Here is a 48,805-nt window from a genome sequence, read left to right on the forward strand (position 1 = left end):
AGTTCGCGCCGGGCCGCGACGGCGAGACATAGGCGAGGACTGCCGAGTGCCCTGCGGCGGCGATGGCCGACGGTCGGCCCAGGACAGCTTGCGGCCGTACTTCTGCTTCACCGGCCACAGCAGCCTGCGGGCCTTGTCCAGGCTGGCGTTGTCGGGCCAGCTGTTGAGCGGGGCGAAACGCTGCAGGCCCGCGCCCGCGCCGCCGCGACCGTCACCCACGCGGTAGGTGCCCGCCGAATGCCAGGCCATCCGGATGAACAGGGGGCCGTAGTGGCCGAAGTCGGCGGGCCACCAGGGCTGCGAGGTGGTCAGGATCTGTTCGATGTCGGCCTTGACCGCGGCCAGGTCGAGGGTGGCGAATTCGGCGGCGTAGTCGAAGTCCGCGCCGAACGGGTTGGCCACCGGCGGGTTCTTCTGCAGGATCGAGAGATTGAGCTGATGGGGCCACCAGTCGGCATTGCTGCCGCGCGCGTCGGCGGCGGCGAAGGGGCGATGCGACGCTACGGGGCAACCACTTTCACCCGGTTCCGTGTTGGCTTCCGCGATGGGTGGGTGTTCCTCGGGCACGGTGATTCCTTTCAGGGAAGTGATCGTGAAGACGAGCAATCGGGGCACAGGCCCCAATAGATGACCTCGGCCTCGTCGATGACGAAGCCCTGGTCATCGGGCACGGTCAGACACGGCGCATCGCCGACTGCACAGTCGATATCGACGATCACGCCACAGGATCGGCACACCAGGTGATGATGGTTGTCACCGACACGGGTCTCGTACCGGGCGACGGTGCCCATGGGCTGGATCCGCCGGAGCAGGCCCGCGTCGGTGAGAACCCGCAGCACGTCGTAGACGGCCTGCTGGCTCACCGTGCCGAGGGATTCCCTGACCCGGCCGATGATGACGTCGGTTTCGGCATGGGGCTGGTGATGCACCGCGGACAGGACCGCCAGGCGCGGTGCGGTGACGCGCAGCGATGCCGCGCGGAGCATCTGCTCGAATTCCGACTTACTGGACACATTCCAGATTATGACTGATTCCAGATCAGAAGGGAAGGTTTTCGGGCGACGAGTTGTGCCGGCAATCTGGGCCCCGTCCGCGCGGGGCCGCTATCCTGCCGGAGTCCGTTCCTCGAACAAAGGTTGGTTTCACGGTGAATGCGGTGGTCGATGCACCCGATATCACGTCGAAGGTAGGGCACTACTACCGGATGGACGGCACGTACGAAGTGGGCCGGGAGAAGGTCCGCGAGTACGCCAGGGCGGTGCAGGACTACCACCCGGCGCACTGGGACGAGGACGCCGCCGCCGCGCTCGGCTACCGGGGCCTGGTCGCGCCGCTGACCTTCGTCTCCATCCCCGCGATGGCGGCCAACCGGAAGCTGTTCGAGACCGTCGTCGTCGGTTACGACACCTTCGTGCAGACCGAGCAGGTCTTCGAGCAGCACAAGCCGATCGTCGCCGGGGACCGGCTGATCACCGACGTGGAACTGTCCTCGGTGCGCCGCATCGCGGGCAAGGACCTGATCACGGTCACCAACACCTTCACCGACGAACTCGGCGAGACCGTTCACGTCATGCACACCACGGTCGTCGGCGTCACCGGTGAGGAAGTGGACCCGGCGATCACCACCGCGGTGGAGAACATCATGGTGCACGGGGTGAGCATGTTCGGCCGCGCCGCCGAGCCCGTCGACGACGGTGGGGAGGTGCCGCGCCGTCCCGAGGGTGAGCTGCGGCTGTCCACCGCCGGTTCGACCCGCACCCCCGGCACCACACTGTCGTTCGACGACCTCACCGTCGGCGCCGAGGTGACACTGCGCGACGCCAAGCTCACCCGCGGCGATCTGGTGAACTACGCCGGTGTCTCCGGCGACAACAACCCGATCCACTGGGACGAGCGGGTGGCCGGGCTGGCCGGGCTGCCCGACATCATCGCCCACGGCATGCTCACCATGGGCCTGGGCGCCGGGTTCCTCTCGTCCTGGTCGGGCGACCCGGGCGCGGTCACCCGCTACGGCGTGCGGCTGTCGAACTACACCGTCGTCGACCGCGAGCTGGGCGGTGACGTCGAGTTCACCGGCAAGGTGAAGTCCCTCGATCCCGAGAACCGCAGCGCGGTCATCCTGATCGTGGCCAAGTCCGGCGGGCGCAAGATCTTCGGTCTGGCCACCGCCGACATCCGCTTCCGCTGAGCGGCCCGGCGCCCGGATTCAGCCCGCGGCGGCGGTGGACACCGTTGCCGCGGCGCCGGATTCGGGCGTCGCCGGGTGCACGCGCACCCGGGTGCTGTTGACCGCGGCCGCGCCGCTGAGCACGTCGGTGCGCGCCGGGTCGTGCAGCAGATTGACGTTCGCGCCGCCGTGCGCGGCCGCGACATTCCAGCCGACGCCGGGTTCGCGATGCCCCCAGCCGTGCGGGATCGCCACCACGCCGGGCCGGATGTCGGCGCTGATCTCCACCGGCACCACGATCGCGCCCGCCGCGGACTCCACGGTCGCGGGCGCGCCGTCGACGATACCGCGGGCGGCGGCGTCGTCGGGGTGTATCAGGACCGTGCAGCGGTCGCGGCCCTTCACCATGGATTCGATGTTGTGCAGCCAGGAGTTGTTGCTGCGCAGGTGGCGGCGGCCGATGAGTTGCAGGTCGTAGCCGTCGGTGGCGGCGTCGACGGTGTCGATCGCCTGGCGGGCGGCGGTGAGGAAGTCCTCCGGGGCCAGCTGGACCAAACGGTCGCGGGTGCCGATCAGCGTGCGCAGCCGCGGCTGCAACGGGCCCAGATCGATGCCGCCGGGCGCGCGGCGGATGCGGTCGATGGTCAAGCCCGCGCGTCCGCGCCGCAGGATGCCGTACGGACCAGCCGCCACCGCGGCCGCGGTCAGCCGCAGGGGGCTGAGCTGGTCGAGCACGCCGGTGAGCGCGCGGCCGGTGAACCGGCGGGCGGGCAGCGGCACCAGTTCGGTGATCAGCCGCGCGAGGATCTGCCAGTCCTCGAGGCCGTCGGCGGGCGGCTCGAAGACCCTGGCGTCGAAGCGGGCGTTGTTGCGGACGCTGAACACCGGGAACACCACGTCGAGTTCCTCGCGTTCGAGCGCGGACACCGGGGGCAGGATGATGTCGGCGTGCCGGGTCGTCTCGGTGACGTACATGTCGACGGCGACGTAGAACTCCAGCGAGGCCAGCGCCTCGTCGAGCCGCCCGCCCTGCGGTGTCGACAGCACCGGGTTGCCCGCGTAGGTGATCATCGCCTTGATCTGTCCGGGGCCCTCGGTGCGGATCTCGTCGGCCAGGACCGTGGCGGGCAGTTCGGTGCGGAAGGACTTGTGGGTGCCGGACCGGTCGGTCCAGGCGCCGTACCCCATGGGCAGGTACTTGCCGAACCGGAGGGCGTCGACGAGCGGGGTGGCGAACATCTGCCCGCCCGGGCGGTCGAGATTGCCGGTGACGGCGTTGATCGTGTTCACCAGCCAGTGCGTGAGTGTGCCGGTGACCTGCAGGCACACCCCGAGCCGCGCGTAGAGCACCGCCGACGGGGCCGCGGCGTGGTCGCGGGCCAGGCGGCGGATGGTCTCGGCGTCGACGCCCGCGTGCGGGGCCATCCGTTCCGGTGTCGTGTCGGCGACCAGGGCGGTGATGTCGTCCCAGCCCGCGCACTGGGCCCGCACGGCCCGCTCGTCGCACAGCCCCTCGGCGACGAGGACGTGCAGCATCCCCAGCAGCAGGTACAGGTCACCGCCGGGCCGCACGGCCACGTGCTCGTCGGCCAGCCGGGCGGTCTCGGTGCGCCGCGGATCGATCACGACGACCGTGCCGCCGCGCTTGCGGACATCCTTGATGCGCTGTTTGGCGCCCGGCATGGTGGTGATCGACCCGTTGGACACCGCCGGGTTGGCGCCGAGCACCACCAGGCGCTGGGTGCGGTCGATATCGGTCACCGGCATGAGCACATTGGCGCCGAACATCCGCCACGCCACGAACTCCTGCGGGAACTGGTCGACCGACGAGGCCGAGAAGAAATTCCTGGTCAGCAGCGCGACCCGCAGCGCGGCCCCGTACAGCACCGAGGAACTGTGCGCGGCCGGATTGCCCATGTACATGCCGATGGCGCTGGGCCCGTGTGCCGCGCGCACGGCCCGCAGCCGCTGCCCGATCTCGCGGAACGCCTCGTCCCAGCCGATCGGTTCGAAGGTGTCACCGACCCGGCGCACGGGGGTGCGCAGCCGGTCGGGGTCGTGGTGCAGCGCGCCCAGCGCGGTGGCCTTGGGACAGAGGTAGCCGCGCGAGAGGACGTCGTCGGGGTTGCCCTCGATACGGGTGACCCGCGTGTCCTCGACCGTGACCAGAATCCCGCAGTGCGCCTCGCACAGGCTGCACTGCCGCGCGATCGTCTTGCTCTCCACCGTTTTTCCCCCTCGTCGCCGGAACCGCCGCGTCTCACGCTAGCCCGGTGGCGCGCGCCACAGATCCGACCACGGTCGGATCTTTCCGGCCCTCGTGGTGCCGCGGCGGTACGGTGAGCCCGGGTAACGATCTCCGGCCCGGTCCCGACACACCAGCGAACCGTTTTCCGCCCAGTGAGGAGCAGAAATGTCGCGTTCCCCCGTCCGCGCCGGCCTCGCCGCCGCCGCGATCTCCGCCGCCGCCGTCACCGGCCTGGCACCCCTGGCCGCCGCCCAACCCAGCTACTACGACCCGGTCATCACGCCGTGCGGCCACCTGTTCCGCACCCCACTGGAGGCCCCGCGCCCCGGTACCGACGTCTACTGGAGCCCCTTCGGTACCGGCGGCATCGTCTGCTACGACGACGGGACCGGCATGGAGAACTACTACCAGCGCGACCCGTGGGGCCGCTGGCACGACATGAACGAGCTCACGCCGGGCCACTTCTTCTATGTCGTCTTCGATTCCAGCGTCCCCGACCAGGCCACCTGGGGCTGATCAGCCCTCCCGCAGGACCGCGGCGATCCGCGCCAGCGCGGCCGGGTCCGTCATCCGCCAGTGTGTGGTGGGGACGGCGTGGTTGTGCACGGTGCCGGTGACGGCGGTGCGCCAGGACCCGGCGGCGATGGTGCCGGTGGGATCGTCGTCGGTGGCGGTGAAGAAGGTGATGTCGCCGTCGAAGGGGCGGGGGCGGTAGGCGGCGTCGAGGGGGATCGCGTCGAGCGCGGCGGTGAGGACACGTTCGACGCGCTCCTGGCCGAGACCCGCGAGCGGGGTGGTGCTCTCGGACAGGGCCCGGGCCAGCTCGCTGACATCGCCCGCCGCGTCGAGATCGCCGATGTCCCCGGCGAATCCGCCGAGCAGATCGGCGGTGCTCGCGGCGCCGGTGCGCGCGGGTGCGGCGCAGGTGAGCGTGCTGTCGAGCATGGCAAGCAGGGCGACCTGTTCGCCTTCGGCCTGCAACTGCACCGCCATGGCGTGCGCGAGCACCCCGCCCAGCGACCAGCCCAGCAGGTGATACGGCCCCTCGGCCTGCACCGCGCGCAGGTGCTTGACGTAGAGGCGCGCCCACTCCTCGATCGAATCCGGCAGCGGCTCGGCCGAACTCAGCACCGGGGACTGCAATCCGTAGAGCGGGCGGTCGGGGTCGAGGTGGGCGGCCAGGCCGCCGAAGGACCAGGCGACACCGCTGATCGGATGCACGCAGAACAGCGGTTCCCGGCTGCCGGTCGTGCGCAGCGGGAGCAGGACCTCGAAGGCCGCGTCGGTGCCCGCGCTGTCGGCGCCCGCCGCGCGCAGGGCGGCGAGCAGACCCGCGGGCGTCGGCGCGCTGAAGATCCAGGTGACCGGGATGGTGGCGGCCATCTCCGTGCCGAGCTGGGCGGCCAGCCGGGTGGCGCTGAGCGAGGTGCCGCCGAGTTCGAAGAAGTGATCGTCCAGGCCGACCCGGTCCACGCGCAGGACCTCGGCGAAGACCTCGCACACCGTCCGCTCGACGGCCGAGCCGGGTGCGCGATAGGTGCGGGCGGCGAGGTCGGGGGCGGGCAGGGCGGCGCGGTCGAGTTTGCCGTGCGGGGTCAGCGGGAGGCTGTCGAGCACCACGACGGTGGCGGGCACCATGTGCGCGGGCAGGGCACGGCCCGCGGCCGCGACGACCTCGTCCGCCGCGACCCGATGTCCCTGTGCGGCAACGACATACGACACCAGCACGGTCGCGCCCGACTGGTTCTCCCGTCCGACGGTCACCGCGGCGGCGATCTCGGGCCGTCCGGTCAGCACCGCGTCGATCTCGCCGGTCTCGATCCGGAAGCCCCGAACCTTGAGCTGGAAGTCGGTGCGGCCCCGGTATTCCAGCTCGCCCGTGGCCGTCCAGACCGCCAGGTCGCCGGTGCGGTACAGACGGCCGCCGGGAGTGAATGGATCGGCGACGAACCGTTCGGCGGTGAGGTCGGGGCGGCCCAGATAGCCGGTGGCCAGCTGGCTTCCGGCCAGATACAGCTCGCCCGGGACACCGACGGGTACCGGGCGCAACCACCGGTCCAGGACGTAGACGCGGCTGTTCCAGACCGGCGTGCCGATGGGCACGCTCACGGTGTCGGCGGCGGTGACCCGGTGACTGGTGATCGAGACCGCGGCCTCGGTCGGCCCGTAGAGATTGAACAGCGCCACCTGCGGCGCGGCCGCCGCGACCCGACGGGCCAGGTCCGCGGGCAGGGCCTCGCCGATGGCGAGAATCCGGCGCAGGGTGCCGGGTATCCGCACGGTGAGCAGGGCGTCGAGCATCGAGGGCACCGCGTGCAAGGTGGTGACGCCGGTGCGTTCGGTGAGGTCGGCCAGATAGGCGGGGTCGCGGTGCCCGCCGGGCGCGGCCAGCACCAGGCGCCCGCCGCAGACCGCCGCCGACCAGAACTCCCAGACCGACAGGTCGAAGGTCGCCGCCGTCTTCAGCAGGACCGCGTCACGGCGGGTGAGCCCGAATTCCGCTGTCTTCCAGCGCAATTGATCGACGATGGCGGCGTGCGACACCGCCACACCCTTCGGGCGGCCGGTCGATCCGGAGGTGAAGATGACATAGGCGGTGTTGCCCGGGCGCAGCGGGGCGTTGCGGTCGTGGTCGTCGAGCGGGGTGTCGCGGTAGGCCGAGAGATCGAGCCGGTCGACGACCACGATCCGCGCCGTCGGTGCCGTGAATCCGGTGGCGGCGTCGGTGAGGACGAGCGCGGGCTCGGCGGTGTCGAGGATGTAGCGGGTGCGCACGGCGGGCTGGTCGGGGTCGATCGGCACATAGGCCGCGCCGGCGGCCGCGACCGCGTACATGGCCACCACCAGCTCGGGTGAGCGCCGCATGGCCAGGGCCACCCGGGTCTCCGGGCCTACGCCCGCGGCCACCAGGTACCGGGCCAGCCGGTTGACTCGCGCGTCCAGCTCGGCGTAAGTCCAGGTCACCGAGTCGGTGACCAGCGCCTTCGCGCCGGGAGCCGCCGCGACCGTGGCGGCCAGCAGCGACGGCAGGGTGGCCGCCGTATCCCGCCGGCGCGCCGTGCGATTCCAGCTGTCCAGGATCGTCGACCGTTCGGCCGGGGCGAGCAGGTCGACGGTGTGCAGCGGTGCGCCGGGCTCGGTGAGGACCGCGGTGACGAAGCGGGTGAGCCGGTCCAGGAACCCGCGCACCGTCGCCGGGTCGAACAGGTCGGTGGCGTAGGTGCAGTAGCCGGTGATCCCGGCCGGTGCGCCGTCGGCGGTGTAGCGGTCGGCGAGGATCAGATGCAGGTCGAACTGCGACAGCGCGCGGTCCGGTTCCACCGATTCCACGGTGACACCGGGCAGTTCCATGCGCACCTCGGCGAGGTTCTGGAACGACAGGCCCACCTGGAACAGCGGATGCCGTGCGGTGGAGCGGGCCGGGTCGAGGACCTCCACGAGCCGCTCGAACGGCACGTCGGCGTGGGCGAAGGCCCGCAGGTCCTCGTCGCGCTGGCGGACGAGCTGTTCGGCGAAACTCGCCGTGCCGTCGACCCGGGTGCGGAAGACCACGGTATTGACGAACATGCCGATGAGATCGTCGAGCACCGCGTCGCCGCGGCCCGCGACCGGGGTGCCCAGGGCGATGTCGGTGGTGCCCGACAGCCCGGCGAGCACGACCGCGAGCGCGGTGTGCACGGTCATGAACAGGGTCGCGCCGTGCGCGTGCGACAGTTCGGCCAGGGCGGCGTGGGTGGCGGTGTCGAGGGTGAACGGTTCGCGGCCGCCCGCGTACGACTGCACCGCCGGGCGGGGCCGGTCGCGGGGGAGTTCCAGCTGATCGGGCAGCCCGGCCAGTGCCTCGCGCCAGTACGCGATCTGGGTGGCGCCGAGCGAGTCCGGATCGGAGTCGACGCCCAGCAGCGCCTGCTGCCAGAGGGCGTAGTCGGCGTATTGCAGTGCCAACGGTGCCCAGGCGGGCGGATTGCCGCGGACCCGTGCGGTGTAGGCGGCCACCAGGTCGCGGGTGAGCGGTCCACCGGAGAACCCGTCGGCGGCGATGTGGTGCACCGTCAGGGCGAGCACGAACTCGGTGGGTGCCGCGGTGAAGAGGACGGCCCGCAGCGGCACCTCGGCCGTCACGTCGAAGGTGGTCGAGATCAACTGGGCGACAGCACCGTTCACGTCGACGGTGGTGTCGTCGACGGTGAGCCCGGGCACCTCGGGATGGCCGACGGGCAGCACGACCTGGGTCGGCGTGTGCTCGACGGCCGGATACACCGTGCGCAGGATCTCGTGCCGGGCCACCACATCGGCGAAGGCCAGCCGCATGGCCGCGGTGTCGAGCGCGCCGGACAGCCGCAGCACCACCGGGATGTTGTAGGCGGCGGTGCCGGTGTCGAAGCGGTTGAGGAACCACATGCGCTGCTGCGCGGGCGAGAGCGGCAGCCGGTCGGGCCGCGCCTTGGCCCTCAGTGCGGGGCGGCGGTCCTGCCTGGTCAACCGGGTGATCTCGCGGGCGCAGGCGGCCACGGTCGGCGCGCCGAAGAGCACCCGCACCGGAATCCGCAGGTCCACGGCGGCACCGAGCCGCGCGGTTACCCGGGTGGCCAGCAGGGAGTTGCCGCCGCGTTCGAAGAAGTCGTCGTCGGCACCGACCCGGTCGACGCCGAGCAGCTCGGCGAAGACCTCGGCCACCAGCCGTTCGGTGCCCGCCGCGGGCTCCCGGAAGGGGCGGGCGGTGAACACCGGCGCGGGCAGCGCACTCCGGTCGACCTTGCCCGCCGCCGACAGCGGCACCCGGTCCAGCACGACCACCGCCGCCGGGACCAGATGCGCGGGCAGCAATGCCGCCGACCACCGGATCACCGCGGCGGGGTCGAGCTCCCGGCCGGTCACATACGAGACGAGCACGGTCTGCCCGGCCGGGTTCGTGGCGCCGACACTCAGCGCGAACCCGATGCGCGGATGCCGCAGCAGCACCGCGTCGACCTCGCCGGGCTCGATCCGGAAACCACGGATCTTGATCTGGAAGTCGCCGCGCCCCAGGTATTCCAGGTCGTGGCCGCCGCTGCCGGGCACCCAGCGCACCAGGTCACCGGTGCGGTACATCCGCTCGCCGGGCGTCCAGGGATCGGCGACGAAACGCTCGGCCGTGGCACCGGGACGCCCCCGATAACCGCGGGCCAGGGCGGGCCCGGCCAGATACAGCTCACCTGTCACACCCACCGGCACCGGACGCAGCCGCCCGTCCAGCACGATCGCCCGCACCCCGGGTACCGGCCTGCCGATGGTGACGCGCGCGCCGGCGTCCAGTGGTGCGTAGCTCGCGCCGATCGTCGCCTCGGTGGGCCCGTAGCCGTTGAGGAAGCGGCGGCCGGGCTGCCAGGCGGCCAGCAGCTCGCCGGTGGTCGCCTCGCCGCCCGCGGAGACACAGACGAGATCCGGGAGATTCGCGGGGTTCAGTGTGCTCAGCAGGGCGGGGGTGATGATCGTGTGGGTCACCAGTTCCGCGCGCAGCAGGTCGGCGAGTTCGTCGCCGCCGACGGTGTCGGCCGGGGCGACGACCAGGGTGGCGCCGCGATGGAAGGCGGTGGTGATCTCCTCGATCGACTGGTCGAAGCTCGGCGAGCAGACGTGCAGCATCCGGTGGTCGTGGCGCAGGTCCATCAGGGCGGCGGAGTGCGCGACCAGGGCGCCGAGCCCGGCGTGGGTGACGGTGACGCCCTTGGGTTTTCCGGTGGAGCCGGAGGTGTAGATGACATAGGCGGCATGGCCGAGGCTCAGCGGTGCCCGCCGGTCCCGGTCGCGCACGCGGGTCGCCGACTCGGCCGCGACGCGCGCCCGCACGGCCGGGTCGTCGAGCACGAGGGCGCGTGCCGTCGCCGGCAGGGCGCTCGCCCTGGCGCCCACGGTGAGGACCAGGGTGGCGCCGGAGTCGTCGAGCATGTGCCGGACCCGGTCGGCGGGATAGTTCGGATCGACCGGGACGTACACCCCGCCCGCCTTGGCCACCGCCCAGAACGCCAGCAGCGAATCGTAGGAGCGCGGGATCGCCACGGCGACCACGGTTTCCGGTCCGACACCCTCGGCGGCGAGGACCCGGGCGAGCCGGGCGGAGTCCGCGTCGAGGGTGCCGTAGGTGTGGGTGCGGCCGTTGTCGCGCACCGCGATCCGGTGCTGGCCGTAGCCGGTGCCGCGCACGAGGAGTTCGGGCAGGGTACCGGTGGGGCGGGGAGCCGCGACATCGCCGAGGGCGAGCAGGGTCGTGTGTTCGGCACGCGTGGTCAGCGGCAGATCGCCGACGGGCGTGTGCGGGTCGCGCGCGAGCGCGGTGAGCACGGTGAGCAGGCGCCTGCCGAACAATGCGGCGGCGGTGTCGTCGAAAAGCTCGGCGGCGCAGGACAGTTCGAGAGACGGGCTCGCCTCGGGTGCCACCAGGGCGAGCTCGCCCGCCACCGCGGGCTCCTCGATGTCCAGGCTCACCTGGTTCGTGACGGCGCCGGGACCGGCCGGCGCGGTCAGGTCGCCGAGCGGCAGGCCCGCGTGCGCGAGCGCGGCGGACTCGGCGCGGTGAGCCCGGGCCAGCAGGTCGGTGAAGGGCTCGTCGAGGTCGATCGCCGTGCGGACGACCACCAGGTGCGGGGTGGAGGTGGTGACGAGGATGTCGTCGGAGCCGGTCAGGCGGGCCAGCACGACCGCCAGCGCCGAGCGGGTCAGCGCCGACCAGGTGACACCGGTGGACTCGGTGAGCAGGCACAGATCCCGGCGCACGGCAGGCGGGAGGGTGACCCGGGTCCGGACGCGATCCGTGCCCGCGGGCGGTGAAGCCGCGGCGACCGCCGGAGCCAGCGCGAGACGGGCGGGCGGGTCGGCCAGGGTCTGCTGCCAGAACCGGGCGCGGGTCAGCGGATCGGCCGGGTCCGACGCGAGCCGTTCGACGATCCGGGCCGCGGCGTGGTCCGGGGTGGTGACCAGTGCGTCCAGCGCGGTGCGCAGGCGGTCGGTCACCGCCTGGGCGGCGGCCTCGGTGACGAGATCGCGGCGGTACTTGAGCTGCACCCGGGTCCGCGCGCCGAGGAACACCAGCACGGTGATCGGGTAGTGGGTGTGGTCGGCGCCGCGCAGGTCGTCGATGCGCAGCTCACCGAGTGCGCCCCCGGCCCGCTGGAGTCCCTCGACATCCACGGGGAAGGACTCGAAGGCCAGCATGGTGTCGAAGAGTTCACCGAGCCCGGCCACCCGCTGGATCGCGCCGAGCCCGAGATGGTGGTGATCCAGCAGCGCGGCCTGTTCGGCCTGGACCGCGCGCAGCAGTTCGCCCGCGGTGCCCTCGACGCGGACCCGCACCGGGACCGCGTCCACGAACAGGCCGATCATCTCGCCGACCCCGTCGAGGTGGGGCGGGCGGCCCGACACGGTCGCGCCGAAGACGATGTCGGTGTCGCCGCCGGTCGCGGCCACGACCAGCCCCCACGCGGTCTGGAACACGGTGTTCGCGGTGACCTCGGTGGTGGTGGCGAGGGCGGTGAGCGCGGCGGTGTGTTCGGTGTCGAGAGCGAACTCGCACAGGCCGAAACCGCTGTCGCCGGCTCGCGGCCGGGGGAGCGCGGGCGCGAGCACGGTGGGGCGCACCCCGGCGAGGACCTCGGCCCAGGCCCGCTCGGCCAGCGCCCGGTCCTGGCGGGTGAGCCAGGCCAGGTAGTCGCGATAGGGTCGCACGGCGGGCAGCGCCGCCGGGTCGCCGTCGGTCGCGTAGAGGACCAGCAGTTCCTTCATCAGCAGGGGCATCGACCAGCCGTCGAGCAGGATGTGATGCCCGGTCAGCACCAGATGGTGCCTGCCGGAACCGGTGCTGTACACCGTGAACCGCAGCAGCGGCGCGCATTCCGGATCGAAGCCGGCCCGTTGGTCGTCGGCGAGCAGCGCGGGCAGCTCGGCCGCGGCGATGCCGTCGACGACGCGCAGCGGCGCGGGCACCTGCCCCGCCACCAGTTGCACCGGTGTCCCGTCGGCCGCGGTGACGAAGGCCGACCGCAGATTCGCGTGCCGCGCCAGGACGGTGTCGGCGGCGCGGCGCAACCGGGCGAGGTCGAGCGGGCCGGTGAGATCGGCGACCAGCTGGATGACATAGGCGTGCACCGACTCGTCGAGCAGTTCCCCCAGTGCCAGCAGCGACTGCTGCAACGGCGAGAGCGGTAGGACCTCCACCAGATCCGGTGTGCGGGTGCGCCAGCCGTCGAGGTCGGTCTGCGTGACCCGCACCAGCGGGACGTCCGACGGGGTGAGACCACCGGCCGCCGGATGCCGGGTGTGCTCGGCGAGGGCGGCGAGGGTGCGCGTCCACGTGTCGGCCAGCTCGCGGACCGAATCCTCGTCGAGAATGCCGGTGGCATAGCGGAATTCGGCTTGCAGGCGCGGTCCGGCGTCGGTGCCGACGGTGATCGCGGTGATGTCGACGACGGCGTGCGCGGGCAGGGCGGGGTCGTAGGTGACCGTGAGATCGCCGAGATCGGCGGTCGGCAGCCAGGATTCGTCGCCGGTGGGGTGGGCGGCGGTGCTCGCGCGGCCCAGGTAGTTGAAGCCGATCTGGCCGAGGTCACCGGCACGCAGGTCGGTGGCCGCCGGGTCGAGACGGCGCAGCAGGCCGAAGCCGATGCCGTTGCCGGGCACCGCGCGCAGTTGCTCCTTGACGGCGCGCAGCGTGGTCGCGAGGGCATCGCCGGTGTTCGTGGTGAGCGCGGTCAGGTCGAGCAGTTGCGGGTGGACGCTGGTGAACCAGCCGACGGTGCGGGTCAGATCGGCGCCGGGCAGCAGGTCTTCCTCGCGGCCGTGGCTCTCGACCCGCAGGCGCACGGTGTCGGCGTCGACACCGCGGCGCGCCCGCCACTCGCGCACGGACAGGGCCAGCGCGGCGAGCAGGGCGTGGTCGGCACCGGCGCGGTACTGCGCCGGCAACGTGGTGAGTACCGCTTCGGTCACCTCGACCGGGACCCGCACGGTGACCGAACCCAGGCTCGATTCGGTGTCCAGTGCCGGGTCGAGGGCGCGGTCGCCCAGCAGCGGGTCGGGTGCGGCGAGCACCTCGCGCCAGTAGCCGAGTTCGGCGCGCCGGTCGACGCCCGCCAGCCCGTGCGCCCACCGGCGGAACGAGGTGCCCACCGGTGCGAGCGCGATCGGCTGTCCGGCGCTGTGCTGGGCCCAGGCCAGGACGAGGTCGGGCAGCAGGATGCGCCAGGACACTCCGTCGATGGCGTAGTGGTGCGCGGCGACGGCGAGCACGTCGCGGGCCCCGTCGCGGCGGACCCAGGTGCAGGCGAACATGCGGCCCGCCGCCGGATCGAGCGTGGCCAGCGCCGCATCGAGGGCGGCCGTGCCGAGGCGGGCCAGCTCCGCGCCGGTGGCCGCGCCCGCGTCGAGTTCGGTGACCAGGCTGTCCGCGGTAACGGTGTCCGGGCCGAGTGTCTCGAAACGCCAGTCCCGGCCGTCGTGGCGCAGGCGGGAACGCAACATGTCGTGGTGGCGCAGGACGGCGTCGAGCGTGGCGAGCAGGCCGGGCCGGTCGATCCCGAGGGGCAGGGCGAGGGTCATCGTCTGGGCGAACCGGTCGCTGGTTCCGCTGTCGAGGAACTCGGCCAGGATCGGTGTCAGCGTGAGGTCGCCGACGCCGCCGCCGGGCAGTTCGGCGAGCGTGGTGACCGCCGGGCCGTCGACGGTGGCGATCGCGGCCAGTGCCGCGACGGTGCGGTGCTCGAACACCGCGCGCGTGCTGAAGACCAGGCCCGCCGCGCGGGCGAGCGAGACCAGCTGGATCGACAGGATGCTGTCGCCGCCGAGCGCGAAGAATGAATCGTCCACGCCGACCGTGTCCACGCCGAGGACCTGGGCGAACAGGGCCGCCAGCAGTGTCTCCCGCTCGCCGCGCGGCGCACGGGTGGGCGCGGTCGTGACGGCGGGCTCCGGGAGGGCGGCCCGGTCGAGTTTGCCGTTGGTGGTCAGTGGCAGCGCGTCGAGCGCGACGATCGCCGAGGGCACCAGGTGCGCGGGCAGGTGCCGGGCCGCGTAGCCGGCGAGCTCGGCCGGGTCGGGTGAACGATCCGCTGCCGCGACGACATAGGTCACCAGGGTGGTGGCACCGGTCGCGGTCGAACGTCCGACGGTCACCGCCCTCGCGACTTCGGGATGCGCGGTGAGCACGGCGTCGACCTCGCCCGGTTCGATGCGGAACCCGCGGACCTTGAGCTGGGTGTCGGCACGGCCGAGATAGTCGAGCTCGCCGTCGCGGCGCGACCGCACCAGATCGCCGGTGCGGTACAGGCGGGTGCCGGGCGGGCCGAAGGGATCGGCGACGAAACGCGCCGCGGTCGTGCCCGGCTGTCCGTGGTAGCCGCGGGCCAGTCCGGGACCGGCCAGGTACAGCTCGCCGGTGACCCCGGGCGGCACCGGGTGCAGCCGGGCGTCGAGGATCAGCGCGTGGGTGTCGCGCACCGGTGCGCCGATGGTGATGGGCTGTCCGGCGGTGAGTTCGGCGTAGGCGGAGATGATGGTCGTCTCGGTCGGCCCGTAGCCGTTGAGATAGCGGCGGCCCGGCTGCCAGGCCGCGAGCAGTTCGGGAGTGGTCACGTCACCGCCGACCGAGACCACGGCCAGGGCAGCCGGGCCCGCCGGGTCCAGGGTGCCGAGAACGGCGGGGGTGATGATCGCGTGGGTGACGGCTTCGGCGGCCATGATCTCGGCGAGTTCGACGCCACCGGCGATCTCGGCGGGCACGATCACCAGCGTCGCGCCGGTGCCGAAGGCGCACAGCCATTCCAGGACCGACGGGTCGAAACTGGGTGAGCAGATGTGCAGGAAACGGTGCTCGGCGGTGAGGTCGTAGCGCCGGATCGCCTCGGCGAGCAGGCTGCTCAGCCCCGTGTGGGTGACGGTGACGCCCTTGGGCAGACCGGTGGACCCAGAGGTGTAGATGACGTAGGCCGGGTGCTGTGCGCGCAGCGGCGCACCCCGGTCGGCATCGGTGACCGGGGTGCCCGGGTGGGCGGCACAGGCCCGCGTGACGGCGGGATCATCGAGGACCAGCCAGGTGATCTCGCCTGCCGGACGGTACGCGGTGGTGGTGATGCCGAGGGCCGCACCGGAATCGGTGATCAGGTGCTGGAGCCGCTGGGCGGGATAGTTCGGGTCGACCGGTACGTAGACGCCACCGGCCTTGGCGATGGCCAGCGCGGCGGTCACCAGGTCGGCGGAGCGGGGCAGGGCGACGGCGACCGGCACTTCGGGACCGACCCCGTGCACGATGAGTTCGCGGGCCAATTGTGTACTGCGCGTGTCGAGTTCGCCGTAGGTGATCGAGGTGCCCTGGTAGCGGATGGCGATCCGGTCCGCGCCGAAGGACACACCCTGGGTCAGCAGGTCGGGGAGCAGTGCCGGGGTGGTGCCGGAGTCCGGGGTGCGAGCGGTGAGTGCCGCCGCTTCGGGCGCGTCGAGGATCGGGAGGTCGCCGACCGCTGTTCGCGGGTGGTCGGTCATCGCCGCGAGCAGGCGTAGGAGGCGTTGCGCGAATGTCGTCGCCGTGGAGCTGTCGAACAGGGCAGCGGCGTAGGACAGTTCGGCGGACATCTCGCCGGTCGAGGTCGTCCGTACGGTCAGGGCCAGTGCGCAGTGTGCCGCGTCGACCACTGGTGCCGGGCGCTCGGCCTGGAGGGAACTGGTCGGTGCCGCACTGGGTCTGCCCGCGGCGGTCGTGTCCGCCGGAACGAGGGGGCCGCTGGCGTGTGGGGGTGTGCTTGCGGCGCAGGGAGGATCGGTCAGCAGCAGTGCGTGGATGACCGGCGCCGGCGAATCCGGACCACGCAGGGCCGCCGATTCCATGGCCGAGAGATGCTGGTGGGTGCGGGCCTGGTGGATGACATCGGCGGCATCGCCGAGCAGGTCCTCGACGCGGCGCGCACCGGGGACACCGAGTCGCAGGACCAGGGTCTGCCCGTTCTCGGGGGACGGTGTGGCGATCGCGATGTCCTCGGAACCCGAGAGGCGCGCCAGCAGCGCGGCGAAGGCGACGTGGGCGACCGTGGGCACGGTGGTGCCGGTGTCCTCGGCGAGCCGCCGGATGTGGTGCTCGAGATCGGCGGGGATATCGACAGCGACGTGTTCGTCGGTGGTCACCGGGGTACGCGGACGCGGGCGATCGGTGGGCAGAGCGAGGTCGTCGGGCAGGTCGGTGAGGACCTTGCGCCAGTGGGTGATCCGGGCCAGGGGATCGTCACCACGGGACAGGGTGTCGAGCAGCGCGGCGGTGGTGTGTTCCGGGGTCCGGGTGAGGGCGTCGAGGACGGTCCGGAGTCGCTGCGTCAGCGCGTCGGCGATCGCGGAATCGACGGTGTCGCGGCGGTATTGGAGACCGATGCGGATACCGTCGCCCACCTCCACACCGACAGCCACCGGGTAGTGGGTGGCATTGGCCGCGGTGACACCGGCGATCTCGAGACCGTCGAGGGCGCCGTGCGCGGCCCGCAGGCCCTCGGTGTCGACGGGGTAGGACTCGTAGGCCAGCAGCGTGTCGAACAGTTCGCCCGCACCGGCGGCGCGCTGGATGTCGGTGAGCCCCAGGTGATGTCCGTCGAGGACGGCGACCTGCGCGGCCTGCACCCGGGCCAGCAGCGCCCGCAGCGACAGGGCCGGGTGCGCGGTGACCCGCACCGGAACGGTGTCGGCGAACAGGCCCACCATGGCGTCGACACCGTCGAGCTGGGGCGGACGGCCCGAGACGACCGCGCCGAACACCACGTCCGCGCGGCCTACCGCACTCGCCAGCACCAGACCCCACGCCGTCTGGAACAGCGTGTTGACCGTGACCTCGTGGGCGGCAGCGCACGCGGCGAGCACCTCGGCCTCGGCGGCCGACAGTTCGACCGTGCTGGTGCCGTACCCGGCCGACCGATCCGCGGGCGCGGCGAGGACGGGGGCCAGCAGCGTCGGGATGTGCCCGGCCAGCGCATCCGCCCAGGCCCGCAGGGCGGCCTCGCGGTCCTGGCGCGCGAGCCAGACGAGGTAGTCGCGGTACGGCCGGACCGGCGGGAGCAGGGCCGGGGTGCCGTCGGCGGCGTAGCAGACGAGCAGTTCGCGCACGAGCAACGGCATCGACCAGCCGTCGAGGAGCAGGTGGTGCGCGGTCAGCAGCAGATGCGTGGCACCGGCGGGCGTGCGGTAGACGGTGAAGCGCAGCAGGGGCGCGGTCGACAGATCGAAGCCGATCCGCGCCTCGGCGGCCAGCAGGTCGACGGGCTCGGTCGCGGTGGTCTCGGTGACCCGCCACGGCACGCTCACCCCGTCGATCACGAAACCGACCGGGGTGCCCGCCGCGCTGGTGCCGAAGGCGGTGCGCAGGATCGCATGCCGGTCGAGGACCGTCTGCGCGGCGCGGCGGAGCCGTTCGGTGTCCACCACACCGGCCAGTTCCACGGCCAGCTGGACGAGATACGGGTCCGCCGTGGACATCTGGGCCAGGAACAGCAGACCGAGCTGCAACGGGGCAGGCGGCACGACGTCGACCAGGCCGGGCCGGTCGGCGTGCCAGACGTCGAGTTCGGCCTGGCCGACAGACACGAGCGGCACGTCGGCGGGGGTCAGCCCGCCCGCCGCGGGATGGTGGAGGTGATCGGCGAGAACCGTCAGCGCGGCCGTCCAGCACTCCGCCAGCTCCCGCACCGCCGCCTCGTCGAGGATTCCGCTCGCGTAGGAGAACGAGGCGCGCAGCCGCAGGTCGGTCGCGGGGCCGGTGGCCAGGGCGTTGATGTCGATCACGGCGGCGGCGGGCAGCGCGGGGTCCTGGCCGGCGGGCGGTTCGCCCCAGCCGGTCGTCGGCAGCCAGCTGTGATCGGTGTACGCGTCCGGTACGTCACCGGCGGAGATCCGGCCGAGATAGTTGAAGCCGATCTGGCCCAGCGCGCCGTCGAGCTCCCCGGCGCGGCCGGTGTCGAGGTGCCGGAGCATGCCGAAGCCGATGCCCTTGTGCGGCACCGCCAGCAGTTGTTCCTTGACCGCCTTGACCACCGCCGCCGTGGCCGCCGCGCCGTCCCAGGCGGCGTCGGTGTCGATCCCGGCCAAATCGAGCGCGACCGGGTACATGCTGGTGAACCAGCCGATCGTGCGCGTGAGATCGGCACCGGGAACCGCGGATTCCTCGCGCCCGTGGCCTTCCAGCCGCACCCGGGTGGGGGCGGCGTCGATGCCGCGGCGGGCCCGCCAGGTGCGGGTGGCCAGGGCCAGCGCGGCGAGCAGACCGTCCTCGGCACCGGCCCGGTAGCGGGCGGGCAGGTCGGTGAGCAGGGCGTGGGTGATGTCGGCGGGTACCTCGACGTGGAAGGTCCGCACCGACGCGGCCGTGTCGACGGCGGGGTCGAGCGGCCGGGCACCCAGCAGCGGGTCCGGGACCGCCAGGGTGCGGCGCCAGTGGTCGAGTTCGGGCCGGCGCCCCGCCGCCGCGTCGGCCAGCCCGTGGGCCCACCGGCGGAACGAGGTACCCACCGGCGGCAGCACGATCGGCCCGCCCGCGCGGTACTGCGCCCACGCCGCCACCAGATCCGGCAGCAGGATGCGCCAGGACACGCCGTCGATCACCGCGTGATGCGCCGCCACGACCAGCGCGCCCGGCCCGTCGGGCCGCGAGAGCCACCCGAAGGCGATCATCCGCGACGAGCGCGGATCCAGCTGCGCGAGCGCCGAATCCATGGCCTGACCGGCGAACGCCGCCAGCCCGGCCGCGTCCGTCCCCGCGGCGACCTCGTGGTGGACGAGCAGCTCGCCGACCGCCACGGTGCCCGGCGCGGGGACGTGCAGCCGCCACCGCCCGTCGACCCGGCGCAGGCTCGCGCGCAGCAGATCGTGGTGATCGATCAGCGCGGTGAGCACGGCTTCCAGTCCGGCGCGATCGATGCCGGCGGGCAGGGCGAGCACCATCTGCTGGCTGAACCGGCCCGGGAGCCGATCGTGGGCGAGGGCACCGGCCAGCACCGGGGTCAGCGGGATCTCGCCGACGCCACCGCCGGGCAGCTCCGTGAGCGTCGGTGCCGATTCGGTGCCGAGCTCGGCCACCCGCGCCAGCCCGGCGACGGTGCGATGCTCGAAGACCTGCTGCGGGGTGAAGGCGATCCCGGCGGCTCGCGCGCGGGTCACCAGCTGGATGGACAGGATGCTGTCGCCGCCCGCGGTGAAGAACGAGTCCTCGGCGCCGATCTCGCGCACACCCAGGATCTGCGTGAACAGCTCGGCGATGCGCGTCTCCACCGGCCCGTGCGGGGCGCGCGATCCGGCGGTGCCGAACACCGGTGCGGGCAGCGCGGCGCGGTCGAGTTTGCCGTTGGGCGTCAACGGGAGCTCGTCGAGCACCACGACCAGCGTGGGCACCATGTGCCCGGGCAGCGCCGCGCCGGCGAAACGGATCACCGCCGCGGTATCGACCGGCACACCGTCGCGGGCCAGCACATACGACACCAGCACCGTCGCGCCGGAATCGGCGGTCACCCCCAGGGTGACGGCGTAGTCGAGATCCGGGTGGGCGGTCAGGGCGGCGTCGATCTCGCCGAGCTCGACCCGGAACCCGCGGATCTTCACCTGGAAATCCGAGCGGCCCAGGTACTCCAGCTCGCCGTCGCCGGTGCGGCGCACCAGATCACCGGTCCGGTACATGCGCGCCCCGGCGGCCAACGGGGCGGCGACGAACCGCTCGGCCGTCAGCCCCGGCCTGCCCAGATAGCTCTGCGCCAGCGCGGGACCCGACAGATACAACTCGCCGACGACCCCCGGCGGCACCGGCCGTAACCGCGCGTCCAGCACCATCGCGCCGATGCCGGGGAAGGCGGCGCCGATGGTGACCGGTTCGCCCGGCCGCAGCGGCGCGCTGCCGGTGGCCAGCACGGTCGCCTCGGTCGGGCCGTACCCGTTGCAGAAGGCGCGCTCGCCGACCGCCCACCGCTCGACCAGCGTCGGCCCGAACGCATCACCGGCGACGACGACGGTCCGCAGCGTGTCCAGCCCCCGCGGATCCACCGACTCGAGCGCCGCGGGCGTGATGAGCATGTGGGTGACCCGCTCGCGCTGTATCAGCGCCGCGAGTTCGGGCCCGCCGAACACCGACGGCGGCGAGACCACCAGCGTCGCACCGGCCTGGAAGGCCACCAGCAGTTCGAGGACCGAGACGTCGAAGTTCGGCGAGCACACGTGCAGCACCCGATCGCCCGGGCCCACGTCGTAGCGTTCCCGCGCGGCGGTGACCAGCGCGCCCAGACCGGTGTGGGTGACCACCACACCCTTGGGCCTGCCGGTCGACCCGGAGGTGTAGATGACATAGGCCGGATGCTGATCGGTGAGCACCCGCACCCGATCCAGATACGACACCGGGTGCGCGGGCCGGGCCGCGACGAGTTCGCGATCGGGCGCGGTATCGATCGTCAGCCACGTCACCGACTCGCCGAGCATCGTCCGGTGCGCCGCGCGGGTGAGCCCGAATCGCGCCCCGGAATCGGCCAGCAGGTAGGCGATCCGCTCCGCGGGCAGGCCCGGATCGACGGGCACATAGGCCGCACCGGTCTTGGCGACGGCCCAGATCGCGGCCACCGATTCGATCGAGCGCGTGAACCCCAGCGCCACGACGTCACCGGGCCCGAGCCCGCGCGCGATCAGCTCCCTAGCCAGCCGCGAGGAGTACTCGTCGAGCTCGGTGTAGGTGAGGGTGCGCCGTTCGCCGTGGGCGGGGGAGTAGCACAGGGCCGCCGAGTCCCCGGCGGTGTCGACCGCCGCGGTCAGCAGTTGCGCGAAGAGCGGTGCGCTCGTCTTGCGGTTTCCACGACCTCGCGGCGCACGGCGAACTTCACTCATCCGGGGTACTACATCCTTCTGCACAGCGGGCCCGCGGCAGCGCCGCCATCGGCGAACCCGGGCCGGATTCGGCGACCATGACACCACAGGTCAGGGTGTCACGACCACACGACCGGTCTGTTATGCGGCACCGAGTGCCAACCAGGCCGGAAATTTGTGCGGATGGCACGATAACGGGGACGGTTTTTGTTCAACGGACGGGAGCGGGCGCGATGGCGTCGTACGGATCGCTGGTGTGGGTCGGCCAGGCGCTCGGCCCGCTGACCGCCGGCCTCACCGAGGACCTGATCCGGGCCACCGAGGAGTTGATCTCGGTCCGTGACCTGGCCTTCGACCTGGCCGAGATGCGTGCCGCCAGCATCGCCGAGAACGTGAGCCTGGTGCAGTACGTCCTGGCCAACAACATCGACCCCGCCACCGTCGCCCCGCCTGCCGCCGCGGCCGCCTACGCCCAGCGGCTGGCCCGCCGCGGAGTGCCACTGACCGCCCTGCTGCGCGCCTACGGGATCGGTCAGTACCGGCTGCTCGACGCCGCCATCGGGGTGATCCTCGCCGTGCCCGGCCGCGAACAGGCCACCCGGGTCGCCGAGCTGCTCGCCTTCGCGGGCACCTATCTGGACCGGCTCAACTCCTCGATGGGCCGGATCTACGAGACCGAACGCGATCGCTGGCTCAGCAGCCGCCAGGCCGCCCGTCAGCAGTGGATCGCCCGGCTGCTCGACGGCGACGGCGAGATCGACGTCACCACGGCCGAGACCGCGCTCGGCTACCGCCTGGACCAGCGGCACCTGGCGGCCGAACTCTGGGCGGCTCCCGCCACGCCGGGGCCCGAGGCCGTGCGGGCGCTCGAACAGGCGCGCGAGATGCTCTCGACCCGGCTCGGCGCGGGTGGCACCGAACTCGCCTCGGCGACCGGCGCGCGCGATCTGCGTCTGTGGCTGCCGGTCGGCGGACCGGTCGACATCTCCGCGATCGCCGCGACGATCGCCGAGGCCGAGTTGCCGGTGCGGGTGGCCCTCGGTCCACCCGGCGACGGCGTTCCCGGCTTCCGCTACTCGGCGCGCGGAGCGGCCAGGGCCAAGGCGCTGGCCGTGTCCGCCGGGCCGGGTGCCCCGTCGGTCGTGGACTTCGACGCCGTCGCGCCCTTCGCCCTGCTCGTCGACGACACCGGCGAGCTCACCGGCGTCGTCGAGCGCATCCTGGGCCCGCTGGCCCGCGACACCACGAAAATGGCCCTGCTGCGTCACACCCTCGACGTGTTCCTCGCCGAGTCCAGGAGCTACTCACGCACCGCGCGGGTGCTCGACGTCCACCGCAATACCGTCCAGTACCGCATCCAGCAGGTCACCGGGCGGTACGGCATCGCCGTCGACACCGACACCTTCGACATCCGCTTCGCCCTCGGTGTCTGCCGCTGGCACCCGCAGGTGCTGACCCGGACATTCTGACTCCGGCCGGTTTGTGCGTGACGCACAGTCACGTCATCGGTGTACCGGAGGCCCGAATTCCGGATATTCCGGACACCGAACCAAGCGCTTGCTACGCTCGCGCGATGATCCCCACGATCGTCTGGGGCACCGGCAATGTGGGCCGTGCGGCCATCAGAGCCGTGGCTGCCCATCCTGCGCTGGAGCTGACGGGTGTGCTGGTCCACAACCCGGACAAGATCGGCCGCGACGCGGGCACGCTGGCCGGCCTCGACACCGAGCTGGGGGTGCGGGCCACCGGGGACATCGACGCGCTGCTGGCCACCGCGCCCGCCGCGGTCGTCTACGCCGCCTCCGGGGACATCCGCCCCGACGACGCGCTCGCCGACATCGTCCGGGCCATCCGCGCGGGCGCCGTCGTCGTCACCCCCGCGCTCTACGCCCTCTACGACCCGCGCAACGCCCCCGCCGAGATCCGCGATCCGGTGCTGGCCGCGATCGCCGAGGGCGGCGGCTCGCTGTTCGTCTCCGGCGTCGATCCCGGGTGGGGCAACGACATCCTGCCGCTGTTGATCAGCGGCGTCGGCGGCAGCATCGACGTGGTGCGCTGCCAGGAGATCTTCGACTACTGCACCTACGACCAGCCCGACTCGGTGCGGTATCTGGTCGGCATGGGCCAGCCGATGGACTACCAGCCGCCGATGCTGCTGCCCTCGGTGCCGACCATGGTGTGGGGCGGCCAGATCCGGCTCATGGCCAGGGCCCTCGGCGTCGAACTCGACGAGATCCGCGAGACCCTGGACCGGCGTGCACTCGATGCGACGGTGCAGACGGTGCAGATGGGGGAGTTCGCGGCGGGCACACAGGGGGCGGTGCGGTTCGAGGTGCAGGGCATCGTCGACGGTGAGCCGCGCATCGTGATCGAGCACGTCACGCGCATCCACGCCGATTGCGCGCCGGACTGGCCGACACCGCCCGACGGCGACGGCGCGCACCGCGTGATCATCGAGGGGCGGCCGCGCATCGAGGTCAGCATCGAGGCCTCCGACGAGGGCGGCAATCGCGCGGCGGGCGGAAACGCCACGGCGGTGGGCCGATTGGTCAACGCGATCGACTGGCTGGTGGCGGCCGAACCCGGCCTCTACGACGCACTCGATGTGCCGCTGCGCGCCGCGGTCGGCAAACTCGGAAGGAAGACACCATGATCATCGACGTCCCCCAGGGCAAGGACCCGATCGGTTACGTCTGGGGCGAGATGGTGCCCGGCATCGGGGTCGCCGCCGCCGCGTTCTCGCTGTCGGTCTACGAACACTCCACCCTCGGCCTGCGCGAATTCGAGGCCGCCCGCCTGCGGATCGCGCAGATCAACGGCTGCCTGTTCTGCCAGGACTGGCGCACCGAACGCGACGGCGCGAAGGTCGAAGCGGAGTTCGCCGACGCGGTCACCCACTGGCGCGACACCGACCGCTTCGACGAGCGCACCCGCCTCGCCGCCGAATACGCCGAACGCTACGCCACCGACCACCACGCCCTCGACGACGAATTCTGGACCAGAATGCTCGCCCACTACACCCAACCCGAAGTAGTGGAACTCAGCATGAGCATCGGCTCCTGGCTCGCCTTCGGCCGCCTCAACCGAGTCCTCGGCCTCGACACCACCTGCGCCCTCCCCGGCCACTGAACCCCGCACCCCGGTTCTGTCCGAATTGCGCCGTGCCGGAGCTACACTCCGCTGATGCGAAGGGTTGCCGATCGAGGTGAGCTGCGGTCGATTCTCGAACGTGCGGTCGGCGGCCCCGGTCGGGAGCACGAGATCTACGCGACGGTCGAGTTCGCTCATGGCGTCACCGCGGCGCAGCGGATGAGCATGTGGGTCGAGCGCGACACCGTGATCCTGGGGACATGGATCGGTGAACTCAAACCCCAATACAGCCATTTCTATGGGAATCCCGCGGCGGTCGACGGGTTGCTCGCCTTGGCCGACAGAGGCTGGCGCGTGCGTGCGAATCTGCATCTCGCCTACTTTCGCTGTCCGCCTCTTCAACGCTGGTATCCCACGATGCGGATCAGCGGATTCGACTACGCCGGCCACTGGATGCGGGATCTCGGGTCGGCTGGGCGCAAGTCCCGGGAGTTGGTCGCGGACCCGGCATTCGGGCACTGGCTCGTCGACAGTGGGTTCATCGCCGCCGGTGAGCTGGCCGGGTTGCGGGACTGGCTGAACGGCCACAGCCGACGGGAGATCGATGTGCGCCCGAGTATGGCGGTCGAGTGGCGCTGGGATGATCCGCGCCCATCGGTGCCCGCGGTTCGCAGGGCGATCGACGAATTCCTCAGTGCGATCAGGGAACCCGCCCTGCCGTGAGTCCGTCCGCTCCCGGGCCGCCCGTCGGCGATCCGGCAGATCAGACCTCGTCGAAGGTGACGACCTCGGTTCGGTAGGGGCCTCCGGACGCGGGGGCGATCACGACGACGAAATCCGGCAGCGCGTCCGGGGTGGCGTGTCCCTGTTCGTCCACTGCGCCCAGCTCCTGCTCCCAAGCCAGCAGGTGGACTGTCACGGCGTAGTCGCCTGCGGGCAGCGCGATCTCGACGGGCGCGCTGTCGGGCAGGCTCGGCTCGCCGGGGAGTGCGCCGACCTCTTCGATTCTGCCTCGGTCACCGGTTCGTCATCGATGAGTTCCAGTTCCCAGATGTCGCTGTCGACGATATGGGTGAAACCGGCGGGGTCCCACAGGGCGAGTGATCCCGCGCCGGTGACCGAGGTGAACCGGTGGGCGGTGGACAGGTCCGGCGCGGGGCTCGAAGTCATGGGCGTGAGCATTCCAGAACGCGCCGACAGGAACAGGTTCTGGCAGGGCTAGGCTGCGGGTGTGGCTTCTTCCTCGGTGGTGTTGATCGATACGGTGGCCTGGGTCCTCATCGAGGACGGGCGGATTCTGTGTGGGCGGCCGCGGGGGAAGGATGTGTTCTTCATTCCGGGTGGGAAGCGGGAAGGGGCCGAGACCGACCTGGAGACGCTGGTGCGGGAGGTGTCCGAGGAGCTGGCTGTCGAGCTGGCGCCCGACAGCGCTGTGCACGTGGGGACCTACGAGGCGGCGGTACCCGGGCACGACGGCACGGTGGTCCGGATGGCCTGTTACACCGCGGACTATCGCGGCGTACTGACCGCGAGCAGCGAGATCGAGGCCCTGGCCTGGTTCGGCGCGGCCGATCGCGATCTGGTGCCGCCGGTCGATCAGCTGCTCTTCGACGACCTCGCCGCGGCGGGGCTGCTGCGGTGATCTCCCCGGCCTGACCGGCCGGAAATAAAACGAGACGTTGCGTCTTGACAGCCGAGGCGACGCGGTGCACACTATGAGTCATGAACGAGACGGACCGTCTCGTCTAGATAAGGAGTCGCCATGCGCACCGCCGCCCCCCGTACCTGGTTCATCACCGGCGCCAGCCGCGGCCTCGGTCGCGCCTTCGCCGAGGCCGCTCTGGCCGCGGGCGACCGGGTCGCCGCGGCCGCGCGCACCGGCTCGGCCCTCGACGAGCTCGCCGCCGCGCACCCCGGCCGGGTGCTGCCACTGGTCCTCGACGTCACCGACCGCGCCGCCGTCGTCACCGCCGTCGACGCCGCGGTCGCCCACTTCGGCACCCTCGACATCGTCGTGAACAACGCGGGCACCCTGTCGATGGGCATGATCGAGGAGTTCACCGAAGCCGAGGCCCGCGAACAGATGGAGGTGAACTTCTTCGGTGCGCTGTGGGTGAGCCAGGCCGTGCTACCGCACCTGCGCAGGCAGGGGTCCGGGCACATCGTGCAGGTGTCGAGCATCGGCGGCCTGGCCGGGTTCCCGCTCTCGGGCATGTACGCGGCCAGCAAGTTCGCGCTCGAGGGCATGAGCGAGGCGCTGGCCAGGGAGGCCGCCGATTTCGGTGTGCGCGTGAGCATCCTGCAGCCCGGCGGCTACTGGACCGAGCTGTACTCGGCCATGCGCAACACCACCCCGATCGAGGCGTACGCCCCGCTGCGCGCCCAGCTCGAGGCCCAGTGGGCGGAGGGTTCCGTCGACAGCGCCCCGAGCCTGGCCGCCGAAGCCCTGCTCACGCTGGTCGGCAGCGACAACCCGCCGCTGCGCCTGCTGCTCGGCGACATGGTCTACGACCTGGCCTTCGACCTCGCCCGCGCCAAGATGGCCGACTGGTCGGCCTGGGAGAAGACCAGCCGCGCCGCCGAACACGCCGTGGCCGCGCCCGATCCGGCCTGACTCCGGACACACGTCGACCCTCCTGTCCCGCATCGTCGCGGAGCAGGAGGGTTTTCGGGTATGCCCCGCCGGGTACTAGGTGGTGACCGGAGTCCGGGTGGCGCGGTCGATGAGGTACTCCACGAGGTGGGTGAGTACCGCCTTGGCGGACGGCCGGTCGCGCGCGTCGCACAGGATCACCGGGGTGTTGGGATCCAGGTCGAGCGCGTCGCGCACTTCGTCGACGGTGTAGCGCGGGGCACCGTCGAAGCAGTTCACCGCGATCAGGAACGGCAGCCCCCGCCGTTCGAAGAAGTCCACGGCCGCGAAGGAATTGCTCAGCCGCCGGGTGTCGGCCAGCACGATCGCGCCGAGCGCGCCGCGGCACAGCTCGTCCCACAGGAACCAGAACCGGTCCTGGCCGGGGGTACCGAACAGGTACAGCACCAGATCCCGGTCGATGGTGATACGGCCGAAGTCCAGCGCGACGGTGGTCGTGTGCTTCTGCTCCACCCCCGACAGGTCGTCGACACCGGAGCTGACCTCGGTGATCAGCTCCTCGGTGCGCAACGGGGCGATCTCGCTGATCGAGGAGACCATGGTGGTCTTGCCGACGCCGAAGCCGCCGGCGATGAGGATCTTGACCGAGGCGGCCAGGTGCTGGCCCCCCGCGGACGTCGGGTCAAAGTTTTCGGATGCCATCCAGAACCGCTCGCAATACGTTGAGGTCACCGGCACCGGCCTCGGCCTGTACCGGAGCCCGGAAGATGAGGTGCCCCTCGCCGATGAGATCACCGACGAGGATCTTGGTCACCGCCAGAGGAAGTTTCAGCACGGCCGAGACCTCGGCCACCGACTGCGGACGCTTGCACAGCTGTGCGATCGTCGCGTACTCGGGTTCCGGGCGTCGCAGAGTGGGGGCGGGATGCACCGCCACCACCACCGTGAGCATGTCCAGATCGTGCGCCGCACCCATGGTCCGGCCGCGGGTCACCGCGTACGGCCGGACGAGAGGTCCGGCCGCGTCGTCGAACCACGGATCGCCGAGTCGAGTCATGGTGCCGCGTCCTAGAGCTCGGCCAGACCGTGCCGCGGTTCGGTCGACAGGTAGTTGCCGACCCGCTGCACGGTGAGGTTCATTTCGTAGGCGACCATGCCGAGATTCGCCGACTCGGTGGCCTGCAGGGCCAAGCAGGCGTTGTCACCGGCGGAGGTGACGAACAGGACGGCGCGATCGAGTTCGATCACCGCTTGCCGCACACCGCCGCCGTCGAACCGGCTGCCCGCGCTGCGCGCCAACCCGTACAGGGTCGACGACATGGCGGCGAAATGTTCGGCGTCCTCGCGCTTCATCTGCGAGGAGCGACCGAGCAGCAGCCCGTCGGTGGACAGCACGACCGCGTAGCGGACCCCCGCCAGCCGGTCGACGAGATCGTCGAGCAACCAGTTGAGATCACCTGGGTGGGAAGAGTTCACCTCAGCCTTCCTGTTCGTCCTGATTCGATTCCGTCAGGGGTTTACGGCCCTGACGGGTGCCGTTCTCGATCGCCGACATGATGTCGCGCGCCTGTTCGGCCGATCGCGGCCGCTCCGGCGCCCGGGGCGCCTCGGCGGCGGGCTCGGTGAGTTCGGGGGCGATATTGGCCTGCCGGTTGCGGCGCGGCAGCGCGGGCCGCTCGTCGCCGGGATGCTGCTGCGCGGCAGGCGCTTCCGGGGCGGGTGCCATCGGTCGCGGCGGGGTGGGCGGCTCGGCGACCAGGGTCGCCACCGGCGCGGGCGCCGGTTCGATGGCGGCCACCACCGGTGCCGGTTCCGGGGCGGGCGGCAGGCCACGGCGCAGCGGGCCGGTCATCGCGGGCGGCAGGGTCGAGGGGTCGGCCTCCCCGGCCAGCAGCTGCTGCGGGATGAGCACGATGGCGCGGATGCCGCCGTAGTCGGATTCGCTCAGGCGCACCGAGACCCCGTGCGCGGTGGACAGGCGCGCGACCACGAACAGGCCAAGGCGCGAGTCCGAGGACAGCGTGCCGACACCGAAGTCCGGCGGATCGGCCAGCATGTCGTTGTAGCGGGCCAGGTCCTCGGCGCTCATGCCCATGCCCTGGTCGGTGATCTCGATGACCACGCCCTTGCCGACGATGTTGCCGCCCGCCTCCACGCGCGACTGCGGCGGGGAGAACGCGGTCGCGTTGTCGACCAGCTCGGCGAGCAGGTGCACGAGGTCGGCCACCACGGTGCCCACCACGTTCACCTCGGGCAGCTTGGTGACGCGCACCCGCGCGTAGTCGAGGGTCTCGCCGATGGCCGAGCGCACCACGTCCATCACCGGAATCGGGTTGCGCCACTGACGACCCGGACGGCCACCGCCCAGGATGATCAGGTTCTCGGCGTTGCGGCGTTCGCGGGTGGCCAGGTGATCGAGGCGGAACAGCGTCTCGAGCAGCGCCGGGTCCTCCTGGCGCCGTTCGGCTTCGTCGAGGATCTCGAGCTGGCGGTGCACCACGATCTGGCTGCGGTGGGCGATGTTGAGGAACACCGCGCGCACGCCCTCGCGGGTGCGGGCCTCGTCGACGGCGGCGCGCAACGCGGCCGAGGCGGCGTGCTCGAAAGCCTTGGCCACCTGGCCGATCTCGTCGTGGCCGAAGTCCAGCGTCGGGGTGGTCTCGGCGGCGTCGATGTCGCCGCCCTCGCGCAGGGTGCGCATGGTGGCGGGCAGCTGTTCGTCGGCCAGTGCCAGGGTCTCGGTGCGCAGCCTGCGCAGCCGGCGGATGATCCGGTTGGCCAGGATCACCGCGATGAGCAGCACCAGCACGGTCAGCGCGAGCACACCGCCACCGGCGAGCGCGGCGTTGACCTCGGCGCGGCGCGCGGTGTCCTGGGCCAGGCGCTGCACCTCGCGGTTGTGGCCGGTGTAGGCGTCGAGCAGGCCGCGGTTCACCTCGGCCGCGGCGGTCTGCCATTCGGCGGTGGTGAACGGCAGCGGGGCGAGCGTGGGCTGCCTGGCACCGGCGGCGGAGGCGGCCGACAGGGCCGCGTACCGCTGGGCGATCGCGTTCTCCATCTCGCCGAGCTGCTGCCAGGCCGCCGAGGAGGTCAGCGCGGCCAGCGCGGTGCGCTGCGCCTCGGTGAGCTCGGCGGTGATGTTGGCGACTTCGTTGTGGTAGAAGCCGCTCTGGCGGGTGAACTCCTCGAGCGGGATACCCGACGCGCCCTCGGTGGCCACCAGCGACAGGCCCAGCGCGTTGCTGCGCGACATCGACTCCGCGGTGTTGAGCACGCGCAGGCCCTCGGCCACACCGGATGCCACGACGGCGTCGGGGGCCGCGCGCTCGGCGACCTTGGTGCCCTGGGTGAACACGTCGAGCAGCCGGTTGTAGAAGGTGTAGGCGTCGGCCGGGGGGAGCATCCGGGCGTCGGCGCCACCGCGGACACCGCTCAGATGCGTGCCGAGGGTGGCGAAACCGCCCTTGTCGTCACCGATCTCGGAATCGTCGACTTCGCGGATGCCCTCGGAGATGTCGATGAGCGCCTTGAAGGCGGCGTCGAGGCGCGCGCGGGCGGGCGGGAGCGCGGTGGCCGCGGTCTCGTCCCCGGCGAGATGGGCCAGGGTGAGCTGGCGTTCGGACTGTACCGATTCGATCAGCTCGCGGGTGAAGGGTCCCGCGGCTTCCATCTCCGAGGCCCAGGTCTTGGCCTTGTTGCTCTCTTCGACGAGATAGCCCGCCGTACCGACGCCGACCACCACCAGGGTCAGACTGGGTACAAGAGCGATCGCCAGAATCCGGGTGCGAACACCGAGTCTCGCTAAGAACATCGCCATAACGTAACGGAATCGTTGCAGATCTGTCGTGCGTGTCTCGCTGAGCGGGATGTGATTTGGATTGCGGCGGAACGATTTTGCTATGTGCGGGTACGGCGAGCGCGCCCCGCCGGCTGAGCCTCGCTGGCCCAGTCGGCGGGGGCTCGCCGTGGCCTGGCGGTACCGGGAAGATCCCGCCAGGTCAGGTCGAGGGGGCGCCGCTACAGCGTGCGGTCGGCGCCCGTGCGTGGGGGCGGTCCGGCGGCCAGCGCCGCGTTCTCCGCGTCGGTGAGCCTGCGGGCGCGCAGCACGAACCGCATGCCCGCACCGGCTTCGAGCGAGTCGGTGCCGGCCTGGCCGCGCACCGCGTCCACGGTGAGGTGGGTGCCCTTCCAGCATTCGAATTGCTCAGGGCTGATCCAGAACTCGGTGTGCCAGCTCAACCGGCCCAGCAGCACGTCGTCCTTCTCGATCGGGAACTGTTTGGCCGATAGGCACACCGGGGTGAGATTGTCGTCGCGGCATTCGCCCGCCTGGCGGAACAGCACGGGACCGTTGTCCTCGATGAGCCGCCGGAGCAGGGTCTGGGCGCGTTCGGTGATCTCCACACGGTGTATCCGGTTCTGCATCAGAACATCCCGAGTTTCGTCGTCGAGTAGCTCACCAGCAGGTTCTTGGTCTGCTGGTAGTGGCCGAGGGTCGTGGTGTGGTGTTCGCCGGCGGCGTGCGCCGGATGGGTGTGCGAGCAGTTCGTCCAGATCTGGCGCGCGTCCAGCCCGCGGGCGAGCCGGTGGGCGGTGGTCAGGTCGCGGGTCCAGATCCCCGCACCGAGGCTGTGGCGGGTGTCGTTGGCGAGACGGATCGCGTCGTCGGCCGTGTCGAAGCGGGTGACCGCGACGACCGGTCCGACGATCTCCTCCTGGAAGATCCGCATCGTGTTCACACCCTCGAAGATCGTGGGTTCGATGTAGTACCCACCGGGCAGTCCGTCGACCTTGCGTGCTTCCCCTCCAGTCAGCACGCGGGCGCCTTCGGCTCTGCCGATGTCCAGGTAGGACAGGATCCTCTCGTATTGATCGTTGCCGGTCTGCGCGCCGATCATCGTCTCGGTGTCGAGCGGATGACCGGACACGACGGCCTCGGTGCGGGCGATGCAGCGGGCGAGGAACTCGTCGTAGATCGACGAATGGATCAGCGCGCGTGACGGGCACGTGCACACCTCGCCCTGGTTCAGGGCGAACATCACGAACCCTTCGACGGCCTTGTCGAGATAGTCGTCGTCGGCGGCCATGACATCCGGCAGGAAGATGTTGGGGCTCTTGCCCCCCAGTTCGAGCGACACCGGGACGAGATTGTCCCCGGTGTCACGCAGGATCAGGCGCGCGGTGGCGGACTCGCCGGTGAACGCGATCTTGCCCACCCGCGGGTCGCGCGCCAGCGGTCTGCCCGCCTCGAGCCCGAAACCGTTGACCACGTTGAGCACTCCCGGCGGCAGCAGGTCCGCGATCAGCTCCACGATCAGCAGCAGCGAGGCCGGGGTCTGCTCGGCGGGCTTGACGACCACGCAGTTGCCCGCGGCCAGCGCGGGCGCGATCTTGGCCGCGGCCAGCAGGATCGGGGAGGTCCAGGGCAGGATCAGGCCGACCACGCCGAGCGGCTCGGGGAAGTGGTAGGCGACGGTGTCGTCGTCGATCGGGGAGATCCCGCCCGCCTGGGCGCGCAGCGCGCCGGCGAAGGCGCGGAACCGGTCCACGGCCAGCGGCAGGTCCACGGCGAGGGTCTCGCGGACGGGTTTGCCGTTGTCCCAGGTCTCGGCCACGGCGAGCGGTTCGGCGCTGTTCTCGAGCCGGTCGGCGATCGTGAGCAGGATGTCGGCGCGTGCGGTGACCGAGGTCGCGGCCCAGCCCACGCGGGCGTGGTGGGCGGCCTCGACCGCGCGGTCGATGTCGGCGGCGGTGGAACGGGCGACGGCGCAGAAGGTCTCGCCGTCCACCGGGGAGGTGTTGTCGAAGTACCGGCCTTCGACGGGGGCGAGCCAGTCGCCTCCGATGAAGTTGTCGTATCGGGCGGCATAGCTGACTATGCCGGTATCCGATCCGGGCTTGCCGTAGATCATGCGCCTCGCTCCTCGCGACCTGTGCGTGGTGGCTCACACTATGGTCGGCGAAGGTTGGTACGAGGTTGGTGACGCTGTCGTCGCAGGTCAGGACTGGCGAGCGGTGTAGAGCCGGGCGGTGACGACGGCCCGGCGGACATCGTCGCGGGGCAGCAGCCGCAGGGCGTGTTCGTGGATGGCGATGTCGCCCGGGCAGCGCTGGCCGAAGGCCACCGCGTGCTCGGGCCGGTCGCTGGTGAGCACCGCGTTGCGGATGCCGACATCGAGGTGCGCGCGCCACTGCTCCACGCCGGGCAGATCCGAGCCGGGCAGCAGCGGCCCGCGATACAGCCACAGCGCCGAGGTGAGGTCGCCGCCCTCGATGGCGGCGAGCAGGTCGACCGCGTCGCAGGAGATGGCGCCGGTGAGCATGTAGCGGCGGTTGGCGATCTCGCCGCGGGTGGCCCGGCGCAGGTGCGAGACATCGGCTTTGAGGGTGTTGAGCGAGACGCCGCGGTCGCCGTAGACCGCCGCGTGCAGCTGTTCGGGTGTGTAGCCCTCCGGTTCCAGCGCCAGCAGGGCCAGGATCTCGAGCTGGCGGGGCGGCAGCGGGACGGGTCTGCCGTCGCGCAACAGCCGTGCGGCGCCGAGACATTCGAGCCGCACCCCCGGCGCGGGCGCGGGCGCCTCGGCGCGCAGCATGGTCTCCACCGCGGTGACCAGGGCCCGCACCGAGGTCATCACCATCGGATGCGAGCGCTCCCAGGTGGAGGACAGGTCCAGCACACCCACCTGCCTGCCGTCGGGGCCGTGGATGGGCGCGGAATAGCAGACCCAGCCGTGCAGGGCCGCGACGAGGTGTTCGGCGGAGAACACGGTGACGGCCTTGTCGTCGTGCAGCGCCAGCGACAATCCGTTCGTGCCCATGTGGCTCTCGTCCCACACCCCGCCGGGCGCGAAGTTCACCTTCTCGCCCTGGCGGCGCAGCATGCGGTCACCCGCGGTCCACAGGATGGTGCCCGATTCGTCGCTGACCACCGCCAGATAACCGGATTCCTCGGCCATGCCCCGCAATTGGCCCGCGAGCTCGGTGACCGGCCTGCGCAGCGGAGACTCCGACCAGCGGTCGCTGATGTCGTTGAAGCCGGGGGCGACGGTCTGGCCGGGGTCGACGGTGTGCAGGGAGCGCTGCCAGGATTCGGCGACCTCGGTGCGCACCGGGCCGGTATCGCGGGGCAGCCGCATCGGCCGCGAGGGCGCCGCGAGCCGGTTCCACTGCTTCTCCAGGGCGCCACGGTAGTCCGAGAGCCGTTCGGGCCTGGACGGTCCGGCGATCGGGTCGTCGTGTGCGCCCACGTTCACTCCCTGCTCGTCGGTGACGCACCGGTCCGCGATGAGAACCGGTGTGGCGCTTCCTGTTTATCAGGTGCGCCACCCCGGCGCACACCGTTTGCGGCAGGACATCCGGTCCCCGCGAGCGGTGGGGCTACTTGTTGAGGAACAGCCCGGCGATGTCGGCGTTCTTGATCGGGGTGTCGACATTGCGCTGGCCCGCGCACAGCAGATCGACCTGCACGATCATCGAGTCGACCAGGGTGCCCGCGGGCTCGTTGTCGGTGCCGTTGCGCTGTTTGATCGCCTTGGTGATGGTGATCCGCTTGGTGTCGGCGTCCTGGTTGACGTAGTCGCGGCAACTGGTCTCGCCGCCCTGGTTGAGGACGCGCTCCACCTCGGCGCACCCGCCGGTGAGGGCAGCCAGCACGGCCACGCCCACCGCGACGGCGCCGGTTCGGGTGCTGGCGTGCATGGTTCCTCCTGGAGGGTCCGCTGTGCGCCCGTGCGCACCGAGTCGGCTACAGCGTAAGCGGTGGGTCTCAGCCGCGGTGGATCCGCAGCGGAACCAGCACTTCCTCGGGAGTCAGCGAGCCGTGGTGGCCGATCATCAGCGTCTGCATCGGCTCGGTGGTACTGCGGATCACGCCCGCGTCCCCGGTGGCCAGCACGACCAGATCGCCGATCCGGGCGGCCGCGTCGGCGGTGACCCGCGGCCCGAACCAGCCCGCCTCGATCGCCTCGGCGCGCGTGCGCACGACGAACCGATCGCCGAGCACACCGCGCCAGGTGTCGGCGACCCGGTCGAGCGCGCCCGCCTCGGTGTAGACGGGGCGGGCGCGCGGTTCGCCCGCCAGCGCCACGACAGCGTCGGACAGGTACGGGTGGGTGCCGAAGTCGACGCGATCCACCAGCTCGACCATCCCGTGGTCGGCGGTGACGATCAGCGCCGAGCGCGGGGGCAGCACGGCCGCGAGCTCGGCGGCGATCCGGTCGACATTGGCCAGCTCGTAGCGCCAGGCCCGCGCGGCCGGGCCGCGGGCGTGGCCGGTGGAGTCGAGATCGGCGTGGTAGGTGTACACCAGCGTCTTCGGTGCGGAGGTGAGCGCCTGGGCGACCCCGTCGACGAGATCGCCCACCGAGAACGCGGCCCGGAAACCGCCCCCGCGCCAGCCCGCCTTGGTCAGGCCCGAGCCGTCCTGGTAGCCCGGTGCCACCTGGACCGCGGCGATGCCCGCGGCGCTCGCGCGCTCGAAGACGGTGGTACACGGCTGGATTCGTTCCGGCGGGAACGCGGTCATGGCGTCGACCTTCGGACCGTCGCCCACGAGCTGCCAGCGCAGCATGTTGAACAGCCGTTCCTCGCCGGGCAGCCGCACCTGGTAGCCGACCACGCCGTGCTCGCCGGGCGGGACACCGGCGCCGAGAGTGGTCAGGCTGGTGGCGGTGGTGCTCGGGAAACCGGTGGTCAGGGTGGCGGGCGGCAGTCCGGACAGGAACGGCGCGGTGGCGGCTTCGGCGGCCAGCGCCGTCGCGCCGAGGCCGTCGACCAGCAGCACACACACGTGGTCGACATCAAGGGCGAGCCCCAGCCGGTCGGTTTCGCCGGGAGCGCCGAGGCAGGCCAGGACGGAGGGGAGGAGATCGGCGAGCGAGCCGTCGCCGTACCGCGGAATCAGAAGGTTGTGGTCGGTCACGCCTGCCCGGTTTCGAATCGGCTGATCAGTCCGTCCCGGAGAACGAACCGCCAGGTGGTACGCATCGATCCCCAGCGACTGTTGGTGTAGTCGGCGGTGAGTGCCAGGCCGTCGTCGTCGACCGATTCGACGACGAGATGCCCGTTGGCACTGAAGATCTCGGCTTCGGTCCACTGTGCCAGATTGCGTTCGACCCCGTCGTCGGACATGGTGGCGTCCTCGGTGAGCACACCGTAGAACCGGTCGGTGTCCTGCAGGTTGAGCGCGTCGACGAACGCCTCGACCACCGGGTCGAGTTTCGCGGTGCCAGTCATCCGGCCTCCTGGTCGAGTCGAAAACGCATCGGCAGAGCGGGTGCTACCCACTCTAGGGGAGTGACCAGGCCGGATCACGGGAATGACGGCGGCGCGTCAGGACTCGGTGGGCGCGGTCGCGACGAGTGCGGTGAACCCCCGCATGATCGCCTCGACCAGCTCGGGTGTGCTGGCGCCGAGCTGGGCGCTGCGATTGTCGAGATGGCCGTCGAGCCACAGCGAGGCCAGGCCGTGCGCGAGGCCCCACCAGGTGATGGCGAGGGTGGCGGCCCGGTCGGCGGGCAGCACGCCCGCGGCGACGCCCTCGGTGACGGTGTCGGCCAGGATCTCGAAGGCCGCGTCCCCGGCCGCGTGCGCGTCGGGGTGCTTGTCCGGCTGGGAGAGTTCGGGCCGGAACATCAGCCGGAACTGGGCGGGGTGTTCGCGGGAGAAGCGAACGTACCCCTCGGCCAGCGCCGTGAGCGCGTCGAGCGGGGCGGACGCCTGCGCTCGCGCGGCGGCGAGGTCGGCGGCCAACTGCTGGAACCCGTCGACCGACAGCGCCGAGAGCAGCGCGGCGCGGTCGGCGAAGTGGTGGTAGGGCGCGCCGCTGCTGACCCCGGCCTCCCTGGCCACCCGGCGCAGGCTCACCGCCGCCAGCCCCTCGGTCTCGATCAGGCGCAGGCAGGCGTCCATCAGCGTGGCCCGCAGGTCGCCGTGGTGGTACTTGGTGCGCTTCACGCTGCGAGCGTAGGCCAGACCGGGGCCGCGACAGGCACTGGACAGGAAATCTATGCGGTGTTTAGATTATTTGAGCACCGCTCAGATCGAGGGTTTCCACGAAGGGTGAACACCATGACCACACGGGTACTCGTCACCGGCGCGACGGGATTCGTCGCCGGGCACGTCATCGCCGAACTGCTCGAGCACGGGTACGCGGTGCGGGGGACCGTGCGTGACCTCGGCACACACGCCAAGCGCGCCCACCTCGTCGAACTGGCCCGGCGCACCGGCGGTGAGCTGGAGTTCGCCGCGGCCTCGCTCGACACCGACGCGGGCTGGGCCGAGGCGGTGACCGGGTGCGACACCGTGTTCCATGTGGCCTCGCCGTTCCCCTCCGCGCCGCCCGCGCACGAGGACGACCTGATCGTCCCGGCGGTCGAGGGCACCCTGCGGGTGCTGCGGGCCGCCGCGGACGCGGGCGTGCGCCGGGTGGTGCTCACCTCCTCGGTGGCCGCCGTCGCCTACGGCCACGAGGTCGACGCCGTGCGCACCGAACAGGACTGGACGGTGCTCGAGCGGGCCGCCGCCTACCAGAAGAGCAAGACCCTGGCCGAACGCGCCGCCTGGGACTTCGCCGAATCACACCCCGGCGCACCGGAACTGGTCGTGCTCAACCCCGGCATGATCCTGGGACCGCTGCTCGAGGCCAGGACCAGCACCTCGCACGTCCCGGTGCAGCGGCTGCTGGGCCGGGAGGTGCCCGGGTCGGCGCGCACCGGCTGGACCCCGGTCGACGTGCGCGACCTCGCGGTGGCACACCGTCTGGCCATGGAAGTGCCCGCCGCCGTGGGCAACCGCTACATCTGCGCGGGGGAGCCGCTGTGGATGCGGGACCTGGCACTGCTGCTGGCGCGTGACTACGCCGCGCAGGGCTTCCGGGTGCCGACCCGATTGCTGCCGGACCTGCTGATCCGGGTCGTCGCGCTGTTCTACAAGAGCGTCCGGCTCACGCTGCCGACCCTGGGCCGCACCGAGTGGGTCAGCGCCGACAAGGCCCGTCGCGAACTCGGCTGGACGATGCGCCCGATCGAGCAGACCGTCCGCGATACCGCCGACAGCCTGATCGCCTTCGGGATCGTCACCGCTGCGGGCGGGCACACCGCACGGCAGGCCCGGACCGCCGCGCGCGGTTAACGCCACTCCTGGCGTTGCAGGTCCAGGATCACCGGGCGCATGAGCGTGGAGACCTCGGGGTCGACCGCGCGCCGGTCGGGAGCGAAGACGGTGGCGGCGGCGAGGGTGGGCCCGTCGAGCGAACGCAGCGGGCCGGGGGTCCGCAGGGTGGGCACCGGGGTGTCGGCGGCGGCCAGGACGAATCCCCAGTCACCGAAGCTCGGGACATCGACGTGATAGGGCGCGGTGCGCAGCCCGGCGGCGCGCACCGTGGCGTCGATGGTCCAGAACGAGCGCGGCGCGAAGAACGGGGAACCGGACTGCACCACCATCCGCGCGCCGGGCGCCATCGCGTGCGCGGTCATCGCGTAGAACTCCTCGGAATACAACTTGGCCACCGAGGTCTGGTCCGGGTCGGGCAGGTCGACGATCACCGCGTCGAAATCCCGTGGCGCGCCGCGCAACCAGGAGAACGCGTCGGTGGTGACCACCCGCACCCGCGGATCGTCGAAGGAGCGCTCGTTGAGCGCGGTGAGGCGGGTGTCGGTGCGGGCCAGCTCGATCATCGCCGGGTCGAGCTCCACCAGCGTCACCCGCTCGACGTCGGGGTAGCGCAGGATCTCGCGCAGGGCCAGCCCGTCGCCACCGCCGAGCACCAGCACCGAACGGCGGGTCCCCGCGAGCACCGGATGCACCAGCGCCTCGTGATAGCGGTACTCGTCGACGGAGGAGAACTGCAATCCGCCGTTGAGGAACAGCCGGGTGTCGGTGGTGCCGAACGGGGAGAACGATTCGGTGAGCACGATCTGCTGATACGGCGTGCGGGTCTGCCAGACGATCGGATGCGCGAACAGCGCCTGCTGCGCGGTCGCCTCGAACCGGTCGGCATAGAGATAGGCGCCGGTGAGCCCGGTGGCCACCACCACCGTGGCGGCGACCAAGCTGTGCCGGGCGGGCCGGGTCATCCGGTCGCGGAAGAAGAAGAACGCCAGCGCCAGCCCCGCGACGGCGTTCACCACGCCCACCACCAGGCTGCCGCGGATCTGGCCGAACACCGGCAGCAGCAGGAACGGGAACGCCAGCCCGCCCAGCAGTGCGCCGACGTAGTCCGCGGCGAACAGGTCGGCGACAGCGCTGCTGGCCTCCTGCTTGCGGACCTGCTGCAACAACTCCATCAGCAGCGGGATCTCCGCGCCGACCAGCATGCCGATCACCGCCGCCGCCACGATCAGGGTGCCGGTGTAGATATTGAGCCAGGCGAAGCTGGCGTAGAGCGCGGCGACCGAGAGCCCGCCGACCACCGCCAGGGCCAGCTCCACCGCGACGAACGCGGCGGCGGCGCGGCGGCGCAACGGTTTCGCGGCCAGCGCCCCGACCCCCATCGCGCACACCATCACGCTCAGCGTGATCGAGGCCTGCGCCGCGGTGTCACCGATCAGGTAGCTGCCGAGCGTCACCAGCGACAGCTCGTACACCAGACCGCAGGCGGCGCAGACGAACACCGTCGCCAGCAGCGCCGCCCTGGCCAGGCGGTGCCGCGGCATCAGGTCAGACCCGCGGCCACCACCAGCGCGACCGCCACGTGCGCCGACGCCGTCACCCACACCGCCGGATGCGGTTCCGGATCGGCGACCACGGCCCGGAAGTCACCCGGGGTGAGCGCGTCGAGCAGCACGAACGCCACCGCCATCGCGGCCAGGCCGATCACGCCGTAGATCGCGCTGGCCAGCAGCGCCTGCGCGATACGGCCCTCGGAGGTCCAGATGGCGGCCGCGACGATGATGCCGACGCCGAACAGGTTGGAGGCCAGCAGGATCGCGGCATTGCGATTGCGTTCGATCCAGATCTGGGCGCGCAGGTCGCCGGGGGTGAGCAGGTCGACGAGGCCGAAACCGACGGCCATCAGCACGATTCCCACCGCGGAATAGGCGAGCGCGGCGCCCGCGTCCGCCGCAAGGTCGGCGAGCATGAGTGTTCTCCTTCTACTTGCCGCCGGAATCGCTACCGCCGCCGCGGTAGTCGCCCGCGGCCGAACCGCTGGTCCAGCTGTAGCTGTTGACGTGCGAGTGGTGCCTGCGGATGCCGTTGGCGAGACTGTCGACCAGGATCAGCGAACCGCCCGCGTGCGGGGACACCGCGATCAGGTCGTGGGCGAAACGCAGGTAGTGGTGCTCGCCGGTATTGCGCTGGTCGCGCGGATCGGTGGCCTTCGCGATGGCGGCGGCCACGACCGCGGGCGCCCCGCCGGTGGTGAACGCGATCCCGTCGTTGGCCTGATCGAGCGTGCGCGCCCGCTGGTACTTCTCGGCCACGAACTCGCGCGGATCCTCGTCCCCGGTCACCACGACCACCACGATCACCGCCACGATGGCGACGACCACGGCGCAGATCCCCGCCACGATCCATCTGGTGCGATTCATCGTCACGCTGTGCGAAACCCTCCCCCGAACCCGAACTGCGCGGACTGTATCACCCGGCCCGGGAGCGTCGAAAACCGTTGCGCCGGTCGCGCACCGGTCAGCCGGCGGCGGGCAGCCAGTCGCGGGCCGGATCGTATTCCAGCCAGCGGCGTTCGCCCGCCGTGCGCACCAGGACGGCGAGCAGGGCGTCCACCTGCGGCGACGCGGGGCGGGACCGCCAGATCAGCGACCACGCGTACAGCGGTGTCGGATCGACCAGCGGGATCGCGCGGACACCGCGGACTTCCGGTGTCTCGACGTCGGCGGGGAGCAGGACGAAGCCGCGGGGGTCGGCGGCGAGCGCTGAGAGCATCGGGGCCAGGCCGAGATTCGGGGTGGTGCGGTGTTCGGCGATCCCGAAACGCTCGGCGAAGCGGGCCAGGAAATCGAGGCGGTCCAGGGCCGCGGGCGTGTGCAGGACGCTGTCGCGCAGCTGGTCGGGGCGCACTTCGGGCGCGGCGGCCAGCGGATGGTCCGCGCCGAGCAGGACATCGACCGGTTCGAGCCGGATCAGGCGATGGGTCAGGCCGGGCGGCAGCGGGGGATGGACCCGGCCGAATCCCGCGTCGATGTCACCGTGCGCGAGTGCCGCGGCGACGGCGGGCAGGTCACGACCGTGCCCGGGTTCCAGCGGCGGCGCGCCCGGGGCGGTCGCGAGACCGGCGAGGGTGCGCAGCGGTGCGTAGAGGTGGCCCCACACGTCCACGCGCACGGGACGCTGCTCGTCGAGCAGGGCGGCGACCGCCCGATCGTTGGCTTCGAGGGTGTCCTGTGCGCCGGGCAGGAAGCGGGCGCCGTCCTCGGTGAGCCGCACGCCCTGATGGTCGCGGTCCAGCAGCCGCACACCGAGGGTCGATTCCAGCCGCGCCACCCGTTTGGACAGCGCCTGCTGACTCAGCCCGAGCGCCGCCGCGGCATGGCCGAAATGCCGTTCCTCGGCGACGAACACGAACGCGCGCACCGTCGCGAGATCCAGATCCACAGTCGTCCACCCTAGCCGGACAGCCGTGCTGCCAGCGGCGACAACCGATCGTTGTCGGGTGCGTCGCCCGGTTGTTGGCCGGTGGACACGGTGCGCCGGTTGCCTGGGGTCATGCAGCGTTTGATTCCGACAGGCGACCCCCGGCGGCCGGTCGCGTTCACCGAGGCGGCCGAACCCGTGCCGCGACCCGACGAGGCGCTGGTGCGCGTGGCGGCCTTCGCCCCGAACCGGGGTGAGACGTTCCTGCTGGAGAATCCGCGCCCGGACCTGTTGCCGGGCAAGGATGTCGCGGGACTGGTCGTGCAGGCCGCGGCCGACGGCTCGGGTCCGTCGATGGGAACCCGGGTGGTCGGTCATCCGGCGCTGGGCGGCTGGGCCGACTACGTGGCGGTGCCGACCGACGCGCTCGCCGTGCTGCCCGACGCCCTCGACGTGGTGACGGCGGCCGCCCTGCCGCTGGCCGGGATCACGGCCCTGCGGTTGCTGCGCGCGGCGGGCCCGGTGCCGGGCGCGCGCCTCCTGCTGACCGGGGCCTCCGGCGGTGTGGGTCATTACGTCACCGAACTGGCCGCCGCGGCGGGCGCCGAGGTCACCGTCCTCACCGCGACACCCGAACGCGGCGAACGCCTGTCCGCGCTCGGCGCGACCCGGGTGGTGCACGAGATCGCGGCCGCGACAGGCCCGTTCGACATCGTGCTCGAGTCGATCGGTGGTGCAGCGACGGCCGCGAGTCTGGCGCTGCTGCGACCCGGCGGCACCCTGGTCTGGTTCGGGCAGGCGAGCCGCACCCCGGCGACCCTGAACTTCTTCGACTTCTTCGCCGGTCCGGAGAACGCGACGATCCGCCACTTCCACTACGCGGGCGGACCCTACGGCCGCGATCTGGCCACCCTCGTGCGGCTGGTCGCCGAGGGACGACTGCATCCCGAGATCGGTGAAGTCGCCGACTGGTCCGAGGCCGCGCGCGTGCTCGTGGACCTGCGGGAGCGCCGGATACGCGGCAAGGCCGTCCTGACCACGAGCGCGGGCCGATGAGCGCCGAACTGGTCGACGCCCTGTTCAGCCGGGCCACCGCGGCGGGCATCGATCCGCACGACTACCGGCGGATCTGCGCCGATATCGCCACCCCCGCCGAGTGGGCGCCCACCTGCGTCGCGGCCGCCGACCACCACCGGAACACCCCCGGCTCGGCGATCACGCGGGGCCACCACCTGCTCCTGGCGGCCCGCTGGTCGCACCTGGCCACACTGGTACCCGACGACGATCACGCGGTCGCCGCGGCCGCCGCGGACGTGGCTGCCGAACAGGGCTACTCCCTGCTGGACCCGTCCACTCGCCGGTGCACCGGCCCCGGCTTCACGGGAATCCTGCGCGGTCCCGCAGCCGCCGCCGGCACGGTGATCGTGGTGCCCGGCCTCGATTCGAGCAAGGACGAATTCCATCTCCTGGCAGACGCACTCGTGGCACGCGGCCTGCGCGTTCTCGCGATGGACGGTCCCGCCCAAGGCGTCAACGCCGCCACTTCGACGCTGGACCGGGACTATCCGGCCGTCGTCGCCGCGGCGATCGACACCCTGGGCGTCACCCGGGTCGGCATCGTCGGTCTCAGCCTCGGCGGCTTCTATGTCGCGGCGGCCGCGGAACGCGACCCACGCATCGTCGTGGCCGCCACCGTGAGCGGACCCTACCGGCTGGACTGGCCGCACCTGCCCGACCCGGTCCGCGACCTGATGACCCGCCGCGCCGGATCACGCGCCGCCGCCGCAGAATTCGCCGCCACCGTCGACCTCACCGACCTGGCACCGCGCGTGCGCTGCCCACTGCTGGTGGTCGACGGCGACGACGACGTGATCCCCGGCGTCACCGACGGCGCCGCCCTGGCACACGCCGCACCGCGAGGCCGCTACCTGCGCATTCCCGGCGGCGACCACCTCGTCGGCAACCACCGCTCGGCCTGGCTGCACACCCTCGCCGACCATCTCACCGAAGGACTCGCATGAACCGCTACACCGACCGCGTCGCCCTCGTCACCGGCGGCACCAGCGGTATGGGCCTGGCCACCGCGCGCAGACTGATCGCCGAAGGTGCCCAGGTGATCGTCACCGGCCGCACCGCGGACAGGGTGCGCGCCGCGGCCGCCGAACTGGGCCCGCGGGCCACCGGAATCGCCGCCGACACCGCTGATCTCGACGCCCTCGACACGCTGACCGACACCATCGCGGCCCGCTTCGGTCGCCTCGATCTGGTCTTCGCCAACGCCGGTGCCGGCACCTTCGCGCCGTTTCCCGAGATCACCGAGGAACTCTTCGACCACGCGGTCGCGGTGAACTTCAAAGGCGTCTTCTTCACCGTCCAGAAGACGGTGCCGCTGCTGGTCGCGGGCGGATCGGTGGTGCTCAACGCCTCGTGGACCCTGCACCGCGCCGACAGCGCGCTCACCCTCTACGCCGCCACCAAGGCCGCCGTGCACAACCTGGCCCGCACCCTGGCCACCGAACTCGGGCCGCGCGGAATCCGGGTGAACTCGATCAGCCCCGGCTACATCGACACCCCCATGTCCGCGGGCGCGATGACGGAGGACTTCGCGGCCATGGCGGCGGGCCGGGTGGTGACCGGCCGGTTCGGCACGGCCGAGGAGGTCGCCGCCCTGGTCGCCTTCCTCGGGTCGGCCGAGGCGTCCTATGTGACCGGGCAGGACATCATCGTCGACGGCGGCCTGGTGGCGGCCTATCCGGGCTGACCCGGGCTGCGCCAGACCAGCGTGTAGCGCCACAGCAGGCGGCGGCGGAGCTGGGCGCCGGGGAGGTGCGTGGCGGCGGCCGCGCGGATGGCGGACAGGGTGTCCTCGGGGTCCCGCATGGTGACCTCGGGGCCGCCCGCCGCGGCGCGGTGGCGGCGGTCGGTGATCCAGACCGCGGGCAGCAGGGGGAGATAGGCGATATCAGTGAGGGGGTGCATCTTCCAGAGGCCGACGACGGCGAGGACGCCGCCGGGGGCGACCAGGGCGCGCAGGGCGGCCATGCCCTCGGCCAGGGGGACGTGGTGCAGGGTGGCCACCGCGGTGACGACATCGAAAGTGTCGTCCACATCGCGGAAGTCGGCCTTCTCGTAGTGCACGTTCGCGGCGGGCGGGGCGGCGGCGATGGCCTGGCCGTCGAGGTCGACGCCGAGGACCGCGTCACAGCGGGTCGCCAGCTTGCGCGCGAGAAGGCCGTCACCACAGCCGATGTCGAGTGCCGTGCGGGCGTGGCCGGGTACCTGATCGAGGATCCAGGGATGGTAGTGGGTGTTGTGGTTCCAGTAGGGGTCCGTCGGCATGACCGGTCAACGGGCAACGCCCGCGCGGGGTTCCGGACCGGCCCGGAAAAGCGTTGTGCGCGCGGCGGGCTCAGCCGGCCGATGCCGCGTGCTCCGAGAGCCACCCGGCGAAATCGGTGAGGTCGTCGAGAACGATGTCGGCGCCCGCGGCGCGCAGCCCGTCGGCGTCGTACGGACCGGTCGTGACCCCGACCGCCAGCACCCCGGCGGCCTTGGCCCCCCGCATGTCGCCCGCGTGGTCGCCGACGAAGACCTGTGCGGACTGGGCGGTGAGGACATCGGCCTTGCCGGTGGACCACAGGTCACCGGCGAGATGGTCGACCTGCCAGCCGAGATGCTCGACATGCAGTCGCGCGTGCGGCTCGAACTTGCCGGTCACCACGAGCGCCCGGCCCCCGCGCGCCCGCACGGCGGCGAGCGCGTCGGCCGCGCCGGGCAGTGCGGGGATGCGGTCGATCACGCCGGGGTAGAGCTCGCGGTAGCGGGTGACCAGGTGCGGGATCAGGTCGTCGGGGGCGCCTGCGTCACCGAGCAGGGTCGCCAGCGGCGGGCCGAGGTGCTCGGCGAAGTGCGCGCCGATCATGGGCAGGTCGAACTCGGCGGCCAGGGTGTCGATCGCCACGGCCACCCCGGGACGCGAGTCGATGAGCGTCATGTCCAGATCGAAGCCGACGGTGAGGGTCACGGGCCGAGCCTAACCAGCGTCACCGCGATGCTTCCGTGCCGGTCCCGGGGCGGCCACTCGGCATCGATCGGACCGCGGATCGCCCGCGTCACTGATTCACGTGGAACCCCCGATGCACTGGCTGCCGAAAACCGATGGGGGAGAACCACTACGGCCAAGCCTCGCAGGCGAAGCGGGATCGTGCCAGGTCAGAGCGATTTCGATGGGCGCCGAAAACTGTTGCGCGCAACCACGGTCCGCCCGTTTGCGTCGAATGCAATCCGGCACCGTCTGCCGATTCGCCCGGCGCACACCGGAACAGGACGCCATCCCCTCGGGAACCACGTCCTGTTCCGGGCGGATCAACTGCTGGCGGCGGCGGTGAACGGCGCGATCGACGGCGGCGCGACCGGCCGTGACGGATGCCGCCACACCCCCTTGCGCTCCAGGATCGGCAGCACACCCTCCCCGAACCAGTACGCCTCCTCCAGGTGCGGGTACCCCGACAGCACGAAATGGTCGATGCCGATCGCGGCGTACTCGAGCAGCCGGTCGGCGACCTCGGCGTGCGAGCCGACCAGCGCCGTCCCCGCGCCGCCGCGCACCAGCCCGACCCCCGCCCACAGGTTCGGCGAGATCTCCAGGCTGTCGGTGCGGCCGTTGTGCAGCCGCGCCATCCGGCGCTGCCCCTCCGAATCGCTCTTGGCCAGGTTGGCCTGGACCCGCTCGATCTCCCCGGGCGCGATCCCGGACAGCAGCTTGTCGGCCTCGGCCCACGCCTCGGCGGCGGTGTCGCGGCTGATCACGTGGATGCGCAGCCCGAAGTCGACGGTGCGGCCCTCGATCGCGGCCAGCCCGCGGATCCAGTCCAGCTTCTTCGCCACCGCGTCGACGGGCTCGCCCCAGGTCAGGTACGTGTCGGCATAGCGGGCGGCGATCGGACCGGCCGGGCCGGAGGACCCACCGAAGAACACCGGCGGTACCGGGTCCGGACGGGCGCCCAGCACGGCGTCCTGGACCTGCAGGTATTCGCCGCTGAAGCTGAACGGCTCGGTCGACTCCCACAGCGAGCGCACGATGTGCAGGAACTCCCCGGTGCGCGCATACCGCTGGGTCTTGTCCAGGAAGTCGCCGTAGGCCTCCTGTTCGCGCTGCTCACCGCCGGTGACGACATTGAGCAGCAGCCGCCCGCCGGAATGGCGCTGGAAGGTCGCGGCCATCTGGGCGGCCAGCGTCGGGCTGACCAGGCCGGGACGCAGCGCGACCAGGAACTTCAGCGTCTCGCTGGTCTGGACCAGCATCGCGGTGGTCAGCCAGGCGTCCTCACACCAGGCGCCGGTGGGGGTCAGCACGCCGGCGAAGCCGTTGTCCTCGGCGGCGGCGGTGAGCTGGTTGAGATAGCGCAGGGTCGCGGGCCGGTCGCCGGACATGAAGCTGCCGTGTCCGCCCGCCATCAGCCCGCGCGAGTCGCCGTAGGTGGGCAGGAACCAGTGGAACGTCAGCTGCTGTTCGGTCATGCCACCGATGCTGACCGGCCCGGCCGGTCCCGTCACCGATTGCGCTCACGCTGCGCCGAAGTGCCGGTCCGGACCCGAACCGGCCACGGAACTAGACGTAACTATGCGAAACACGTAACCTCGAAGCAGGCTCGGGCGACGGTGCCCGGGCGGCGACGACCCTTACGAAACGAGTTTCCTCAATGACGCGGCATGTCGACGTACTGATCATCGGCGCTGGCCTGTCCGGAATCGGCACGGCCTGTCACCTCACCCGCGAGCAGACCGGACGCAGCTACGCGATCCTCGAGCGCCGCGCGAACATCGGTGGCACCTGGGACCTGTTCAAGTACCCCGGCATCCGCTCCGACTCGGACATGCTCACCTTCGGCTTCGGTTTCCGCCCCTGGATCGGCACCAAGGTGCTCGCCGACGGTGCCAGCATCCGTCAGTACGTCGAGGACACCGCCAAGGAATACGGCGTCACCGACCACATCAGCTTCGGCCGCAAGGTCGTCACCGCCGACTTCGACCGCAGTGCGGCCCAGTGGACCGTCACCGCCGTGATCGAGGAGACCGGCGAGACCGAGACCTGGACCGCCAACGTGCTCGTCGGCGCCAGCGGCTACTACAACTACGACGAGGGCTACCAGCCCACCTTCCCCGGTCAGGACGACTTCCAGGGCCAGATCGTGCACCCGCAGCACTGGCCCGAGGACCTGGACTACACCGGCAAGAAGGTCGTCGTCATCGGTTCCGGCGCCACCGCCATCACGCTGATCCCGTCGATGGCCGACAAGGCCGCCCACGTCACCATGCTGCAGCGCTCGCCCACCTGGATCCAGGCGCTGCCGTCGGACGACCCGGTCGCCATCGGCCTGAAGAAGTCGCGCGTGCCCGACGCGATCGCCTACAAGATCGGCCGCGCCCGCAATATCGCGCTGCAGCGCGCCAGCTTCCAGCTCTCGCGCACCAACCCGGAGCTGGCCAAGAAGCTCATGCTGGCCCAGGTGCGCCTGCAGGTCGGCAAGAACGTGGACCTGCGCCACTTCACGCCCTCCTACAACCCGTGGGACCAGCGCCTGTGCGTGGTGCCCAACGGTGACCTGTTCAAGGTGCTCAAGAGCGGCAAGGCCGACATCGTCACCGACCGCATCGCCACCTTCACCGAGAAGGGCATCCGGACCGAGTCGGGTCAGGAGCTCGAGGCCGACATCATCGTCACCGCGACCGGCCTGAACGTGCAGATGCTCGGCGGCATCACCATGAGCATCGACGAGCAGCCGGTGAAGTTCAACGAGACGGTCGCCTACAAGAGCGTGCTGTACTCCGACATCCCGAACTTCCTGATGATCATCGGCTACACCAACGCCTCCTGGACGCTCAAGGCCGACCTGGCCGCCGCGTACCTGTGCCGGGTGCTCAACATCATGCGCGACCGCGGCTACACCACCTTCGAGGTGCACGCCGACCCCGAGGACATCGCCGACGAGTCGCTCATGGGCGGCGCGCTGACCTCCGGCTACATCCAGCGCGGCAACGACGCCATGCCCCGCCAGGGCGCGCGCGGCGCGTGGAAGCTGGTCAACAACTACTACCGGGACCGCACGCTGATGCACAAGGCGCCTGTCGACGACGGCGTGCTGCAGTTCAGCAAGGTCGGCACCACCGTCGCACCCGGCGAGAAGGTCGCCAACGCCTGACCCGGGCAAACCCCCGACGGGGGGCCGGGCCCCCCCCGGGGGGGGGGGCCCGGGGGGGGGGGGGGGGGGGGTGTGTTTACGGGGGGGGCAATTTATCGTGTGCCCCACCATATCGGGGGGGGGTCACCCCCCCCGGGGAACGA

Annotated in this window: 37 protein-coding genes; 13 read left to right on the forward strand and 24 right to left on the reverse strand. The window is 71.6% G+C overall.

Translation table 11 applies throughout. The features are described from left to right. Both ACWEMY_RS20175 and ACWEMY_RS20180 read right to left on the reverse strand, forming a co-directional pair. Positions 1-567, reverse strand: a 567-nt coding sequence (locus ACWEMY_RS20175; RefSeq protein WP_452391250.1) for a peroxidase family protein, incomplete at its 3' end; no start/stop codon positions are given. 11 nt (positions 568-578) lie between these two features. Beyond that, positions 579-1,013, reverse strand: a complete 435-nt coding sequence (locus tag ACWEMY_RS20180) for a Fur family transcriptional regulator (RefSeq protein WP_452391251.1) — start codon at positions 1,011-1,013, stop codon at positions 579-581. 191 nt (positions 1,014-1,204) lie between these two features. On the opposite strand from ACWEMY_RS20180, the gene ACWEMY_RS20185 reads away from it, so the two are divergent. Then, the gene (locus ACWEMY_RS20185) at positions 1,205-2,188 is read left to right on the forward strand and encodes a fused (3R)-hydroxyacyl-ACP dehydratase subunits HadA/HadB (protein ID WP_375928035.1); all 984 of its coding nucleotides are present in this window, start codon (positions 1,205-1,207) and stop codon (positions 2,186-2,188) included. An 18-nt stretch (positions 2,189-2,206) separates the two neighbouring features. On the opposite strand, the gene ACWEMY_RS20190 is transcribed toward ACWEMY_RS20185, so the two are convergent. After that, complete coding sequence (locus tag ACWEMY_RS20190; RefSeq protein ID WP_452391252.1) at positions 2,207-4,393, reverse strand: molybdopterin-dependent oxidoreductase; 2,187 nt, start codon at positions 4,391-4,393, stop codon at positions 2,207-2,209. A 187-nt stretch (positions 4,394-4,580) separates the two neighbouring features. Here ACWEMY_RS20190 and ACWEMY_RS20195 point away from each other — a divergent pair, with 187 nt between their 5' ends. Next, positions 4,581-4,931 (forward strand): hypothetical protein, encoded by a 351-nt coding sequence (locus ACWEMY_RS20195; protein WP_452391253.1) that lies wholly within the window; start codon positions 4,581-4,583, stop codon positions 4,929-4,931. Here ACWEMY_RS20195 and ACWEMY_RS20200 read toward each other — a convergent pair whose 3' ends face one another. Beyond that, on the reverse strand, positions 4,932-21,269 hold the full coding sequence (locus tag ACWEMY_RS20200; RefSeq protein WP_452391254.1) for an amino acid adenylation domain-containing protein: 16,338 nt from the start codon (positions 21,267-21,269) through the stop codon (positions 4,932-4,934). It abuts the gene before it with no gap. 212 nt (positions 21,270-21,481) lie between these two features. Here ACWEMY_RS20200 and ACWEMY_RS20205 point away from each other — a divergent pair, with 212 nt between their 5' ends. The 4 genes from ACWEMY_RS20205 (at position 21,482) to ACWEMY_RS20220 (ending at position 25,061) form a co-directional block, all read left to right on the forward strand. Then, positions 21,482-22,717, forward strand: coding sequence for a PucR family transcriptional regulator (locus ACWEMY_RS20205; RefSeq protein WP_452391255.1), 1,236 nt, complete (start codon positions 21,482-21,484; stop codon positions 22,715-22,717). Between the two features lie 104 nt (positions 22,718-22,821). Further along, entirely contained in the window at positions 22,822-23,901 is a 1,080-nt protein-coding gene (locus tag ACWEMY_RS20210; RefSeq protein WP_452391256.1) for an NAD(P)H-dependent amine dehydrogenase family protein, read from the forward strand. After that, positions 23,898-24,377 (forward strand): carboxymuconolactone decarboxylase family protein, encoded by a 480-nt coding sequence (locus ACWEMY_RS20215; RefSeq protein WP_452391257.1) that lies wholly within the window; start codon positions 23,898-23,900, stop codon positions 24,375-24,377. The genes ACWEMY_RS20210 and ACWEMY_RS20215 overlap by 4 nt, the downstream gene beginning before the upstream one ends. 54 nt (positions 24,378-24,431) lie before the next feature. Beyond that, positions 24,432-25,061, forward strand: coding sequence for a hypothetical protein (locus ACWEMY_RS20220; RefSeq protein ID WP_452391258.1), 630 nt, complete (start codon positions 24,432-24,434; stop codon positions 25,059-25,061). A gap of 40 nt (positions 25,062-25,101) precedes the next feature. On the opposite strand, the gene ACWEMY_RS20225 is transcribed toward ACWEMY_RS20220, so the two are convergent. Together ACWEMY_RS20225 and ACWEMY_RS20230 are read right to left on the reverse strand one after the other, a co-directional pair. Continuing rightward, positions 25,102-25,257, reverse strand: coding sequence for a hypothetical protein (locus ACWEMY_RS20225; protein ID WP_452391259.1), 156 nt, complete (start codon positions 25,255-25,257; stop codon positions 25,102-25,104). Continuing rightward, the gene (locus ACWEMY_RS20230; protein WP_452391260.1) at positions 25,254-25,508 is read right to left on the reverse strand and encodes a hypothetical protein; all 255 of its coding nucleotides are present in this window, start codon (positions 25,506-25,508) and stop codon (positions 25,254-25,256) included. The genes ACWEMY_RS20225 and ACWEMY_RS20230 overlap by 4 nt, the downstream gene beginning before the upstream one ends. A 61-nt stretch (positions 25,509-25,569) precedes the next feature. On the opposite strand from ACWEMY_RS20230, the gene ACWEMY_RS20235 reads away from it, so the two are divergent. Next, positions 25,570-25,980, forward strand: coding sequence for an NUDIX hydrolase (locus ACWEMY_RS20235; protein WP_452391261.1), 411 nt, complete (start codon positions 25,570-25,572; stop codon positions 25,978-25,980). A gap of 120 nt (positions 25,981-26,100) precedes the next feature. Then, on the forward strand, positions 26,101-26,952 hold the full coding sequence (locus ACWEMY_RS20240; RefSeq protein ID WP_452391262.1) for an SDR family NAD(P)-dependent oxidoreductase: 852 nt from the start codon (positions 26,101-26,103) through the stop codon (positions 26,950-26,952). Between the two features lie 75 nt (positions 26,953-27,027). On the opposite strand, the gene ACWEMY_RS20245 is transcribed toward ACWEMY_RS20240, so the two are convergent. From ACWEMY_RS20245 to ACWEMY_RS20295, 11 genes are all read right to left on the reverse strand, one after another. Then, positions 27,028-27,633: a GTP-binding protein gene (locus tag ACWEMY_RS20245; RefSeq protein ID WP_336085622.1), complete on the reverse strand. Its 606-nt coding sequence runs from the start codon at positions 27,631-27,633 to the stop codon at positions 27,028-27,030. Then, positions 27,614-27,988: a DUF742 domain-containing protein gene (locus tag ACWEMY_RS20250; RefSeq protein ID WP_278265696.1), complete on the reverse strand. Its 375-nt coding sequence runs from the start codon at positions 27,986-27,988 to the stop codon at positions 27,614-27,616. Before ACWEMY_RS20250 ends, ACWEMY_RS20245 begins: the two co-directional genes overlap by 20 nt. A gap of 11 nt (positions 27,989-27,999) precedes the next feature. Next, positions 28,000-28,407: a roadblock/LC7 domain-containing protein gene (locus tag ACWEMY_RS20255; RefSeq protein ID WP_278265697.1), complete on the reverse strand. Its 408-nt coding sequence runs from the start codon at positions 28,405-28,407 to the stop codon at positions 28,000-28,002. 1 nt (position 28,408) lies between these two features. Further along, positions 28,409-30,748, reverse strand: a complete 2,340-nt coding sequence (locus tag ACWEMY_RS20260) for a sensor histidine kinase (RefSeq protein WP_452391263.1) — start codon at positions 30,746-30,748, stop codon at positions 28,409-28,411. A 200-nt stretch (positions 30,749-30,948) separates the two neighbouring features. Then, a complete protein-coding gene (locus ACWEMY_RS20265; RefSeq protein WP_375928014.1) occupies positions 30,949-31,356 on the reverse strand; it encodes a DUF779 domain-containing protein in 408 nt (135 codons plus the stop codon). Beyond that, the gene (locus tag ACWEMY_RS20270; RefSeq protein WP_452391264.1) at positions 31,356-32,843 is read right to left on the reverse strand and encodes an aldehyde dehydrogenase family protein; all 1,488 of its coding nucleotides are present in this window, start codon (positions 32,841-32,843) and stop codon (positions 31,356-31,358) included. Before ACWEMY_RS20270 ends, ACWEMY_RS20265 begins: the two co-directional genes overlap by 1 nt. A gap of 87 nt (positions 32,844-32,930) precedes the next feature. After that, positions 32,931-34,178 carry a transcriptional regulator gene (locus tag ACWEMY_RS20275; protein WP_375928010.1) on the reverse strand — a complete coding sequence of 416 codons (1,248 nt, stop codon included), beginning with the start codon at positions 34,176-34,178 and terminating at the stop codon, positions 32,931-32,933. Positions 34,179-34,308: 130 nt separating this feature from the next. Further along, positions 34,309-34,629, reverse strand: a complete 321-nt coding sequence (locus ACWEMY_RS20280) for a hypothetical protein (RefSeq protein ID WP_375928008.1) — start codon at positions 34,627-34,629, stop codon at positions 34,309-34,311. Positions 34,630-34,696: 67 nt separating this feature from the next. Beyond that, on the reverse strand, positions 34,697-35,851 hold the full coding sequence (locus ACWEMY_RS20285) for an alkaline phosphatase family protein (RefSeq protein WP_452391265.1): 1,155 nt from the start codon (positions 35,849-35,851) through the stop codon (positions 34,697-34,699). Next, a complete protein-coding gene (locus tag ACWEMY_RS20290) occupies positions 35,848-36,165 on the reverse strand; it encodes a nuclear transport factor 2 family protein (protein ID WP_375928004.1) in 318 nt (105 codons plus the stop codon). Before ACWEMY_RS20290 ends, ACWEMY_RS20285 begins: the two co-directional genes overlap by 4 nt. A gap of 96 nt (positions 36,166-36,261) precedes the next feature. Then, positions 36,262-36,885, reverse strand: a complete 624-nt coding sequence (locus ACWEMY_RS20295) for a TetR/AcrR family transcriptional regulator (RefSeq protein WP_375928002.1) — start codon at positions 36,883-36,885, stop codon at positions 36,262-36,264. A gap of 114 nt (positions 36,886-36,999) precedes the next feature. Between ACWEMY_RS20295 and ACWEMY_RS20300 the strand changes: the two genes are divergently transcribed. Further along, entirely contained in the window at positions 37,000-38,061 is a 1,062-nt protein-coding gene (locus ACWEMY_RS20300; RefSeq protein WP_452391266.1) for an NAD-dependent epimerase/dehydratase family protein, read from the forward strand. Here the strand turns inward: ACWEMY_RS20300 and ACWEMY_RS20305 are convergent. The 4 genes from ACWEMY_RS20305 to ACWEMY_RS20320 form a co-directional block, all read right to left on the reverse strand. Continuing rightward, a complete protein-coding gene (locus ACWEMY_RS20305; protein WP_452391267.1) occupies positions 38,058-39,584 on the reverse strand; it encodes a polyamine aminopropyltransferase in 1,527 nt (508 codons plus the stop codon). The genes ACWEMY_RS20300 and ACWEMY_RS20305 overlap by 4 nt on opposite strands. Next, the gene (locus tag ACWEMY_RS20310; protein ID WP_375927996.1) at positions 39,584-40,009 is read right to left on the reverse strand and encodes a DUF350 domain-containing protein; all 426 of its coding nucleotides are present in this window, start codon (positions 40,007-40,009) and stop codon (positions 39,584-39,586) included. The genes ACWEMY_RS20305 and ACWEMY_RS20310 overlap by 1 nt, the downstream gene beginning before the upstream one ends. A 13-nt stretch (positions 40,010-40,022) precedes the next feature. After that, positions 40,023-40,460, reverse strand: coding sequence for a DUF4247 domain-containing protein (locus ACWEMY_RS20315; RefSeq protein ID WP_375927994.1), 438 nt, complete (start codon positions 40,458-40,460; stop codon positions 40,023-40,025). Positions 40,461-40,557: 97 nt separating this feature from the next. Next, positions 40,558-41,481, reverse strand: coding sequence for a LysR family transcriptional regulator (locus tag ACWEMY_RS20320; protein WP_452391268.1), 924 nt, complete (start codon positions 41,479-41,481; stop codon positions 40,558-40,560). Positions 41,482-41,592: 111 nt separating this feature from the next. On the opposite strand from ACWEMY_RS20320, the gene ACWEMY_RS20325 reads away from it, so the two are divergent. The 3 genes from ACWEMY_RS20325 to ACWEMY_RS20335 are packed head-to-tail and all read left to right on the forward strand — an operon-like array spanning position 41,593 to position 44,221. Next, entirely contained in the window at positions 41,593-42,516 is a 924-nt protein-coding gene (locus ACWEMY_RS20325) for a zinc-binding dehydrogenase (RefSeq protein WP_452391269.1), read from the forward strand. Further along, entirely contained in the window at positions 42,513-43,481 is a 969-nt protein-coding gene (locus ACWEMY_RS20330; protein WP_452391270.1) for an alpha/beta hydrolase family protein, read from the forward strand. Before ACWEMY_RS20325 ends, ACWEMY_RS20330 begins: the two co-directional genes overlap by 4 nt. Then, a complete protein-coding gene (locus ACWEMY_RS20335) occupies positions 43,478-44,221 on the forward strand; it encodes an SDR family NAD(P)-dependent oxidoreductase (protein ID WP_452391271.1) in 744 nt (247 codons plus the stop codon). Before ACWEMY_RS20330 ends, ACWEMY_RS20335 begins: the two co-directional genes overlap by 4 nt. Here the strand turns inward: ACWEMY_RS20335 and ACWEMY_RS20340 are convergent. The 3 genes from ACWEMY_RS20340 to ACWEMY_RS20350 all read right to left on the reverse strand — a co-directional run bounded on the left by ACWEMY_RS20340 (position 44,209) and on the right by ACWEMY_RS20350 (position 46,980). Then, entirely contained in the window at positions 44,209-44,799 is a 591-nt protein-coding gene (locus ACWEMY_RS20340; RefSeq protein ID WP_452391272.1) for a class I SAM-dependent methyltransferase, read from the reverse strand. The two genes, ACWEMY_RS20335 and ACWEMY_RS20340, sit on opposite strands and share 13 nt — an antisense overlap. Before the next feature lie 70 nt (positions 44,800-44,869). Continuing rightward, positions 44,870-45,484, reverse strand: coding sequence for an HAD family hydrolase (locus ACWEMY_RS20345; protein WP_452391273.1), 615 nt, complete (start codon positions 45,482-45,484; stop codon positions 44,870-44,872). Positions 45,485-45,825: 341 nt separating this feature from the next. Continuing rightward, positions 45,826-46,980: an LLM class flavin-dependent oxidoreductase gene (locus ACWEMY_RS20350; protein WP_452391274.1), complete on the reverse strand. Its 1,155-nt coding sequence runs from the start codon at positions 46,978-46,980 to the stop codon at positions 45,826-45,828. Positions 46,981-47,162: 182 nt separating this feature from the next. On the opposite strand from ACWEMY_RS20350, the gene ACWEMY_RS20355 reads away from it, so the two are divergent. Then, on the forward strand, positions 47,163-48,662 hold the full coding sequence (locus ACWEMY_RS20355; protein WP_452391275.1) for a flavin-containing monooxygenase: 1,500 nt from the start codon (positions 47,163-47,165) through the stop codon (positions 48,660-48,662). Positions 48,663-48,805 lie beyond the last annotated feature (143 nt).

The sequence above is a fragment of the Nocardia sp. NPDC004415 genome, assembly GCF_053602435.1.

Excerpts from the sequence above, each read along its gene's own strand:
- ACWEMY_RS20270 (WP_452391264.1), bottom strand. The coding sequence starts at position 32,843 with ATGATCTACGGCAAGCCCGGATCGGATACCGGCATAGTCAGCTATGCC.
- ACWEMY_RS20340 (WP_452391272.1), bottom strand. The coding sequence starts at position 44,799 with ATGCCGACGGACCCCTACTGGAACCACAACACCCACTACCATCCCTGG.
- ACWEMY_RS20260 (WP_452391263.1), bottom strand. The coding sequence starts at position 30,748 with ATGGCGATGTTCTTAGCGAGACTCGGTGTTCGCACCCGGATTCTGGCG.
- ACWEMY_RS20310 (WP_375927996.1), bottom strand. The coding sequence starts at position 40,009 with ATGCTCGCCGACCTTGCGGCGGACGCGGGCGCCGCGCTCGCCTATTCC.
- ACWEMY_RS20210 (WP_452391256.1), top strand. The coding sequence starts at position 22,822 with ATGATCCCCACGATCGTCTGGGGCACCGGCAATGTGGGCCGTGCGGCC.
- ACWEMY_RS20250 (WP_278265696.1), bottom strand. The coding sequence starts at position 27,988 with ATGACTCGACTCGGCGATCCGTGGTTCGACGACGCGGCCGGACCTCTC.
- ACWEMY_RS20335 (WP_452391271.1), top strand. The coding sequence starts at position 43,478 with ATGAACCGCTACACCGACCGCGTCGCCCTCGTCACCGGCGGCACCAGC.
- ACWEMY_RS20205 (WP_452391255.1), top strand. The coding sequence starts at position 21,482 with ATGGCGTCGTACGGATCGCTGGTGTGGGTCGGCCAGGCGCTCGGCCCG.
- ACWEMY_RS20280 (WP_375928008.1), bottom strand. The coding sequence starts at position 34,629 with ATGCACGCCAGCACCCGAACCGGCGCCGTCGCGGTGGGCGTGGCCGTG.
- ACWEMY_RS20230 (WP_452391260.1), bottom strand. The coding sequence starts at position 25,508 with ATGACTTCGAGCCCCGCGCCGGACCTGTCCACCGCCCACCGGTTCACC.
- ACWEMY_RS20315 (WP_375927994.1), bottom strand. The coding sequence starts at position 40,460 with ATGAATCGCACCAGATGGATCGTGGCGGGGATCTGCGCCGTGGTCGTC.
- ACWEMY_RS20300 (WP_452391266.1), top strand. The coding sequence starts at position 37,000 with ATGACCACACGGGTACTCGTCACCGGCGCGACGGGATTCGTCGCCGGG.
- ACWEMY_RS20245 (WP_336085622.1), bottom strand. The coding sequence starts at position 27,633 with ATGGCATCCGAAAACTTTGACCCGACGTCCGCGGGGGGCCAGCACCTG.
- ACWEMY_RS20350 (WP_452391274.1), bottom strand. The coding sequence starts at position 46,980 with ATGACCGAACAGCAGCTGACGTTCCACTGGTTCCTGCCCACCTACGGC.
- ACWEMY_RS20290 (WP_375928004.1), bottom strand. The coding sequence starts at position 36,165 with ATGACTGGCACCGCGAAACTCGACCCGGTGGTCGAGGCGTTCGTCGAC.
- ACWEMY_RS20240 (WP_452391262.1), top strand. The coding sequence starts at position 26,101 with ATGCGCACCGCCGCCCCCCGTACCTGGTTCATCACCGGCGCCAGCCGC.
- ACWEMY_RS20265 (WP_375928014.1), bottom strand. The coding sequence starts at position 31,356 with ATGCAGAACCGGATACACCGTGTGGAGATCACCGAACGCGCCCAGACC.
- ACWEMY_RS20330 (WP_452391270.1), top strand. The coding sequence starts at position 42,513 with ATGAGCGCCGAACTGGTCGACGCCCTGTTCAGCCGGGCCACCGCGGCG.
- ACWEMY_RS20325 (WP_452391269.1), top strand. The coding sequence starts at position 41,593 with ATGCAGCGTTTGATTCCGACAGGCGACCCCCGGCGGCCGGTCGCGTTC.
- ACWEMY_RS20215 (WP_452391257.1), top strand. The coding sequence starts at position 23,898 with ATGATCATCGACGTCCCCCAGGGCAAGGACCCGATCGGTTACGTCTGG.
- ACWEMY_RS20195 (WP_452391253.1), top strand. The coding sequence starts at position 4,581 with ATGTCGCGTTCCCCCGTCCGCGCCGGCCTCGCCGCCGCCGCGATCTCC.
- ACWEMY_RS20305 (WP_452391267.1), bottom strand. The coding sequence starts at position 39,584 with ATGCCGCGGCACCGCCTGGCCAGGGCGGCGCTGCTGGCGACGGTGTTC.
- ACWEMY_RS20200 (WP_452391254.1), bottom strand. The coding sequence starts at position 21,269 with ATGAGTGAAGTTCGCCGTGCGCCGCGAGGTCGTGGAAACCGCAAGACG.
- ACWEMY_RS20185 (WP_375928035.1), top strand. The coding sequence starts at position 1,205 with ATGGACGGCACGTACGAAGTGGGCCGGGAGAAGGTCCGCGAGTACGCC.
- ACWEMY_RS20355 (WP_452391275.1), top strand. The coding sequence starts at position 47,163 with ATGACGCGGCATGTCGACGTACTGATCATCGGCGCTGGCCTGTCCGGA.
- ACWEMY_RS20220 (WP_452391258.1), top strand. The coding sequence starts at position 24,432 with ATGCGAAGGGTTGCCGATCGAGGTGAGCTGCGGTCGATTCTCGAACGT.